This window comes from Legionella steigerwaltii (genome assembly GCF_001468065.1).
Lineage (GTDB): Bacteria > Pseudomonadota > Gammaproteobacteria > Legionellales > Legionellaceae > Legionella > Legionella steigerwaltii.
Window position 1 is genome coordinate 57,672 of record NZ_LNYZ01000007.1, and the last position, 57,671, is coordinate 115,342.

Here is a 57,671-nt window from a genome sequence, read left to right on the forward strand (position 1 = left end):
AACCCATACTGCTCCAAACCTGCCAACCATGGTTGCCAATCGAGGTAAATTTGATTCACCAATTGTAAGGCTTCGCCTTTGGCCTTGTGTTTGCTTTTCCCAGGCAAGGGACTAGCAGGAGAAATATCTTTGTCTTTAATCCGTTGTAACAAGTTAGGCTCAACCTGATCAATAACAAAAATGCTGTTTGAACCACAAAGTTGCATGACATCACCATTAAGAGGTGAATTCCAACACTGCGCGTTAACACGTTGCGATAAAATTAAATTATAAATCCAGGAGCGCGCTGCAGAACAATACATCCCTTTTAGAAATCGATCTTTAACTTTTTTGCCGCGTACAAGCATTTCTTCAGCTTTTAATAAATTCCCTGCATCACGACCAAATCGTTGTTCACCAAAATAATTGGGTACGCCTAAAATTCTAATTTGTTCAATGCGTTCTAGCAAATCATCTTTATGAGAAACCTCTCGCAAGCGGACAATAAACTGATTGCCAGTTAAAAATCCCGGCCTGAGTTTTTTATGATGGCGAGTACTTTCCAAAACGCGCCAGCCAGGTGCTGCAAGTTGCTCAACTCCAGGTATTTCCTCACCTGGAGCATGAACACTTAGCCATTGAGTTGTTAATGCTTGCCTGTCTTTCAAGCCTGCATAACCAATCATTTTTAAAGGCTTATGTAATAATTTGGATAATGACTTAACGACCTGTTCTGTTGTTAGCCCTCTTTTTTCAATTTTAAGAACTATATGTTCTCCATGACCAGTAAATGGACTGTCAAAAAACTCATTTACCTGAAAATCCTCTGGAGCACATTTGAAATAAGCAGTGGATTTAGGCAGTCCATGAGCCCGAGGCCAATCTAAAGAATACATTGAAACAACCTTTCCTAAAAAGAAACAATAACCATAACAAAAATTGCTAAAAAACTATATAAATCAAAAGATTTTAAGTGCATACTTAAACGTAACTTTGTAAAATCTAGGGCCTGTTTACAATTCGCTAGTTTGAAGCAGAATACTGCAATTATAGAGCAGCAAAACGCAGCATTTTGGCAAAGATAGTAGAATTGTGGATAAATCCTATATTAATTGTTATTAAATGGATAGATTAACAATGAATGCTACATTTCCACCAATACGTAAAGCAGTATTTCCTGTTGCCGGTTTAGGGACTCGATTTTTACCTGCAACGAAAACAGCCCCCAAAGAAATGTTAACTGTGGTTAATAAGCCCTTGATTCAATATGCAGTTGAAGAGGCTTATGCAGCTGGCATACGACAAATGATTTTTGTGACTTGTCATAACAAACGCGCTATTGAAGACCATTTTGATCTGGCCTATCAACTTGAAAATGAGCTGAGTCTTCATGATAAAAATGAACTGTTGTCTATAGTCCAATCAGTAACACCTCCTGATATGGAATGTTTTTATGTTCGCCAGGCAAAACCTCTTGGGTTAGGACATGCCGTTTTATGTACTGAAAAAATCGTTTGTAATGAGGCTTTTGCTGTAATACTTGCTGATGATTTAATGACCAGTACAACACCTGTGATTCGACAATTAACTAAAATGTATGAACAATACGGCCATAGCATTGTCGCGGTAGAAAATATCCCTCAAGAGTTAACTGAATGTTATGGTATTATTCAAGGTGCACCGTGGGATAAAAACCTTTTAAGCATCCATCATCTAGTGGAAAAACCCAAACCACATCTAGCAGCATCAAACATTGCAATTGTAGGCCGTTATGTTCTTACCCCAGGTATTTTTGAACAAATCAGAATATTACCTCAAGAGGAACATAAAGAAGTTCAATTGACTGACGCAATTAATGGTTTGGTAAAAAAAGAAACCGTTTTAGCACTACCTTATGATGGGAAACGCTACGACTGTGGGAGTGTTCTCGGTTTTCTAAAAGCGAATGTAGATTTAGGAAAAAAACACCCAACTGAGGGAGAAAAATTTTCCAAGTGGCTTTTAGCTTAGACAGGGCTGTTTACATTTCACTGGCTTGAGCTAAAATGGCCTGATTTTCGAGCACCGAAGCGCAGCATACATCCAGTATGTGAACATCGGAGCGCAGAAAATCAGGACAGTTTGACCAAGATAGTAGAAATGGGCCATTTCGCTAGCTTGAGCCAAAATGATCTGATTTTTCGAGTACCGAAGCGCAGCATACATGAAGTATGTGAACATCGGAGCGCAGAAAATCAGGACAGTTTGACCAAGATAGTAGAAATGGGCCATTTCGCTAGCTTGAGCCAAAATGATCTGATTTTTCGAGCACCGAAGCGCAGCATACATGAAGTATGTGAGCATCGGAGCGCAGAAAATCAGGACAGTTTGACCAAGATAGTAGAAATGGAAACAGCCCCTAATTTGATTGAGAAGATATATGGACCAGCTTACAAAAATGAACTCCTGGAAACAACTCGAAAAATACGCCAAAACATACACAAGTCATAACTCAGAAATAAAAGATAATTTTGTATCCAATGACAATATTACCCTGGATTACAGTGGACAACATGTTAATTCCCAGATTATGGATTCACTCCTTGAGCTTGCCAATGAATGTAATCTGCATGAACACATTAATGCAATGATTAGTGGGAAGCCTATTAACAATACAGAAAATAGGCCAGTCTTACATACAGCACTTCGTGCACCAGACAATAAGGCTATATGGGTTAATGAACATAATATTATTCCTGAGATAGCTAATGTTCGTAACACAATGAAGCTTATCTCTACAAAAATTAGAAATGGGGAATGGCTTGGTTATTCTGGTAAATCCATTACTGATATAGTTAATATAGGGATTGGGGGCTCAATGCTTGGCCCTTTCTTTTGTATTAATGCATTAAGTGATTTCGTAACAGACAAATTAGGGTTTCATTTTATCTCCGACATCGATCCTAATGCATTTTCACGTGTTACAGCAAAACTTAGCCCGGAAACCACTCTATTTATTATTTCCTCTAAATCGTTTACTACTCCAGAAACCTTATCTCATTTTCAAAAGGCTTTGTCGTGGGTGAACCAGGAGCAACATTTTAATCAGCATTTTATTGCGGTCACTGCTCAGGTTGAAAAAGCACAAGAAATGGGTTTTGAAACTATTCTTCCTATATGGGATTGGGTTGGAGGACGCTACTCTTTCTGTTCAGCGATTAATCTGATTTCCTGTATTGCCATTGGTTTTGAAAATTTTTCAGAAATCCTTACTGGAGCATACAGGATGGATATGCATTTTTGCACCGAACATTTTGCAAAAAACTTACCTGTTCTTATGGCATTATTAGGTATATGGAATATTAATTTTTTAAACATAAATAACTTGCTTGTCATGACTTATTCCCAAGACTTACAAAATTTTGTTCCTTATCTTCAACAACTTGATATGGAAAGTAATGGGAAATCAATAAACAAACAAGGTCGAAGAATAGATTATGCGACAGGTCCCATTGTCTGGGGTGGCCTGGGTAATCATGCACAACACAGCTACTATCAGCTGTTGTGTCAAGGAACTCATAAAATAGCAGCTGATTTAATTTGTCTTCGTACTTTCGAGGATGATGTAATTAATAAGATATGCCGTGCTCACAAGGAGGTTTTAACAAAAGGTGGTAATCAGAGTGAGAATCCTCACAGTTATATTGCCGGCGGGATACCTTTAAATCTTCTCTGCTTGAACGATTGCTCACCTAGAACTCTTGGCTCATTGATTTCCTTATATGAACATAAAATTTTTGTCCAAGGGGTGATTTGGAATATAAATTCGTTTGACCAACCAGGAGTCGAGAGCTCCAAAGAAATAGCTCGACAAAATAATTGGATTAGCTAATGCTCAGAAAATTCGGTTTATTATTGTTTGGCTTTATAGCTCTAAAGGCTTTTGCTAATGATTTCAATCCGAAACAACTTTTGTTGGATAAGGTCATTTGGGGTGAAACCTTTTATCGAGATGATTTTGTGAAGAACTCACTGGATCGTCTGCAATTAATCGCACCAAATGATCCTGACGTTCTCGCTGCACGAATTAGACTTGCAATACGGCAAAAAAATCTCATTTTAGCAAAAGAACTGCTTGAGGAATTAAAACAAAAGGCACCTGATTCCGATGATTACAAACAGGCTCAAATGAGTTTATTTCTTACTCAGCCTGTAGCCAAACAAAAACTGCAGCAAGCAAGGCTAATGGCGATATCCGGACATCTCGATTTGGCTAAAGCCCAATATGATGCTCTTTTTCATGGGGATTTTCCCACCCTAGAATTAAGTTCTGAATATTGGCGTTTTGTATCCTATATACCAGCACAGCATCAAAATGCATTCAACCATCTGCAATCATTGTATAATTTTTTAAATGCTCATGGAGTTTATTCTAATAATAACAATCTAGATAATTGGATTTATGGACTTAAAGAAAGACTTTCAGGATTATGGGTATCTAACGGAGATGCTGCATTTCGAACAGGTAATATGGATTTGGCTCAAAAAAGATATCAGCAAGCCCTCCTTCTAGATCAGACAAATTATTTCGCTTGGGTTGGAATAGGTGAAGTAGCATTTTTCCGCAAAAATTTTGCCGATGCTGAAAAAGCGTATAAGCAAGCTTTGCTTATTAGTCCAGGGAAGAGTAGCGCCGTTTATGGGCTTATAGGGATCTATAAACGGCAATCATTGAAGAAAGCACTGGATTACCTGAATAGTTTGCCTGAGGATCTGAAAAGTAAATTTAATGAGCCTCGACGTAGTTTGGAAAGCGCCCTGTTACAAGAGCAAGCGGAACAATTTGCAAAAAAAAGGCTATGGAGGCAAGCAATAGAGAAGTACGGCCAGGCAGAGAAAATTGACCCCAATGATGTTTGGTTAACTTATCATTTCGCATTAGCATTGAATCATGTGGGTAATTCCCAAAAAGCAAATGAACTGTTTCAGAAGTTGATCTCAAAACAAAAAAAAAATCCGACTGAAGTATATGCTTATGCTCTTTACTTATCGAGTATGGACAAATCACAACAAGCGCTGCATCAACTTCATACCATTCCACAAAAACAATGGAATGAAGGCATGCGTCAATTGGCACAACGTCTGACTACTGAATTGATTTTGCAACACGCACAACAATTGCGAAATCGTGGTGATAAACAAGCTGCAGTAGCCTATTTAATGAATCAAAAACAAACTACACCAATCAAGCTTACTTTGGCTGATTGGGCTTTTAATGACGGTGCATTTAAAACATCACTGAATTATTATCAAGATGTGAAGACCCACGAACCACTTAATGCTGATGCCAACTTAGGAGTTATAGAATCACTCATCGCCTTGGGAGACAAGAAAAAAGCGTATCAAATGCTGGAAGAACAACAAAAAATGAAATTAACCTTCAATCGTAACATGCAAAGAAGATTAGCAAATGCATGGAATGCCGTAGGTTATCCACAAAAAGCATTAAGCATTTTTAAACGCATTAAACAAGAAAACGTCAATGCTGCACCAAGTCAAGATACCGCGCTTATATTTCGTGATGCTGCTCGTTTGGAAACACAGCTTCGTATGCCTAAACTGGCGCAAGAAGATTACAAAAAAGCCATGATCGAGAGTAATATTACATCCGTTTGGCCTAACAACAACGACTATTATACCTGGTTGACCCGTAATCATATAGAAGATGATTGGCTTAAACGCAGCATTCGATCTGAAGCAGGTTTTCTTTATCAACAACAAGAAACACGTATTACGGTCGATCAAGATTACTGGCGGCTAACAGGCACTGCAGGAACTTCTGATTTACGTGCCGAAGATACAATGACACAAGCGGATTGGGGGTATGCAAACGGACGTGCATTCTTAAGAACTGATGCAGTTAGTTTAAGTGCAGGAAGTTTTTCTACAGTTAATGGAGTATATTTTAGCGACTTTGGTACCTGTAATATCAATGGCTGTACTACAGACATAACGCAACGTGCAAATGGGCTCAGTTGGGACGGAGGATGGCAAAATTCGATTTGGGGATTTGATGTTGGCCAAACACCTATAGGATTCCCAGTAAATAATTTTATTGGCGGTATCAATTACAGTGGTGATATACGACATATCGGCTGGACAATCACTGCTTCACAACGCCCCATGACTAACTCATTACTTTCTTTCGGTGGTGCAAGAGATCCAAATACAGGAATTGTATGGGGTGGCGTAGTAGCAACTGGGCTTACTTTATCGCTTAGTTATGACCGAGGCGAAGCAAATGGTTTCTGGGCTAATATCATTGGTAGTGAATTAACGGGAAAAAATGTAGAATCGAATCAGCGTATTCTCCTAATGGACGGCTATTATTACAAAATAATCAACGAGGACAATCGACGATTTATCGTTGGGCTCACCAATATGGTTTGGCACTATGATAAGAACCTATATGGATTTAATCTTGGACAAGGAGGGTATTATAGTCCGGATTTCTATTTGTCGTTCACAATTCCAATTGATTATCGCAGACGAACTGCAAACTGGTCTTATGAATTAGGTGGCACTGTAACTTGGTCGTACGCAACAACTAAAAACATCCAAGCCTATCCATTGCCGAACCTTATCCCAAATTTTGACAATTCACAAAACTCCATCCAAACCGGAGGTAATAGCACTGGCTATGGCTATTCTATACTTGCACTGGTAGAGCGTCGGCTTGGTTCACATTTTATTGTTGGAGGATTGGTCAATATTCAACAATCAACAGATTACACCCCAAGCCATGCCTCTCTTTTCCTTCGTTATTCATTTGAAGGCTGGCAAGGTGATATGGACATGCCTATCATCCCCTTGGTCCCCTATTCTAACTTCAGATGAGGTATCTTGTCTTAGTCTAAATTAATTGATAAGTCCGTATATGGAAATAAAAGATTGGAGTAATTGATACGCCAAAATCAGTGCGGAGCAATTATAGTGTCGGGCCAATGCCTGAAACCTACGCCTTCTTTTTTTTTTGAATCTATTGTAGGTTGAATTTAATTGGCAAAATAAAGAGTGCAAAATCACGGAAATCGTTATTTACCAATTGCTTCCATGTTCACAAATAAGAAATCCCTAGGGATAAGGCACCCAGTTACTGTCACCTTTTAATAAAATATAAAATTTGTCCTGATACTTCATTACAGTTACACCTTCATTAGATGCAACAGAGGGTGTCTGGGGCAAATTTTTTGTTAATGATTCTAAACTTATCTTATCTTGATTAAATATCTTTCCATCAACTAATCGATTCATTAACTCTGAAACAGCCAAATAACTGCTGGGATCATTTATTTGTTTTTGGGTAGGCGTAGCTTTCAAACCAATAAATTTAATTCCAACAGGAATATGTGTAATGCTTGGGCTAGGAATATCACGCAAACCTGGCATTTGTAATTTATCGCCAACAAGATTAGCCCCATGTTCAGGAATAAAAATCACAACTGCTTTGTGTCCTGCCTTCTCTAATGCAGTAAAAAGGTTCATTGTTTGATCTAAAAGTTTTTGTGCCCTCGGTGCATAAGGCGCAGGTGTGCTATCACCAACATAAGTATTCCCATCATGAAGAGAGATCTCATTGTAATAGGTAACATTGCTTTTTTGTTTTGACCTATCTAATTGCTTGAGCCAACGAGTCAATAATTCCCCATCATCTGATAGCAACTTTCCATCAAATGAAACAAGATCAGGAGAAATACCTGTTCTCGGCAGCATTGGCACATCATCTAAGCCACCAAAATTTTTAATCTCTTCGAGAAAATCACCAAATTTCCCCTCGTGGTCAAGCATAAACTCAGGAGAAAAACCAAGTTTAGCCAAGTTATCCAAAATATAACAATCTTGAGACACCGGTTTATAAAGATCAGCATGTGGTGTTTGACCACAACTCGCTCGCAATAAGCGGATTGCTGCAGGACCACTATATGATGCAGCTGAATTGAAATTATTAAACATAATATCAAATTTGCTCCATATAGGATGATCTCTTAGATGTGACGCATCTATATCTGCCCAAGCAAGAGAACAAATCTGAATAAACATGATATCGAAAGGCTGAGCATCTGCAGGAAGAGAACTTGGAAAAATAGTATGTAACCCTTTCTGTTGTTCATAGAATTGATTCAAATAGGTGTTAAGGTTCTCGTTAGTTGGCGGCAAATTACTGCTAAGTTCTATTCCTGGATTAGTCCCCACCTTAGTTTGTTCATTATTTGCAACAACTTTACTTTGCACAGGCAAAAGGTTAATGGCAGGGCCAGTTAGAGTAATAATGTTTAACCAAGTTAGTGCAATTACTGTAAGCGTAGTAATGCGAATCCATTGAGAAAAAAACTGATATGCTACTAATAATACAAAAGCTATCCCTATTAGTTCCCAATTAATAAATCGATTTACTAGCTCGAGGAGATAACTAGGGCTAAAAGCAAGAAGATTTGTACCTTGCCCCATAATGGTACTTAATCCAGGTAGCCAGGTATCATGATAAAACACCACAATTCCTATTGGAACAGCTAACCAGTTGCGGCAACGGTGAAGAACGATTGATGGCAAAGGGAAAAGTAAAAAAGACAAAAAAACTAGATTAATAAAAGGATGAAAATTCAAATATCCAGCCCATAAAAGTGCAAATTTCAACAAAAAATAATAATTCCATCCATTAATATCACGCCACACGACATGAACTTTTTGTTGTGTTTGTACCATTTCCCTCATTATTATTCTTTGTCCATAATAGTTAACTTACCTCCCAGCCGCCCATCAAAATCCGAGTAACACTGCAAAGAGAATCGATCTTTTTAATTTTTTAGTGTAACAGGATACATAAGATATTCAATGCAAAAAAATTATTTTTCATTAGCTCTATCCTACTCATTTCTTGACATAAACCTATGCATCTTGGTATTTTGTAGAAAATTTGAAATATAAGACAATATGTTTAAAAATAAAACCATTTCTATTATTGGGGCAGGCCATTTGGGTAGTGCTTTGGCACGAGGCCTCATTAAAAGCGGGCACCCAGCAAGTTCTATAACGTTCAGTAATCGAGATCCCAGTAAATCCGAACGATTGGTTAAAGAATTAGGTGTTCTATCAGCAAAAACTAATATTCAAGCAGCTACAAATACAGAGATCCTTATTTTTGCTGTTAAACCTCAGTTTATGGAGGATGTATGTAGGGAAATTGCTCCAACTATCCAACAAAGACAACCCATAATTATTTCTTTGGCGGGCGTAATAGACATAGCCAGCATAAAACGTTGGCTCAACAAAAAAGATCTGGGGATTGTTCGAGTAATGACAAATACCCCAATCGAATTTTGTAAAGGAACATCTGCGTTGTTTGCATGTACTTCGACGACTGCCGAACAAAAGCGATTAGTTGAAACTCTTTTTAATGAAGTCGGATATACATTTTGGGTAGAGCAAGAATCCATGATCGACTCACTAACAGCTCCTGTGGGCTGTGCACCTGCTTATGTTTTTTTATTTCTTGAGGCACTACAAAAAGCAGCAATAAGTAGAGGAATTCCTGAGGAATTTGCGGAAAAAATTGCCTTAGAATCCGTCTTGGGTGCTGCAGAATTAGCAAAACGATCAGAACGCTCTTTTGCCCAATTGCGTGCCAGCGTGACTACCCCTCATGGTGTAACTGCTCATTCTTTAGAGAAACTGTCCTTTACTGATTTTTTCGACATTTTTAAGCAAATCTATGCAGCTGCGGAAGAACGTATTGAACAACTAACGCACTCGTTAGGTAAAGGGTAGGATGTATCTGGGTTTATTGTAGCCTGGGTGGAGCGCAGCGTAACCCGGGAAAGATATGCCGCAAATCCCGACTTACGCTGCGCTCCACCCAGGCCACGGTTCTACTGATATTAATAGGATTAATACTCTTATCTAACCAAGGCTAGACATGGGCCTAACCCAAGGATTTAATTTAGCTAGCTTTGATGGTAATTTACTTATATTACGTTGTGCTTCAGCCCTACTTTCATACTCACCAACAGTCAGTACATACCAAATGCCTTTTGCATTAGTAAAATGCATTATTTTGGCATTTTGCGCGAGTAATTTATTATTCTGCTGAAAACGCTCTATATCTATTCTATTATGGCTGGCAGCAACTTGTATGGTATACAGATTAGTGTTGTTTTTTGAGCTTGGAGATTGCTCTTTTTCATTTTGTTTTGCAGTTGGAATCTCAACTAATTTTGATTCACGCGTGAGATCAGATTCAGGGCTCTCACGTTTAAACTCAGACTCGGGAATTCTAGCTTCTTGTTCTGCCAGATTTTTTATTTGCAATTTAGGAATCACCACAACCTTATCAACAATGGCTACAGTATCGCTAGGTATTTCATCATTAAAATCATCTAAATCTTGTTTTTTCGGTAAAGCTGAATAGACCAATTGTCGAGTTGAAGACTCCTGCCAAGGAGCAATTTGGCTCACCAACACTTCGGGTTGTGCTTGTTGATTCATTGCACTTGTATTTTCATTTGTCACTGTCTCTAAATGATATAATGATGAAAGATTATAGTTTTGAGCAAAGTAAAAACCAAAAAGTCCTGCAATTAAAGCGATGCTGGCTGCAATACCTGCTTTTTTTACCCATTTCAGTGGCTCTTTTTTCTTTTGCATAGCACATTTAAATACAAATGCTTCGAGATTGCTGTTAATTTTTGCGACATTCCCTTTGGTCAATTGATACAATTGCTTAAACTGCGCATCAGTTAATGGTTTGCTGATCAAATGGGCCGCCATGGCACGTTGCAAGACATATGTTCTTGTTTCGCTTTCATTCAAAGCACCCAATTCTATAGTATGTACCAAATTATCAAAAAACGAGGCGACTAAATTGTTAAGTGTTGCAACAATTGAATAATCCGATATAAGGCAAAGATGGAAGAAACTAAAATTCTCCTGATTCTTTATTGCCAACATTGCTTCTTTAATTAAAGATTCTGGTAAATGCTGCGCATCATCGATCAACAGCAACACATGTGCTTTACGCTCATTAATTTGAGCTACTAATGAACTAAGGTCTGTATTTTCATCTTGATTAAGGTGGAGTTGAGTTACAATCTCCTGAATTATGCTTTCTCTACTGCAAGGAGGTTTAACTGCTATACTCACAGATTTAATTTGTTGATCTAAATTACTTTGCAACAAAGTATTAAATGAAGTTTTACCTCCCTCTTTCTCAGATAAAACCGTAATTAGCACATTGTTAAAAAGAATCAAATGATTAATGAAGTCAATCTTAGCAAGCCAAGATCCTGGTTTAAACAATACTCTTGGTTGAATTACAGCCGTTACATCAGACTGAACCATTCCCTCTTTCATTTTTATTCTCCTCTTACAGCCTCAACAAGTGCATTATACAAACAATCCTCTGTTATTCCAGCTTCAAGATAACAATCACCGGGCTTCTTAAGTACCACAAAGCGTAAACAGTTATTTTTAATTTTTTTATCCGATTGCATCAATTCTTTGAGTTTCTTCAAATTTACAGTACTTGGAATTTTATGTGGCAAACCTGCATTATGTAGAATTTGCTCAACTTGCTCCACTAATTGCTTATCAACCAACTGCATTTTATGCGACAAAACTGTCGCACAGTATAAGCCAATTGCTACCGCTTCACCATGTAACCATTGCTGATAATGGGTATATGTTTCCAATGCATGTGCAAAAGTATGACCCAAATTCAGTAGGGCTCGTTGCCCTGCTTCCTTTTCATCGGTTTCTACAAATTGAGCTTTAATACGGCAACACTCAGCAATTAAATGAGGTAACTGAGGGCTCTTAGCAGTTAGCCCCTGCTGAAGTGTTTCATTGAGCAATTTAAAAAAATCACCGCCAGCAAGTAGAGCGTATTTGATCATTTCTGCTAAACCCGCACGAAACTCTCTTTCGGGAAGAGTGTTTAATGTAGCCAAATCAATAATTACGGCTTGAGGCTGATAAAAACTACCAATCATATTTTTACCTAAAGCATGATTAATCGCCGTTTTCCCACCAATAGAAGCATCGATCTGGGCGAGTAATGTAGTAGGAATTTGAACAAACTTTACTCCTCGCTGGTATGTTGCTGCTGCAAACCCAGTTATATCTCCAATCACTCCTCCACCTAAAGCGATTAACGTTGTGTCTCTATGGTGTTTATGCTGGATTAATGCATCATAAATGGTAAATAAACTTTCTTGATTTTTATATTGCTCTCCATCTTTTAAAATCAACACATCACACTGAGTATCCGCAAAAGCAGCCTGCACTTGTTTTAAATAATAAGGAGCTATTGTTTGGTTGGTAACAATTAGAATCTGTGAAGACGTGACAATGGTTCGCAGAAAATCAAATTTTTGCAAACCATTGCGACAAATAATAATAGGATATTGATGTTCCGTTAAAGATACATCAACTTGATCATAAACCTCAAAGTTCGCCATAAATATATTTTATTATATTATTTGCAACTGCTTTGACTGTTAATTTATCTGTTTCAAAGCTAACATCAGCTAATTCATTATAGAATGGCTCGCGTTCGTCTCTCAATAACTCCAATCTTCCTTCAAGATCATTTGTCTGTAGTAATGGACGTTTCGTATCGCGCTTAGTTCTTTCGAACTGTTGCTGTAATGAAGTTTTAAGATAAATTACTGTTCCACGCCCTGCTAATGCATTTCTGTTTTCAGGAGTAATTACGACTCCTCCACCAGTTGCCAAAACAATGTTAGTCTTTTGAGTTAGTTCTTCAATAACTTTTTGTTCGCGGCGCCTGAACCCATCTTCGCCCTCAATATCAAAAATCCAAGATATATCTGCGCCAGCACGTTCTTCAATCACTTCATCCGAATCAAAAAATTCTAACTTGAGCTCCTTTGCCAAAGCACGACCTATAGTGCTTTTACCTGCACCCATGGGTCCGATGAGAAAAATATTTCGTACTTTAACTATGCTCATTTTTTATTACATACCTCTTTAACTGAAATGTTCATTAATTAAAGATCGAGTCCGAAATAACTTCCCATTTTAGCATTAAACTAAAACATGATAAGTAGCCAAAAGTGGGGGATATTTGGGGCTCAACCCTAACTGTATTTTTCGCAGTTAGAAATTCCCGCTCATCATTCTACAACAAATGAGCATATTTTATAACTATTTACTCTTAATCATTTATATTATATCACTTCTTAACGTATTTTTTGGGAGTTAATACTTCATAAAACTAATTTCAGTGGGATAAAACGTATAATTTGGGTCTCCTCACGGATGGTACATCTCCATAATTTATCCAAAAAAATAAAGCTGGACTTAACTGCGTCAGCCTATGCTTGTTCAGGAATACCCAAAACACCGTTTTGGATACTGCGCATAAGGCGCAGTACGACGAGGTTAATAAAAATTAATTATTACCTAATTTGCTGATAAACCTTATTTTTCATCAAAACGAATCGGCTTTCTACCTTCAATTGTCGTAATTGACAATGAGTTCGTTATTATTTTGGGTGTAATAAAAATAAGTAACTCATCATTTTTAAGGGAAATTTGTGTGTTTTTAAATAAATTCCCAACTACTGGCAGCTGCCCAAAAAAAGGTACTCTAGTAATTGTCTTACTCTTGTCTTGCTGGTAAATACCTCCAAGAACTATAGTTTGTCCGTTGCTTACAAGAACATTTGTCTGAATTTCCTTGGTTAGGATCGCAGGCACACCGTTAAATAGTTGAGGTGAGGCAGTATCCTGATTAATCTTTAACTCCATAAGTATTTTATTATCAGGAGTAATTTGTGGTATGACTTTTAAACTTAATACTGCTTTTTTGAAAGCTACAGCAGTCGCACCGCTTGAAGTAGCCTCCTGATAGGGAATCTCCTGTCCTGAATCAATTACTGCAGGTTGTTGATTTGCGGTGATGAGTCTAGGGCTGGATATCAATTCAGCAAGCCCCTCACTTTCAAGAGCAGACAGCTCAAGATCAAGTAAAATATTATCGCCAAGTTGAGCCAATGCAATACCAATAGAGGCCGGGGTTGCTCCCGTCACAGGAGCAGCAACTAAATCAAGGTTTAATCTATCTGTAAAAGGTACGACGTTTGGAGGAGTAACCCCTTGCTCCATTTGGTTGGCTCCAGCCAATGTACCGCTTAAATGGGGCGGCTTGGAAACACCCCAACGTATTCCCAGGTCTTGTGCAAAATCTTTAGTGACTTCGACTATACGTGCTTCAATAAGCACTTGTTTGACAGGTACATCCAATTGTTTAATCAAATCCCTGACTTCGTCGATTTTGGTACCACTATCTTGAATCCAGATGGTATTTGTTCGTGTATCAACACTTATTTTACCTTTCTCAGATAAAAGTGAATTTTGTTTGTCTTTAATTAAAATCGCAAGATCGGTAGCTTTGGCATAATTAATCTGAATGAGTTCAGAACGTACCGGTTCAAGTTTTTGAATAAGATGTTGACTCTTAAGCTCTTCTGCCTCCATTTTATCAAAAGCAGATTTATAATCGATTAATATCACATTACCTGTCTGACGTTTCGCTAGGCCTTGCGTGGTCAAAATAATGTCCAAAGCTTGGTCCCATGGAATACTATTTAGCCTAAGAGTTATATTCCCTTGAACTTTATCGCTTACTACAATATTAATTCCTGTAAAATCAGCCAATAACTGTAAGACAGCGCGTATGCTGATATTTTGAAAATTCAAAGAAATTCTTCTTCCAGAAAAAACCTTCTTTTTCAATTTGGCCTGCTGTGCCTCTTCTGGAGTTAAAGGAAATACATCAATCATGAATTGTTTATTAATTTGATAAACGTATTGGCCAAAACTCCCTTTGTTTGACAAGATCATGTGCGCGTTTTTACCTGCTTGCTGAAAAGTAACGATTTGCACAGGACTGCGGAAATCTGAAACATCAAAACGTTTCCTTAGGTTCTGAGGAATTTTAGTATTTAAAAATTTAACTAGAATTTCTTCGCCTCGCTCTTCAACTTCTATTGGAACACTGGTACTGGAAACATTAACGATTGCCCGACCACCTTGTCGCTCAATTCCCCGAAAATCAAAATGATTAATTTCGTAACTTGTTTTGACTGATCGATGCGTGATTAAAAGTTCTTTAGGGGGTTGAAATAACTCATTACTTTTGCCATTCAAGATTAGCGTATAAACTTTTCCAGAGATTGAACCTACATAAGGTACGGGATAATTTAAATCCAATATAGCCCTAACACGTGATCCCACTGCCACAATAGTATAAGTATTAAGAGAACCTATTTTAATTTTTTTCGTTTTTTGTTCAGGAGGCAGTTGAAGAGTGGAGTCAATAAAATCAAGCACTATGCGTGCTGGCTTTTGGGTCACAAAACTTGCGGGTTGTTGCTTAAGAGGTTTCGCAAATTCGAAATCTATACGCAACTTTTCCTCTGGTAAAGGAATTACCTTTACAGATACAAGTGGATTATTTTGAGCAAAAGCCATCATGCTCATACCAATTAAAATGAAAAAAGCAGCTATTCTCCGCACTTTTGCTCCTACTTCCCAGTATATAATTCAATCGTGGTTCTGTGTTTTTCCCACTTTCCTGAGGTTTGTGTTGTTTCTATTAATTGAATTGAATCATTTTTAATCGACACAATACGGCCATAATTCTGCCCCATATAATTACCTATTCGAACGTGAGTAATATCCGAGCTAGGTAATTTAATCAATGCCCACATTTCATTTTCTTGCCTTAAAGTACCTACGAATTTTAATGCATCCAATGGGTAAGCTTCTAAAGGCTCTTTAGGCCTATTTTTATCTGGAGCGTTCACATCAACTTCCTGTTTTTTTTGCTCTGTAGGCTTAAATGGATTACGTCTGTTACCATTATCCGGAAATTTAAAAGTAGGTAAAGGTGAAAATGAAGGGATGGGCTCAATCTCTCGTGTTTTTCTCTGCTTCACTTCATAAATATATCGCCTCAAATCATCATTATCACTGGAGCAAGCAACCAGTAATAAAGACAATGAACAAATACACCCAAGATACTTGAGTATATAATCAATCCTTTGTTTTCGGCTCATCATTGTGTGCGATATCGATATATTTTAGCAGTAATGCTCATTTCCAATTCATCTTCCGAGACTACTTTATGATCCTTGGAAGACACCCCTTCAATATTAAAATCATGTAACGTTACAATACGATTCATTTCAGCTACTCGACTTATAAACATCGCCAATTGGAAATAAGTCCCTACCACTGAAATTTTTATAGGCAATTCAACATAAAAATCATGCATTACTTCTGGTTGAGGGGCAAATAACTCAAACTTTAAGCCTGATGCCACTCCTGTTTTAGAAATTTCTTCCAACAACCCAGGCATCTCATTTTTTTCAGGAAGTTGTTTAAGCATTAATACAAAACGCTCATTCATAACCTGTAGTTGTTCACGATAGGCAGGTAAATTATACAATTGCCGTTGCTTGTTTTCAAAATCTGTTTTTAACGTCTCTTCTTGGCCTTTCAATTTATTATACTGTGAAAAATTATCCTGTATGATCAACCAATATCCTAAAGCAATAATTAAAAGACTAACGCCTAAAAGAACACATATTTTGACCGCTACTGGCCATTGCCCCAAATTTTCCAGAGTTAATTCATTCAGGTTAATGCTGCTCATAGTATAATCCCAATCTGAAATTGTGGAGCAAGTACAAAAGTCAATTTAAATTCATTTTCAGTAGATTGCTGTTTCTCTTTGTCCTTATCCTTATCGTTCTCTTCTCTCTTGATTTCACCTAGGACTGGAGTATGAAGCCAATCATTATTCTCTATGTTTCTCATTAAAATAGAAACAAATGTATTTGATTCGGTATACCCTATGACGGAGATGATATCATTTTTGCCTTCGACCTGAATAAGATAAATTCCAGATGGCGTAACATTAATTAGATCATCAAATAAATGAACCATTAATGTTCGAGTGGATTGTAAATGCTGAACTACAGACATCCTGGAAATAAGCATTTCTCTAGCTTTTTCCAATTTTTTTATTTCTTGTAATTGCGCATCCATACTATTAATTTCTTTTTGAAGCATTTGATTTCGCGTAATTTGATTACTCACTAAACCCGAGGCATAAGAGTTAATTAAAAATACGATAAAGGCAGCAGCAACAACACATACAAGTAGCATGGTCGTAAACAGTTTTTTTTCCTGCTCCCGTTTTAATTCTCGCCAAGGAAGAAGGTTAATCTGAGTCATATAGCCTCACTTAATATTCCTTAATGCTAGGCCACAAGCTACCATTAGTGCTGGAGCATCATTATTTATAGAGTCCAAGTGCACCATTTTACCCGGAGTCATATACGCAAATGGGTTAGCTATTGTGGTACTCATTCCCAAGCGCTCTTGAACCAGCGAAACCAGACCAGGCAGTTTGGCTGATCCTCCAGACAGAAGAATATGATCTACCTCTCCGTCCTGACTTGTAGAATAAAAAAACTGCAAGGTACGCTTGATTTGCAACAATATATCCTCTTTAAAAGGATCTAAAACTTCTTTTTCATAATCTTCAGGTAATTCTCCGTTGTCTTTAGCAAGTGTCGCTTGTTCCAAAGTCATTTTATAATGTTCAGCGATTGACTCGATTAATTGTTTACCTCCAAATTTTTCTTCTCTGGAGTACACTAATTTCATTTCCTGTAACACAAATAAATGTGTATAACTTGCACCAATATCAATGATAGCAATTGTTTTACCTTGTCCAGCTGCAGGTAAATCTTTAGCAAGCTGTTGTGCCGCTCGTTCCACTGCATAAGATTCTACGTCAATCACCATTGCATCTAAGCCAGCTCGAGCTGCAGTCTCAACACGTTGATTCACATTTTCCGCTCGTGATGCAACAATAAGTACATCTAACATATGCGGATTTTTTTCAGAATGACCTAAAATTTCAAAATCAAGGTTGATTTCATCTATTGGATAAGGAATGTATTTATCAGCCTCAGTAACAATCAGCTCTTCCATCTCCTCATCATTTAAACCCTCATTGATTTGGATTACTTTGTTAATGATTGCAGCATCAGGAACAGCTAAAGCAGCCTGCTTACATGTTGTATGCAATCGATCAATTACTTTTTTAATACAACGGGAAACAACATCGATATCCTTAATTGTGTTTCCATCCATGGCATTCGAGGGTAATACTTCGCGGCCATAGTTTTCCACCACGAGCGCACCCTCTTGGCCTGAAATTTCCAATACTTTAACCGATGTTGATGTAATGTCTATTCCGAGAATTGAACGATGTTTGGGCTGAAACAATTTGAGCATGTCTCTTATTCCCTTGAATCTTCCATGCATTCAATAAATACTCCTCTAGTACCATTTATTGATGTTAACGTAAGCTCTTAAAAAATTACAATGTTTTCTGCTTCGTTAACCTATTTAAATGATTAGATTTTGCTATTTTCACCATTTCATCATAACAACTTGCGCTCCTCAAAAACATTTAATATAGTGAAAGACCAACTTGTAAGGGAAATTCACATTTATGCTTTAAAAGGAGATTTGCATGACTAGATTAGAAGAATTAATTTATTCACTCGCAACAGTTATCGTTCGTTATCACGACAGCCAAGACATAAAAGAAAAGCTTGTTGTTGCAGTTGAACCCTCAGTGCTCAGAAAAAAATCTCACGACCGCGCAATAGAAATAATTCAAGATACAAAAACCGATTATTTTCCATTCCTAGAAGGAAAGATCGCTGCATGCACAAAGGGTTATCATGTTCGAGAACAATACCTTTTGTTCATTTTAAATGAAATACGATTCCTAAAAGAACAGCTGGACAGAAAAACCCCATTTGAGCCCAAAGAGCTACAAACATTCCAAGAACAATTAACTCAGTTATTCATTGACTTTCGACAATTATTAAATTTAAAAAACGGCATGATGCATCCAGCTACAGAAAACAGCTCCAAAGGTAGTAAATTGAAGGAGTTATCTGGTTTACTAAATACTCGATATGTAGGTGGCAAATATTGTAATTCAGGTCAATTACTCATCGATGAAGTTCTGTTTGTACTTCATATGACTACAGAGGACTCTAATTCTGAACTCAAAGAAATTGCTGGAAATATTTGTATAGAACATCAAACCCAGCTATCGCTTCAAAGTGAAAAATTAAAAAATGAGGCTAAAGAGTCAGAATTCGAAAAGCAGAAATTGTCCCTTTTAGAAGCACAAAAATCGGAATTGGACTCTGCGCATAAATTGGAATTACTAGAAAAAGATAAAGCACATCAACTTGCTATGGATGAATTACGTAGTGACTTGGAGAGAATAAAGGAAGCTCCGAAGCCACAATTAGAATCATTAGAAAAAGATAAATCGTCACTACTTACGATTGATGAATTACAAAAAGAATTAGAAAAAACTAAAGCAGAACTGCAAAAAGCCCAAGAAGAGGTCTTATCTTTAAGAATTCGGCCCCCTTATCTTTTCCCTTACTCAGGTCTTGCCGGACTAATGCTTAACCAAAACAGAGGAACGACAGGAGCCCCTCGGTTTTTTCAACATTCACTTCAATCTTCTCAGACAACGACTACTCCTAAAGAGGAATCTTCGAAGTTCAATATAGAATAAGATATAGAGCAGATTGCTCTTTTCTTTAAGTTCATTTTTTACTGTGTTTCATTGGATTTTCTCCTAAAAATCCGATGAAGCACTAATAAATCAGCATAAATTACCCTCTTTTTTGCACAAAACTCGCAATCTTATAGAGAATCGCTGTATAATATCTGCCAAATTTTATTATTAAGAACACATGACTCTATGAAAATGGCATACTTCTGGCGTAAAGGTCTATGGGCGCTGATGAGCCTGTCTTTTATTTTAATCGTAGCGGGTAGTTTTTTATACCTCTACCTTGAAAGCCAACTACCTAACGTAGATTCGCTAAAAACAGTGCAACTGCAAGTGCCTTTACAAATTTTCAGTAAAGAGGGTTTGCTTATTCAAGAATATGGTGAAAAAAAACGAATTCCTGTCACTTATGATGAAATACCACCTATGCTGATTCATGCTTTGATTGCCACTGAAGATCAACGCTTTTTTGAACATCCTGGTGTCGATATTATGGGCCTTGGCCGTGCTGCAGTTCGCATGGTGAAAACAGGAACCAAATCCCAAGGTGGCAGTACAATTACCATGCAAGTGGCACGTAATTTTTTCTTAAGCCGCAAAAAAACCTTCTTACGCAAATTTAATGAGATTATGCTTGCCATAAAAATAGATAGAGAATTAAGTAAAGAAAAGATTCTCGAACTCTATCTTAATAGAATCTATTTAGGTAATCGTGCTTATGGGGTTGGTGCCGCAGCAATGGTATATTTTGGCAAACCCCTCAAAGAATTAAATCTGTCAGAATTAGCAATGATTGCTGGTCTACCCCAAGCCCCTTCAACACAAAACCCCATCGCAAATCCACTTGCTGCAAAAAAACGCCGCGACCACGTGTTAGAGCGCTTATTGGAGGAGCATTACATTAATGAAGAACAGTATCAAAATGCGATCAATCAACCCATCACTGCCAGGTATCATGGCACTCATATTGAAGTAAAAGCGCCTTATGTTGCTGAAATGATTCGTCAATCCTTATACGACAATTTCGGCCCGGATGCATATACTAAAGGCTACAAGGTTTACACAACGATTGACGGAAAATTACAAAATACAGCCAATGATGTAGTTGAAAAGAATTTAATAGCTTATGACCATAGACATGGCTATCGAGGACCTGTTGCCACCATTGGAGAAAATGACAGCAAATCGTTGCATTCAATTCAAAAGAATTTAGAGAAATATCCGGAACTAAATCACCTTATTCCTGCTGTTGTTACTGAAGTTCAGGAAAAAGAAGCAACAGCTACCTTACAAAGTGGTCGAACGATACTTATCCCCTGGAGTGGTATGTCTTGGGCCAGACCTGCACTTAAAAATGGTTGGGTAGGAAAATCTCCATCCAAAGCCATGCAAATTGTTGCTGTCGGAGATATTATTTATGTTCATTCAACCAAAGACCATTGGGAATTAGCACAAATTCCTGAAGCTGAGTCAGCGATGGTAGCACTTAATCCCCAAAATGGTGCAATAGAAGTTCTTGTTGGTGGATTTAATTTCCAAAAAAGCAAATTTAACCGTGCTACTCAATCAAGTAGACAACCAGGATCCAGCTTTAAACCTTTTGTCTATGCCGCTGCATTAAATAACGGTTATACTTTGGCAACATTGATTAATGATGCGCCAATTGTTGTTGATGACCCAAGCCAACCAAACCTATGGCGTCCTCATAATGTGAATCTGAAATTCAATGGGCCAACACGTTTGAAACAAGCTTTAGTACAATCTAAAAATTTGGTTTCTATACGTATTCTTGATGACATAGGCATCAATTACACCATCGATTTCCTAACTCGATTTGGCTTTAATAAGAAAACCCTTCCCAAAGGGTTATCCCTGGCTTTAGGTAGTTTGTCTGTTAGTCCTATGGATCTTACTGCTGCATATGCTATTTTCGCAAACGGTGGTTATAAAGTTGAACCTTATCTTATCGATCATATTACGGATACAGATGGTAAAATTTTGTTACAAGCCAAACCGACTATTGTTTGCAATAATTGCAAAACTAATGTGGAGCATTCAACGCTAGCACCTCGCGTCATTCCAGAAGACATTACCTTTTTAATGAATACCGCATTAAAAGATGTGATTCAGCATGGCACCGCGCGTGCGGCTCGAGTGCTCAATCGTCAAGATATAGCAGGTAAAACCGGTACAACCAATGATCAGGTAGATGCCTGGTTTGCTGGATTTAATTCCGATCTTGTTGTAACAACCTGGATTGGTTTTGATAATCCAAAATCCTTACATGAATATGCAGCAGGGCTTGCTCTGCCTTTATGGATAGACTTTATGAAAGTTGCTCTGAAAGGAAAACCTGAAAGTGAGATGAAACAGCCTGAGAATGTAGTCGCTGTTCGCATTGATCCTAATAGTGGCTTATTAGCTCGTCCCAATCAGGCAAATGGGGTGATTGAGTATTTTCGAAATAAAGAAGTTCCTGCAGAAGAAGATCCAACTCCTGTCTATAATGCGAGTAATGATCAACAACAACTTCCAACTGGCGAAGACAGTTTGTTTTAATCAATTCGTGTAGCCTGGGTGAAGCGTAGCGGAACCCAGGATTTGGGGAATTATTCACTCATTCAGCAAACCCGGGTTCCGCTACGCTTCACCCAGGCTACATTTATAGAGTAAATTGAGACAACAATAGGTCTGTTTATCGACCAGCCAATGCTATCGCTGCAGGTGTATACTCATAGCCTAAATCACGGGCAACTGCATCAAAAGTAATTTTACCTTGATGAACATTTAAGCCATTGAGTAAATGCTTATCATTTAATAATGCTAACTTCACGCCTTTGGTTACAATGCTTAACACAAAAGGTAAGGTTGCATTATTCAACGCAAAAGTTGATGTTCTTGGAACTGCACCTGGCATATTCGCAACACAATAATGAACTACGTTATCAACAACATACGTTGGTTCTTGATGTGTTGTGGGACGGCTTGTTTCAAAACATCCACCTTGGTCAATGGCTACATCCACTAATACCGAACCAGGTCGCATTGATTTAAGCATGGCACGAGTCATTAATTTTGGAGCAGCTGCACCAGGAACCAATACCGCACCAATCACCAAATCAGCACTTGCCACATATTTTTCTATAGAATCAGCTGTAGAATAGACAGTATTGAGCTTAGAACCAAATTGGAAATCTAACTCATTTAAACGTTGTAAAGAACGATCAAGCACTGTAACACGTGCTTCCATTCCCATAGCCATGCGCACTGCATTCGTACCGACTACACCGCCGCCAATAACTACTACGTTTGCCGCAGCCACTCCAGGAACACCGCCTAATAAAATACCACTACCGCCTTGAGCCATCTCCAAACAATGGGCCCCTGCCTGAATAGACATTCGTCCAGCAACTTGTGACATTGGAGCCAATAATGGCAAACCGCCTCCCTCTTCAGTTACTGTTTCATAAGCAATAGCAGTCACTCCAGACTCTTTAAGCATACGTGCCTGATGAGGATCTGGGGCTAAATGCAAATAGGTAAATAAAGTTTGGCCTTCACGAAGACGCTTACACTCGATTGGTTGCGGCTCTTTTACTTTTACTATGAGTTCCGCTCTGGAAAACACTTCATCTGCGCTATCAACAACCTCTGCTCCGGCATGCCGATAATCATCGTCAGAAATACCTATCCCCAATCCAGCGCCCTTCTCTACTATAGCGGAGCTTCCTACTCTTATAATTTCCCTGATACTAGAAGGAACAAGACCAACACGATTTTCTTGAGGTTTAATTTCTTTTGGAACACCTACTAACATACTTTCTCCCTCTAACGGTTTTTTAAATGTGCAATTAACTGTGGCACAAGTTCAAATAAATCACCAACCAAACCATAATCAGCGATTTGAAAAATAGGGGCGTCTTCATCCTTATTAATTGCTACTATAATCTTGGAATCTTTCATCCCTGCCAAATGCTGTACAGCTCCTGAGATTCCCACAGCAATATATAGCATTGGTGCAACTATCCTTCCGGTTTGCCCCACCTGATAATCATTAGGAACAAATCCGGCATCTACAGCAGCACGGGATGCTCCTACAGCAGCACCAAGTACATCGGCTAACTCTTCAATTAGCTTAAACTTTTCGGCACTTTGCAATCCTCTTCCACCTGAAACAACAATTTTAGCGCTGCCTAAATCAGGTCGTTCAGATTTACTTAATTCATGTTTCACGAATTGACTACTCTTTGCAACACATTCTTTATCGATTTGTTCGACGCAACAACTTGGTTGACTTGTAGTTATAGGATTAAAAGCGGTTGATCTAATAGTTAAAACTTTTATTGGATCAAGGACTCGCACGGTTTCTATAGCATTACCTGCGTATATCGGATGTTCAAAAGTATCTTTATCAATAATTTTGCTGACATCAGAAACTTGAGCCACGTCCAATTGTGCTGCAATACGTGGAGCAATATTTTTACCAAATGTGCTCGCTGGCACTAATATGGCTTTAAATGAATGGGCAAAAGAAAGAACTACCTCACTTACTTGCTCTGCTAAAGGATGCTCATAACAAGGTTTATCAATGCACCAAACAGCATGTGCTCCTGCAAGAGTTGCCGCTTGTTCAGCTACCGCTTTGCACTGATATCCAACAACGAGTAAGGTCGGATTATCGCCCAACTCCAATGCAGCAGCTAACGCATTACGGGTAGATGGATGTAATGTTTGATTATCATGTTCAACAAGTACTAAAGTGCTCATCTCGCCCCCTTATCAAAGCACTTTGGCTTCATGCTGTAATTTATCCAATAACTCAGTCACTGATTCAACCCTCACTCCAGCACTGCGAACCGCAGGTGCAGTGACTTTTAATACTTCAACATGTTTTTTAAGTGACAATCCCATACTATTTAATTCTAAAACATCTAAAGGTTTCTTTTTGGCTTTCATGATATTGGGAAGACTGGCATATCGTGGTTCATTCAAGCGTAGATCCGTACTCACTACAGCTGGCAAATGCACGCTTATTGTTTCTAGTCCACCGTCAATCTCACGGGTTACCTCAAGGTGATCAGCATGTGCTTCTATTTTAGAAGCATAGGTAGCCTGCGACCAATTTAACAAGGCAGCCAACATTTGTGGTGTTTGATTATTATCACCATCAATAGCTTGTTTCCCCATCAATACTAAATCTGGTTTTTCATCATCGACGATCTTTTTTAATATTTTTGCGATATTAAGGCTTTCAAATGAATCTTGGGTTTGAACCAATATCGCTCTATCTACTCCTAAGGCCAAAGCATGCCTTAAGGTTTCCTGCGAGCTATCTCCGCCAATGCTGACTGCGATCACTTCAGTAGCCCAATTTTTTTCGCGTAACCGTAACGCTTCTTCTACAGCAATTTCATCAAATGGATTCATTGCCATTTTAATATTTTGTGTTTCAACTCCTGAATGGTCCGATTTGACCCGAATTTTGACATAAGGATCGATTACACGCTTCACTGCCACGAGAATTTTCATAATTCCTCACTGGATAATCAAAACAATCGCATCTTGCCAGAGATACTGTGCCAAATTCAAGGGGGTATTTCTATTTAAGCTGAATTTGACACCTAAATTGTTGCTGGGATAACGACTAAAATTGAGCCTACCGGCGTTAAAATTTATTTCATTATAAAGGATTAACCCTTACTTAAAGTAGGCTGCATCTCAACATCATCTATTAGCAGACTAATCACATGCTCAGCTCGGTCAACCGCCAAAGCAGTCTTTCCTCCCTTAGTATAAACATTGGAGTTTTTTTTAATTATTTCTAATGCATCATGAGCTTTCGCAATTTTTTGTTCAACCAGCAAATCCTCGTCTTTATCTAACACACGCAATCTAAGTAAAAACGCATCTAGTGCACGATACTTCTCTCCTCCTGCTCTCCAATTTCTAAAAAATTGTTGCTCTAATAATCCGAGATATGATTCGATAGGTGCTGCGATCATTTTTAGTTGTGGCGTTTTAAAATTATCACTTTGATTTTGACTTGCAAGAATTAATTCGCGACACAAGTTTTCTTCTGCAGTCGCACCATCAAATTTAACTTCAGGAGAATAGCTAATTAACGGGGTTAAAAGAGTAGAACCTATCTGCAAACTCATCTCATAACACTGTCGAGATGCCCAAAAAGTCATTTCGACGAGACATACTAATAACGTTGTAGTAGCCGTAGCAGAAACCATAGTAACCTTTTGCAAAGCACCCCCAAGTTTTTGCAATTTTTTTGAATTGCTACTCTCCATATATTGTCCACTTTTTAATAAAGCAAAATACAGGGCATAAACAGTAAATAACTCTTCAGCAAAAACAAAAGTACTGAAACTGATAAAAACCATTGGCAGAAATGAAATTAAAGCACGTATCCCTTTCGGTTTTATCTTTCCTACCTCATCAAAATAGCCCCCTGATTGATCAAGCAAACCTAAAAGACTTACATAAAAATTACGCTCAGTAAATGTTCTGGAAGTATTTTTTAAGTTTTCTAACCATTTTTTAAGATCTTCGCGAGATGATATTTCATCAAATTTAATCAGTTTAAAATCCTGGGGAGATGTTAATTTTCCATGACAGAGGCCTAGTGTTTTAAAACAAGCCCCATCATTGCGGTCTTCAGATAAATTCTTTTCGAGCCATTTAACTTCTGGAACAAATTTTTCTATGAGGTCCGGATGAAAGTATAAAGATAAATTTTTATAATTTTTTCGGATTTTTACTTTTTCTGGGCCGTCTTTAAGTAACAATTTATTAATTAATTTAATAAAATCAGCATCCAGACGTAACAGAGCCTCTGTATTCAAGTCACTCTTATAACATTTATTTTCTTCATCATAACTGGCATAGATGCTAACCAGAGTTTTTAATTCAGTCTCTACAGTCATAACCTCTCCTTAGATTGGCTAAGGATCGATACTGCTAAAAACTCAGTCAACTTAGAGATTTGCGATCCCTAGTTATCGAACAGTACAATCCATTTTATTAAACCAATTCTTCCGTTTAAGATATTCAGTAAAAAAGCCAACAACCAACAGACTAATATAAAATGCGCTCATCACATCACTCAAATAATGAAAACAGAGCAAGACTCGAGTTGCGACAACGAGTAGAGCAATAACAAGTAAAACATAAAAATATCGAGAAAAAAGTACCCCAAGTCCTGAAGCCAAACTAATAACTGTTGTTGTATGTCCTGAAGGTAAAGACCAATAGTTTGCGCTTAATTTAAACCAATAAAATCCAAATTCATTACTTGAAAATAGCAAGTCTGGACGAGCACGGCTTAATGTAACTTTCAAAATAAAACAAACCAAATTAGCTAAAAACACACATCCTAACAAATACCAAGATCGCGCTTCATACACAGTATTAACTTGAATGTATCGGAAATACAAAGCCGCAATAAAAAACAAAATGATATAAGCAACCCATTTACCCAAAGCAGTCAATAGTTCCAAAAAAGGTACCTTGGTTCCAAGAGCCAACTGATAAAAATAAGTCGCTACAGGCTTGTCTACAAAATAATAGGCTAAAATAACAAAAATTGCATAAACAATAATAACCCAAGGTTTTTTCATAAAATAAAATAGCTTATCAAATTGTGTCATCAATCAAATCCTTATTTTTCACGTAAGTACCATGGAATAGTAATAACAATCGTATTGGGATCTCGCTTTAAAAACAGTAAAGTACGTAATCCTGGAGCATGGATATTGTGAAGTAAGTACTCATACCACTTAGGTTCTACCAACTCAGGTATAATAAGCGCAATAAGTCTATTTTTCTCCTCTTTTCTTACTTTACTTACAAAATTTAATAATGGTTTATAAATACGTCGATATGGTGATTTAATAATTTCCAGTTTGGGAGTTTTTTTAGCTGCATCTTTGGCTGGGATTTCAATTTTATCATGCCAAAGCTGTTGCAACCGCTCAACATCTTCATACCCTGCATCAATAAAAACTGCTGTAATATCATCCGAAAGTAACATTCCAAATTGAATTGCTTTTTCTGCAATTAAATCCAAACCATGAATTGGAATAATAACTATAGGATGTTTTAGTGAACGAAGATTTATTTTTATTGGATTTTCAATTTCCTGAGCAATTTTTTTATAGTGAAGTTTAATACGATGCATTAAATAGGCTAGCGAAGGCGCAAGAACAACAATGATCCAGGCACCTTCAATAAATTTTGTCATGATAATAATAACAAGTGCAATTGCAGTAACTACAGCGCCAAATGCATTGACGATTAATTTATATCGAAATTGCTGATTTTCCTTACGTAACCAATACTTTACCATGCCAATCTGAGAAAAAAGAAAGGCACTAAAAGCACCAACAGCAAATAATGGAATCAGATTATTTGTAATTCCTTTAAAAGCAATCAAAATTAGCGCAGAAAAAATTGCCAAAATAATAATTCCGACTGAAAAAACTAGACGTCTACCACGTTCAGCAAAGAAATAAGGTAAATAATTATCCTCAGCAAGGAAGCGACATACCCTTGGAAAAGCTGAGAAACTGGTTTGTGCCGAGTAGGCAAGAACAATAAAAATACTCGCAATCGAAATATAGTAAAAAATACCTTTCCCTGTAGCCGCTTCAACGAGTTGCGACAGTATGGTTTGATATCCTGGGCGGCTCTGATCCATAGCTATTATATGATAAGCGGGACAAAGATAACCAATGAGTATTAAAAATAGCGCAAGCGTGCCAACAATTATAGTCAACGTCCATTGTGCATTTCGTACGGTTGGCTTGCGAAACAAAGGCACCGCATTACTAACTGCTTCGACCCCTGTCATCGCGGTTAAACCATTAGCAAAAGCAGTTAACAACATCCAAAATGTCAATGTTTCAAGTGAATTCGTTTGACTTTTTGCTATGTTATGTACAGGTAGTGGATGTCCACCATTAATCCAAACCTCTCCTAATCCAATAAGCAGAGTAACTGATATGCACACTATAAAAATAATTACCGGAATTACAAGAAGTGTTCCTGTCTCACGAATTCCTCGCAAATTAATTAAGGTGAGCATAAGCAGGATCACAAGACATAATGTCAGTGTGTAGGGATGCAATGCAGGAATTGCCGACACAATCGCACCAACACCAGCTGATATACCAACTGTAACATTCAATAAATAATCCAGTATTAGAGAAATCGCTGCACCTAAACCATATTTTTTGCCCAAATTATCACTAGCAACAATGTAGGCCCCTCCTCCATTTGGATATGCGGCAGTTGTTTGCATGTAAGAAAAATACAAAGACATAAGCACAATAACGACTAATATGGATATAGTAAAAAAATGATTTAATCCGATTATTCCGGCTGGTAACAAAACAGCAAGTGCTGCTTCCGGCCCATATGCTGTTGAAGATAATGCATCTAATCCCAGTGCGGGAACTCCAGTTAATATGGATAATTCTTGTGTCTTCCTAGACCTTAACGAAAGAGGTTTTCCCAAGATTTTATCTATGATTGACATGTCCCTATAACCTCAAAATTTTTAATCTATTGTAACTATTCAATAAAACTTAATAAAGATATCTTCATCCGAGTAATTAACTCGAACTTGTTCATAAAAGTAAAACCATTGACTTGTTGACAAAAGGATCAAAAAGCACAACAATTCGACTTAAAATTTTAATTATGGAACTCTTATTATGGATATAAAAAAATTTTCTATTGGCTTAATCAAAGTGCTCGCTTTTGCTTTATTAATAATCCAGAGCGCTTTTGCCGAAGATATTAAGGTTGTTGGAACGTTAGAGCAGGCTTTAAAACAAGATGATGTAAGCTTGTCGCAAAATACCTCTGTAAAAGATGAAAAAGTCATACAATTAATGCACGTGGAATTATCAAATGAAGCAAAAAATCTTCTGATCAACCATGCTAAAGATGCTTTAGAACATAAACATCAGTTTGCCTATACCTCACCCAGCGCACCGATGCCCAATAACATTAAACTGGGTATGAATAATGTACCCGTATTGGATCAAGGAATACATGGGACCTGTACTACATTTGCAGTAACTGCCGCGCTTGATGCCACGATGATCAAAGGTGATTATATTAGTCAATTGTGTAACCTACAGCTAGGCAGTTATTTGGAAAGCTATGGTTACGGTCCAAGTGGTTGGGATGGAAGTTATGCAAATTACGTAATAGCCCAAATGGAATATTATGGAATCGTCAATAAGTTAAAGCAGTTAAAATTTGGTTGCGGAGATCTGACCCAATATCCTACTTACTCAGCACATAATCCAGAATCTTTTATGGCACCTGAAAAATTTAAATTACTCAGTGAACCTGTTTTTGGGAAGGAGGTTAACTGGTCTGATGTATACCAAAGAAATAATCCTGAGAAAAATTTAAATAGTGTAAAGCAGGCCCTGAATGCTGGCGACAGATTGGCCTTTGCTGTGCTTCTTCCCCGTACCGATTTAGGATTTGTGGGAGCAGTTGCCAAATATAAGACCTGGATATACAAAGATACATGGGTATTAACTCCAGAAATTATAGCAGGTGTTGATTCTGTAGAAGCAGCTCATGAAATGGTCATTACCGGGTATGATGATAATGCGGTTGCGGTGGATAATAATGGAGTAAAGCATACAGGGTTATTATTTTTACGTAACTCTTGGGGCACTTCTGTTGGTGATTATGGCGAATTTTATATGTCTTATGATTATTTTAAATTATTAGCTTATGATATAACCCGATTTTCGCGAGCTTCAATATAACTGGAACAAGGAAAAAATTTTTTCAAACGTAGATACTGTCAAAATGCAATCTTTCAACGAAAATTTAGGTTGCTTGTGATCGTTGTAGCCTGGGTGTAGCGCAGCGAAACCCGGGATATAGCAGCGTGAATTTTTATCCGTAACCCGGGTTACGGCTTTGCCTTCACCCAGGCTACATTTCTACGTTTCTATCTCCTTAAGTTGCAAACGATAAAAATCGACCGCATTAGTCAATAAAATTTTATTCGTTATATCAGGATCAAACGTATCCGAAATGAGAACAATATCTTCTTCTTTAAAAGGTTGTGGCGCACGTGTTGATGGAAGATCAGTACCAAACATCAACGCATTGGGATTAATAGAAACAATCGTTTTTAAAGCCTTAGCCACATCAAAATCAACTCGCCCAAATCCAGATGCTTTCACTTTGACGCCTTGTTCAACAAGCTTAAATAATTCAGAAAGCCCTTTTTTTGATAATCCTAGATGATCGATACACAAAGCAGGTAAACTGAGCAATTGATCGGCTAATTCAATAAGCTCAGAAGAGTCAACATATAATTCAACATGCCACTGTGCAATCTCATAAACTCGATGCGCCATGTCACTTAAATGTTCGATTGTTTCTGAACCACCTCTTTTTAAATTAAATCGTATTCCTCGAATCCCCTGCTGATTTAATTCAATAATTTGCTCATCACTTACTGAAGCAGGTAATTGAGTCACCCCAACAAAATTTGAACCCAAAGTGTGCAAAGCATTAACAAGATACGTTTGGTCAAATGCTTGAAAAGAGCCTGATACTACTGCCCCACCAACAATATGCAAGGGTTTTGCAATTTTAAGATAATCCATAACCGTAAACTCATTGGGTAAATAGGATTGGTTGGCAACCAAAGGAAACTGGTAATCGATAATATGTAAATGTGCATCAAATAGGTTAATCATTTATGTCCCTGTTTTTACGTAATCCTTTATTGTAGCCTGGCTGCTTGCAGCCAGGGAACTATTAAATGCATTCTAGAAAAATCCTGGTTGCAAGCACCCAAGCTACCCAAAACGGTTTACAAACATCTCTTCTTCAACAGGCACATCAATTGGCAATTGAGATTTTTCTTTTTCAGCAAAGAACCCATGTTTTTTAGTATCGGAATTCATTGAGGTCAAGCTCTCTTCTTTGATTGATTCCATCAAAGTCGGAATATCCCTATACCCACCAAGACAATATCGTTCCCATTGACCGTCCAATTCCATTTCAATAAAACAATGATCAGGATTAACATCAATAGAGACAGGCACATCAGGATACAAACGACTCATTTCCTCTTTAAAGGCAATAGCTCTTAAACGGCAACTTCCAACCCCTAAGTTCCTTGCTTCATCAAGATATTCATTGCCGTCATGAACTTTGGCGTTACGTAATTTTCCATGATCTTTACCAAATCTAAGGTATTTCATTAATAAGCGATGTATCTCTTGATGCTCAGGTTGAGCAGTTAAAGTGTTAAAAACAGGATGCGCTCTATATTGCTTGGGCATGCGTAACAATAAATTGATCTTGACTTCTTGAGGCTCTGTTGTTGGCTTAAGTAAGCGAATATAGTGCAAATGATTTTCTTTAGAGTACTTTATTTCAAAATCATCTTTTTTTAATCCTGTAATTGCAACATCCAGTAAGGTTTCACCAGGATGCACAGAAGGCATAGCCCGCCAATTTTCCGTTAGGCTTAATCTCTTTTTTCCTTTCAAGAGAACAAGATTTGATTCATCTTTTCTTCGTTCAATAAGTTCTTCGGTTAATCCCTCCGGATGAAACTCGTAGTCACTATCCACTAGATTTTCAGTGGCATTCATTCCTACTAATTGAAAATATTGGAATGGAGAAGATGGGTTTTTAGTGATGACTAAGTCAGGATAAACTTCATCACGATAATACTTAGTAGACGGAGTAAAAGTCAGTAAATCAACCGGTTTAAATATGGCTTTTCTATATCGTGATTGAGCTACAGAAGCTTTCGTATCAACACCACTTTGATATGTTTTTTGGTTCGTCCCTTTCTGGGTAATAATATGTCGTTTCAGTTGTTGTAACGCTGATTGTGCATCTTCATCATACTCAGGATTTTCTAGTTCAATTTCAATAATCGCTTGTTTGGTTTGATTTAAATGATAGTCGTCCAATTTGGGCGAAAATATTGACGCGACCTGATTCAGATGTGTTTCAAGGGTTTGATGATCATCTGCTATTTCTTGACAGACTTTATAATCAAGAAAGTGTATTTGTGTCGTATTCAATTGCTGATGCTCAGCTTGCATAAGCACTGCCGCTCGGGCTGCCGGTTTTAATTTAGACGCCAGCAAATCATCAAAATCCTCTCCATGAATCGCATTCTTTAAGGATTCTTTGTTCATTTTGACTAATTGTCCATTTTCCCAGGTATATAATGCATGGCCATTAGCAAGCAATCCACTCATATGCTTTAGCAGCTGATCACGCTTATTTGTTGGCCAACTGGAAAATGACCAATCAGAAAAAATATAAATTTGCCCTGTGGGCAATGGCTCCCGCTCTTCAACCACTTCTTCAGGCATTTCCCCTTGAAGTGTGATTGAAGGTTTACTCTTTAACTTTTCTACTGCCTCGCGGATATCCCCATCAAAAATACCCTGAGTACGCGCAAAAGCTCTCACATTGGTATAAGCAGTTGACGGAAACCATTCGCCCAAGAAACCTGTTTTTCTTTGTAATGTAGGAAGTAAGGTTGCGATAAGCTCTAAAGCAACATCAACCTGTAATTCAACGGAATAGTTTTTAAATTTGGGATTACGAAAAGGCAACAAAAGTGCTTTCAAGTTAGCTGCTTTTTCTCTATCTTTTTGATTGATCCACCATTTGGATTCAATGCGCTGAATTTCTTTATCTAACACTGCTAATAATGTGCTCATCAATTCTTTGCCTGATGAGGGTAAAATTTGTAACTTAAACGGAGGTAGCAATTGTTTTTGTACTGCAATCATCGCCTCAAAATCATCACACTGTTCCTCTGCAGTTTCTTCAGGTTGCTGTTTACTTTTTGTTGCCTCTCTAAGACCTGCCTCCAAAGTTTTTGGTAAAACATGTCTTCCTCTGTTTACAAGATCAGGATTAATCTGATTTAAAACTTGCATCACATTGTGCGAACAAAAAGTTGCATCCGAAGGAACATTGCGTTCTCTGTCCTTTTTATCCTGCTGATTTGACCATTGGAACAAAGATTTAACTACAGCCCAGAAACTGGTACGACTTTGTCCTTGCGCATGAAATTGTTCCGTTACTTTAACTTGTTGCAGATAGGCCTTTAGAAATTGTTGTCTTTGATCACTGTTGGTATGCTTAAACACTAATAAGCTCGAATTCACCACTGGAAGAATTTCTGCTTGCCCCGAAGCACGCCAGAATGTAACCAGTAACTGAATTAGTCTTATTCTATTCTCTTGAGATGCAGTAAGGAATCGCTCAATTAATTCCTCCGCCCCCTCGCTGCCAGTCACCTGAGCAGCCAATTGTTTCATCCATTCAGGCCCACCAGAAAGTGCTTCTTTTATTTGGATTAGGGTGAATTCTTTACTGCAGTAGCCTAGAAGTAGAATTGTTAATTCTTCTATATTTTTTTCTTGAAGTTTTTCAATAAATTTTTCTGTTGATACAGACAGTTGTCGTTCGTAATTATGACAAATGACGCCATATTTATTCTTCCCGGTACAAACAAAGACTGTAACTACTTCCCTATGTCCATGTTTGTTGCCAGCGGTCGTTAGAGATTGAGCGGCCTGTTTTAAACGTACCAAAGGTTTACTGCTATTTGAGACAACAAATACAATATCACCTGGCTCAATAGCGCAATCCTTCATTACTAACATGAGACCGCTCTCCCTATTTAATCACCCATGACCATGACGAGTACCGAAACCACCAGAAGATGATACTACATATGAAGAGTGGCCGTAGCCATGACCATGATGATGATCATCTTTGCAGGTTGCACTGGTTATTATTATCGATGAGAGAAGCACCGCTAAACAGTCATCATCTCCTCCTGCTTGCTCTAATCCTTTGGTAATTTCATCAATTTTACTGGGTTCGAAATCCAGTTGTTTGAGTCGAAATGCGAGATCTCCTGGTTTAGAAAAAGTAAGGACACTAACTTCAGCAGCATGCGCTCTGAGTAAGGGTAAATAAGCCTCTTTTTTGGCTTGTAACGCTGAGGAAGTAGGTGATGTGCTTTTAATCACCGTATATCTGTTTACAACTTCGTCAATATATTTAGCTGCTTCCTCATCGTCTTTAAGTTTACCTTCATTGCTTTTTTCAATTAAAAGCTCATATCGACTTTGCAAATCGAGCAATGTACCTAAGGCTTCTTTAAGCTCCGGCTCTAATTTTTTTAATGTTGCCATTACGTCTCCTAGACTAGTTTAATTTCGGACAGAATATTATCATGCACAGATCAACCAATCAACTTTCTGATTTCAATTTAATCAATAGCTTAAGGAAAACATTTAAGGTGAGGTAGAAAAATAAAATAGGCTTAAAATTAAGTATGTCTAATGAGGTGAGAACTTTGATATCCTTTGTACTTGTTATTGAAAGCCACTATTCGATAGAATCAGAATATATTTATTACAGGTCCTTTTTTAATGATAGAATTTACTTTGATCCAAAAAATCTGTATTTGGGCCATTCCCATTTTACTCGCCATCACCTTACATGAAGCTGCCCATGCGTATGTTGCCTATCGTTGTGGCGATACGACTGCAAAAATGTTTGGTCGATTAAGTTTAAATCCTCTGCGACATATCGATCCAATAGGTACTATCTTTATCCCCTTATTGATTGGTATTTTAACACAATTTAATTTTGTCATTGGCTATGCAAAGCCTGTCCCAATTAATTGGAACCAGTTTCGTCACCCTAGGCGTGACATGATCATGGTAACCCTTGCCGGTCCCGTCTCGAATATTTTGATGGCATTTTTATGGGCTGCTTGTGATAAACTCGCCCTAATTTTGAACCCAAACACCTCGATGGCAGTACTGTTTCTTTATGCTACCGCACAAGCAGGTATATTTATTAATTTGATTTTAGCTGCATTGAATATACTCCCTATTCCGCCACTCGATGGTAGTCGAGTCGTCATGAGCCTTTTACCTCCCAGACAAGCTATAGCGTATGCAAAAATAGAGCCTTACGGATTTTTTATTCTTATTCTTTTAGTATTTACTGGAGTTCTTGGCATGATATTAACCCCGCTAATCAATCTGGGGCTAATCACACTCAGTGCCATTTTTCAAATATGAATGGAAGGTAGCTTTTTTGATGTGGAGTAAGCGTTCCTATGAATATTCTTGCTGATGCCTCTCTCCCAGGGTTAGAGGAGGCTTTTCCCAAACCCTTTCACTTAACGAAATATCATCATCCTGATGAAATTAAGCAATTACTTCTTGGACAAGATATTCTCCTATGTCGCGCTGCGCTCAAAGTAAATCAATCTTTATTAAAAAATCATTCTTTGCGATATGTTGCTACAGCGAGTAGCGGTACTGACCATTTAGATCATCTTTGGCTTAATTCCCAGAACATTCAAATAATCGATGCGAAAGGTTCTAATGCACGAGCGGTTGCTGATTATGTCGTTGCATGTCTTGCTGTGCTGGAACAACAACGTCTTATACGTGGAGATATTGCCGGTATTATTGGTTTGGGAAAAGTGGGAACGCAGGTCGCTGTTCGTTTGCAAGCAGCTGGTTTTCAAATTCGTACTTATGACCCGCCCAAAGCAGTACGTGAAACTTTTCATAGTTGCAGTTTAGAAGAACTACATCAAGTTGACCTCCTATGCATCCATGCTGAATTGCATAATACTCAACCCTATCCTAGCGACAATTTAATTCATCAGAATTTTTTTAACCAGTTAAAACCAGGTTGCGTCATTATCAATCCCGCACGCGGGGGAATTGTCAATGAAGAAGAACTTCTTCATACCTCAAAACCCCTAATCTATTGTACTGATGTATACCTCAATGAACCTAACATCGACAAACGCATTATTGATAAATCCACAATATGCACCCCCCATATCGCAGGTCATAGTCTCGAAGCAAAATACGCTGCCGTCGCTATGGTCAGCGCCGCATTACATAAAATTGCAGGCTTACCTCTCCCACAATTTGCCGCACCTCAGTTGCCTGAGAGCTTGAACGTGGGACAAGATGAATTATGGTACGAATCGATATTAAACATTTATAATCCTCTTGAAGAAACAATATTCTTGAAACAGGCTTTGGATAAAAAAGCTGCTTTCCTAAATTTGCGTCAACAACATCAAATACGCCATGATTTTTCTCGATATCCTACTAGCTCAACTCTGAGCAACAACACTAAGTTATTGCTTGGAAAGTAAAAAATAAGGCAATTAATATCCTAATTATTTACTTTATGTGCACGAATAAATCTAAAACTGTCCATTGTAAATTAGGAAATCAAATGATACTCTTTTTTCGATTTTTAAAAAAACAAAGGAGTATGTGTTATGTCTTTAGGAGTAAAATTATCTACTTTTGCAGCAGCATTAGTTCTTGCTGGTTCTGCTTTTGCAATTGATGCGGGTTGCCCAGATCTGAGTGCTCTTCAAGCAGAAGGGATCTCAATGGCTGATCTCATTGGTAATGACTATTACGTCGGTTATTCAATCAGTACCTTCGGTTCTGATGCTAACTGGGGTTTTGCCATCGGACCAGTTCAAGCGGATTCAGATGAAGATGCATTAGATGCTTCAAATCAAATTTTAAATAACATGACCACTCCTGGATTTCCTTTGGAACTCGATCAAAACGTATTAGTTTGTTTGTATGATACGGGTAATCCTTATATTTATTCTATTGCTGTTAGAGATTATGCAATTAGTCCAATGAAGTTAAAACAATACTTGCAAAAAGCTCACAGGTAACAACACAAAACTATGTACTTCTCTAGGTTGAATACGCAAATTCAACCTAGATTAATTTGGAATAATTGATTTAACAAGGAGTGATAATATGTCTTTAAGAGCAACTACTTTAGCAGCTGCTTTAGTCCTTACAGGATCTGCTTTTGCAGATGAGTCAGTTTGCCCTAAACTGAATGACATTCAGTCAGTAGGAATCGAAATGGCTTCTCAGCTGGGTTATAATTATTATATTGGTTATTCGATCAATAATTACAACACCTCTTCAAGCTGGGGATTTGCTATTGGCCCCGTAGAAGCTGAGTCTGAAGAAGACACCATCGAAATAACAAATGATATTTTAGCTGACTTGACTGCCCAAGGAATTCCTGAGCATGGGAAAAACGGTGAGTTAGTTTGCTTCTACGAAACAGGTGATCCCAATCTTTTTGCAATTGCAATCAAAGATTATGTAGATCTGTCACCTATGAAGTTCAAACATTACATACACAAATAAAACACTTTGTAGCCTGGGTAAAGCGTAGCGGAACCCAGGATTTCGGAATTTCTTATCCCCGGGTTCCGCTACGCTACACCCGGGCTACACTTCATATCATTTATTGATTAATTTTTTCACTACATCCTGATCAGAAAAAGCGTGTTTTATCGTACCAATTTGTTGATAAGCCTCATGCCCTTTTCCTGCAATCAAAATGACATCATGTTCATCTGCTTCACTTAAGGCATATGCAATTGCCTCTTCACGATTAATGAGTTGAATGACATTATTGGATGGCTTTGAAATACCATGTGCTATCTCATTAACAATCTCTTGTGGATCTTCGGTACGTGGGTTATCGCTGGTAATTACAATTTGATCAGCAAGTTTACTGGCAACACTTCCCATCACTGGCCTTTTAGTTTTATCCCTATCTCCACCACAGCCAAATACTACCCACAAACGTCCCTTTTTTAGTTGATTTAAGGTAGTTAAAGCATTCTCCAACGCATCAGGAGTATGAGCGTAATCCACAAGAACATAGGGTGAATTGGCGACAATCTCCATGCGTCCTGGAGCAGCTTTTAATTGTGCCATTACTTCAATGATCTGTGCTGGTTCATAACCAGAAGCCAATAAGCTACTCAATATCGCCAGGCTATTATAAATATTAAATTGCCCTAGAGCTTTTATCCTTAATTGATGCTGTCCCCAAGGAGAGTGCACTTCAACTTCTGTACCATTGATATCCATAGACCAGTTTACAGCTTTTACATCACACTCTTGATATACCCCATAAGTTAGTTTTTTAACATGCGATTTAACCACCGCTGTCATCCTTTCTTGATACGCATCATCTTTATTAATTATTGCCCATTGCAATGACTCCCTAGCAAATAACATTGCTTTTGCCGCTGCGTAATTTTCCATACTCAAATGATAATCCAAATGATCAAGCGTAAGGTTAGTAAATATAGCCTGTTTGAATTCAACCTCATCGACCCGATGCTGTGCCAATGCATGAGAAGATACTTCCATACATACTTGTCTTATCCCTTGATTTTTGTATTGATGTAATAATTTTTGCAAACAAAGCGAATCGGGAGTTGTGTTATCTAAAAGTTGGAGTTCATTAACATTACCTTGGCCAATAGTGCCAATATATGCCGCTCCTTGCCCCAGTAAATGATGGGCCTGAGCTAATTGATAAGCAATCGTTGTTTTACCGTTAGTTCCCGTCACGCCAGTAAGCGTCAAGTAATGACCTGGATCCTCATAAAACTGTTTCGCAATCACTGCGAGTTGTGTTGCTAGTTCGGGAACAGGAACACAGGGTATTGTCTCAGGTAATATGCAGTCCTGAGGAAAATGCGAAGGATCATAAGCAACCGCAACGGCTCCCGAGGACACTGCTTTATCTATAAATAAGCGGCCATCTGCTGCAGCACCGGCGTATGCTATAAATAAATCTCCTGGCTGGATACGACGGCTGTCATTTTCTAAACCGTTAATCGTACAATCCGATTTTATGTGATGCATCCATGGTTTTAATAATTGTGAGAGTTTCATCACTAAGTTCCTAATAAGTTTTTATGTAGCCTGGGTGAAGCGAAGCGTAACCAGGGAATGCATTCATTCCGAACCCGGGTTACGCTTCGCTTCACCCAGGCTACAATTTAGCTAAATTACAAAACTTTTAAATTTATGGCTGAATTATCCTACCAACTCATCAGTAGGCACGTTAAATAATCGCAAGGCTCCCGACATCACTTTTGCAAACAATGGAGCAGCAACTGCCGCAGCGTAATAACCCTTACGAGAAGGTTCATGAATGATTACAACTACAACAAATTTTGGTTTTGAAACCGGTGCAATTCCAATAAAACTTGCAGTATATCTTCTGTCTTTGTAACCACCTTTTCCTGCAATACGTGCAGTCCCTGTTTTTCCAGCTACTCGATAACCAGGTACTCTTGCTGCTTTTCCAGTGCCATCTTTACCCAAAACAGCTTCCATCATGGAAAGAACCTGATGTGCTGTCTCGGGTTTCATTACCTGCACACCAGGAGTTGGTGGGTCATTATGCAATAAGGTTACTGGAATCAATTTTCCTTGATTTGCAAAAACCATATTGGCCTTAGCCAATTGCAAAGCCGTGACTGATAATCCATAACCAAAACTCAAAGTGGCCAATACAAAAGGATTAGCATCTTTAACATTAACTATTTCCCCTTCACTTTCTCCAGGATAAGTACTTTCAGTTCTTTGTCCAAAACCACAGCGTTGCAGCAAGCCAATTAATTGTTCTGGGGGACTTGCTAAAACCATTTTCGTAACCCCAACATTGCTCGAGTGCTGCAATATACCGGTTACATCCAGGACACCATAATTATGAATATCTCGAACAGTATGGCCGTGAACAATCATCCAACTTGGATTCGTATCAATGATTGTTGTCGGTGAAAATAGACCCGTTTCCAAAGCACTGGCGATACTAAATGTCTTAATAACAGAGCCAGGTTCAAATGTATCGGTGACCGCTCTATTCCTATAAGTATCTTTATCGTAACGTCCTCGCGAATTGGGGTTATAAGAAGGAACATTAGCCATTGCTAAAATCTCACCATTTTCTGTATCAACGACAACTACAGAACCTGATTTTGCGGCAAACTCTTCAACCGTTTTGTTTAATTCACTATAAGCTAAATATTGTAAGCGTCGATCAATGCTTAATGCCATGTCACGTCCAGGACGTGGTTGTTTGATTACACCTAACTCTTCAATAATTCTTCCTAAACGATCTTTAATTACTCTTTTCTTGCCAACAACACCTTTTAGCCAATCTTGATACGCAAGCTCTATTCCCTCCAAACCTTGATCATCCACATTTGTAAATCCAACTAACTGGGAAATACTGTCTGAATCAGGATAATAACGTTTGAATTCTTTTTGAAAATTAACACCCGGAATTTTTAATGACTTTATTTTTTTAGCTAAAGGAGGAGGTAATTGCCTTTGTAAATAGAGAAATTCTAATTCTTTATTTTCCGCGTCAACTATTTTTCTACTTAATTGTTTGGGAGTCAAACTCAGGTATTCAGCCAAAGCCATAAATTGTTCTTTATCGGGTGAAAATTCTTTAGGGTTCACCCAAACAGACTCCACAGGGGTGCTAATTGCTAATGGCGTACCATTCCTGTCCATGATCATTCCTCTATGCGCAGGAATATCTACAGCACGTAAGCTACGCGCATTACCTTGACCCTGTAGAAATTGTCGATGAAGTACCGTTAAATCAACCATACGCCAAATCAAAACAAGCAAAAGCAGAGAAAAAAAGGAAGATACGATAATAAGTCTATTTAAATGAGTTGAGTTTTTCATGGATACTTATCCATCTGTAGCCAGGGTGAGGCAAAGGTAAGCGTTCACGCCCTATTCACTGACCGGCTGTATTTGGCGAATCTTGCACGAAAAAAATACTTCGTAAACCTTACATACTGATGTATGCGTTTCCCCAGCATTATTTTCGCAACCTGCACTCAAATCCAACCGTTCCCCAAGGTTCAAGCATTCCTCCTGAACGGTTACGTTTTTTATTGCATTAGAATTCCCGAGTTAGGCTTTGCCACCACCCAGACTACGTTATTCAAACTAAACGGCAATGGTACTCGTTTAAAACAAAAACTTCTACTGCTGTGCTTGTAACCAATAAGTATTTTTAGATGTTGGTAAAATCATTTGTAATTTTTCGGTAGCCAATTCTTCAACTCGTGCCGGGGTAGCCAAGCTTGCTTGTTCGAGGAGTAACTGGCCCCATTGCAACTGCAAATAATGTGTTAGCTGTTCTTGTTGTTCCACCTTGTTTAAAGTTACTCGATATGAATTGGTACTGTATACCACAGCCAAAGCACTCACTAATACAGCAACTAATAATATAATCAGCATGTATAATGATTTTGACATATGCATATCTGCCAGTTGACCATTAAATAAAGTCCCTTGATTGATTACTCTCGCTGCAGCGTTCATGCTAATTTCTCCCCTATTCTGAGTACAGCACTTCGAGCCCTGACGTTCTCTTTTACTTCACTATCTTTTGGCATAATCGCCTTACCTATTCTTTTAAAATTTGTCGTTAATTCTTCATGACGAATGGGCACCTCCGGAGGTGGCTTAGCCCCTTGTTCTTTATCACGCATAAATTGTTTGACTATGCGATCTTCAAGAGAATGAAAACTAATCACTACCAATCTCCCTTTAGGCGCCAAAACCTTGATGCACTGCTCCAAACAGCTCTTTAAATCATTTAACTCTTGATTGATATGAATTCGTATCGCCTGGAACACTCGCGTTGCAGGATGCTTGTGCTTTTCCCATTTTGGATTTGCTTCCTTTACAATTTCCGCCAGTTGCAAGGTTGTAGTAATGGGAGCAACGGTTCGAGCAGCAACAATTGCTTTTGCAATACGACCTGCAAAACGCTCTTCTCCGTACAACCTGAAAACAGAAGCCATTTCTTCTGCTTCTGCCTCATTAACAAATCGAGCAGCACTCATGGGTTGAGATAAATCCATACGCATATCTAATGGGCCTTGCTGCATAAAACTAAACCCTCTTTCAGGATTATCCAGCTGCGGCGAAGACACACCTAAGTCCAACAAAATGCCATCTACTTTCCCCAACACACCTGCTTCAGTAGCAAATTCCTGAATTCGAGCAAACGACCCTTGAAATATATGGAACCGTTTGTCTTGGCTGAAATGTTCTGTGGCATACACAATTGCATCTAAATCTTTATCTATGGCATATAAACGACCTTGATCATTTAGGTGACTTAGAATTTCTCTGCTATGACCACCTCGACCGAACGTACCATCAAAATAAGTCCCACCACTTTTAATGGCCAAACCGTCTATAGATTCATGAAGTAATACTGATTGATGCATTGCCATTTTTGTTTCCATTACAAAGAAAACGTTTTCATTTCATCAGGTAACCCACTAGTTCCGGAGCTTTCCTCAGCCAACCATTGCTCACGTCGGGTTTCCCAAAGATCCTTATCCCATACTTCAAATTTATTTCCTTGGCCTATCATCACTACATCTTTTTCCAACTGTGCATAATTTCTTAAAACTGTAGGTAACAACACCCGTCCATTCGCATCGAGCTCGACATCAGTCGCATGACCAATCAATAAACGCTGAATTCTTCGTGCCGCTGCATTAAAACTGGGTAATTTTTGCAAATTATCTTCAATTATTTGCCATTGGGCCGCTGTGTAGAGCAACAAACATGTTTCCTCGGTATCAATTGTCACTACCAAAGGCGTTTTTTCTTCAGCACCCAGCGCGGAACGATAACGCGTCGGGATAGCTAAGCGCCCTTTAGTATCAATGGTGATTGCATTTATTCCACGAAACATGGCTTTCTTTTATGTGGAAGTTTTTTTCTCCCACAATTCTCCACTTTTTTATTATTTTACCCCACTTTTATACACTATAGAAACACATTTCTCCATGCGTCAAGATAAAAACCCACTTTTTAATTAATTTATTTAGTGTTTAGGGAATAAATGATTAAAAACAGCTCTTTATATAAAAATTATGATCATTTTTAGATGGAAGTGACACTATTCGTGAGAAAAACATGGGGATTAGTACAGTAAAAATTAGACTAAAAATTTTGGCCTTCGCTGAGCTACAGATACCTCCCTTACTTCCAGGTATCTGTAGTGCGGATAATATAAGATATATTGAGATACTTTGTATTGCTCAAGATTAACTTTAAATTAACCCCTATGCCCGAGAAGGTCAGTTTCTATACCGGGAAAAGCGCTCAATACTTAGAAACGTCGATAAGAAAAGCTTACTGATTGCTATAAGTAGTTAAAATCAATTATTCATCAAAGCGGCCAATCTTATTCCTTGCAAAACCAAATCAGGAACTAGATGATCATACAATGCTTGTTTTTCAAATAGGGAAGCAAAACCTCCCGTTGCTAATACTAGAGTCTTCTCTGTCCCAAAGGCCTCCTGCTGCAGACGTTGAATCAATTCGCGGCACGCACCAATAGCGCCATAAAAAACTCCCGACTGAATACTTTCTATCGTTGAGCGTCCAACTGCATTTTCAATTTTTATTATTTCTACAGCAGGTAATTTCGCTGTATTTTTTGATAAAGCATCTACTGAGAGTCTAACTCCTGGCAAAATAGCTCCCCCCACATATGCTTTCTGAGCACTAATAACACAAAAAGTAGTCGCAGTACCAAAATCAATCACAATCACATTTTGATTTGGGTAGCTATGAGTGGCTGCAATCGCATTTGCAATCCTGTCAGCACCGACTTCTATGGGGTTACGATATTTAATATTCAGCCCCGTTTTAACGCCTGCTTGCAACAAGAACGGTTCTAAAGAAAAATATTTAACACATGCGGCACGTAGTGAATAGTCAACTTGAGGAACTACGGAGCAGATGCCAATTTGTTTAATTGCTTCCGGAGAGCAATTATTTTCTCGCAAAACACTTTTTAAAAAGATCCCTAATTCATCCGATGTAGTTACTTTGGACGTATGGCGAAAACGAAGCTTTATCTCTTCTCCATCAAAGACGCCACCGTAGATATGAGAATTTCCAACATCAATGCAAAGAATCATAACGTGTATCCACTTTTAAAAGCACGATAGTAAATTGCGATTCTCGTATTAGCAAGGTGTTATATGAAAAAAGCCCTGCATAAGCAGGGCAGTAGTGGAGATTACCATGTTTATTCATGTAAACTTAACATCAGAAATAAGACGCTTCTGATATCAAATTGATTAGTACGGTTTAACAATCACTGTAGTACCAATATCTGCAAAATCTTCATTTAACCATTTTGCTGCACTGGGTAAAACCCGGATACAACCATGGCTTGCATTGTAATTTGGTACTTCATATGCCGCATGGATGGAATAACCTCCATGGAAATGCATGCAGTACGGCATTCTTGCTCCACCATGTGTTTCTAATGGATAAATACTGGAGGTACAATCTTCTCCTTTTTTGGAGTAAATGCTAAATGTTCCGGTAACCGTACGACATGGTTTACCTGCGTCCTCGCAGAAATCTTTACCCCCAGAGGCACTACCTGTGTTGACCCTATTACCATCTCTATCGTATGCCGCCCATGCAGTTGCTTTGGGATCAAATACAATTACTTTTTTCCCAGTTGCAGCTCTCTTCTTGGGAAAGTAATTTGATCCTTTATGATCAGACGCCATGCTCATTGTATAATGTGTGTACCCCGCATCATCAACTATAGGGACTGATCTATCCATGGAAGCACAGGATGTAGCTAAAGCACATACTGGAACTAACACTAGATATTTTTTCACTTTATTTCTCCCTCTTTTTTTCTTATTTATCGGGAGATTTAAAAATAGGTTTAGGGTTTTTTATAAATTTTTTTTACACTGTGGTTTTTTTATGAACTCAAAGGTTATTTAATGATTACTTTTTTGGATGTTTTGGGAGCATATATAGAATAGCGCGCATTAACTGTTTATCGGTACATTCGAAGCATCCACCCCTTGGTGGCATTGCGTTTAAACCCTCATCAGTATGTTCAAAAAGCACTTTCATTCCTTGTTTTAAACGCCCCTTCCAATCCGCTTCATCCCCAACTCTTGGTGCACCTAAGGAAATTAATGGCTTACTTGCATGGCAATTCACACAAAAATGATTATAAATTTGTTCCCCTTCATTTTTGGTGCCACTAATAGATTTCAAAAATTCTTGAGGACGATGAGTTTCTGCATAAACCGGTGATTGGAAAATCAATACAACCATTGCATAAATACCAAAACGAATCATCATGTAATACTCCTGAAAATTGGCATAATATTTGCTAATTACAACAAGTTACTCAAAGAGGGATTATTTGTGAAAAAGTGCATACTAAGTGTTTTACTATTTTTTGCAAGCGCTGTATCGCATTCTGATGCAATACAGTCGCATGAGATACTGACAAATAAAATAGAACAACATATACGAGGTGAGCTTTCTTCATATAAAGAGGGGAAAATTCAGGTAATCGCAGATAAAATTGATTCCCGATTAAACCTCAAGGCATGTGCTGAAGATAAATTGGTTGTTTTTAATCCTTACCAGTCTCCAATATTAAACGCGAGTACTATGGGCATTAAATGTCAGGAAAATGACAATCACTGGTCCTTATATGTCCCTGTTAAAATAACCGTATTAAAAACAATATACGTAGCAAAACGTGCTCTTCTCAAAGGATCCCGGCTTACCCAGGATGATATCTACCAAACAGAAATGGATGTACAAAAATTAAATTCTGGATATTTTACTGAAAAAGATCTATTAATAGGGCAAATTTGCAAAAAAAATATTCCACCAAATAGCCCGCTTAATCCACATAATATTGAAGCAGCGAAATTAATAAATAAAGGAGAACGCGTTTCCATTGTTCTCAATGATAACAATTTAACTGTAAGTATGGAGGGGGTTGCTATGGAAGAAGGCTCCTTGGGTGAAACCATTAAAGTACGCAACTTATCTTCCAAAAAAATTATTGAAGCTCAGGTTAGTGCTGCAAAGAAAGTAAATGTTATTATTTAATTAATATTAATTAAGGTAACTCACGTCATCCTGAGTCAGCTGGGATGGCAGGTGGATCTGTAATCGTCAGGATACAGAAAATCAGGCCAAGTTGGCCAAGTTAGTAGAAATGAAAACAGCTGCAAATTAAAAATTTACTAAAGATTTTTAAAAAAGAGCCGATACATATAGAAGTCGAACGTTATTGAGGATAAATTATGTTTAATCAAATCAGTGATGCAGTTCCTGTAAAAACTATAGATACGGACAATCGTTTAAAAACGAGACATCAAGACAAAATCAAAAGTTTAATCGAGGACCCATCATCACTTGTCAGCATAAGTGATACCTCCAAACAATTAGAAGCAATAAAAAACTCCCTTAAAGAAGTTTCTGAAGTCAATGAGGCTCGTGTTTTATATTTCAAATCTGAAATTGCACTTGGAAACTATCAAATTGATAGTGACAAAATTGCCATGAAAATGTTAAATGTAGAACCTGCATAATTTCTAAGGGCAATTATATGGAGAATAAGATAAGCATTTTGCGTAACCATTTGGAACAGGAAATTAACTGGATAGAGTCACTTAATTCCTTGTTGGCTGAAGAAAAGGAAATATTATCATCTCGTCAATTTAATAAGCTTGAAGAGTTCGCAAATAAAAAACAGGAATTATCGGATAAACTGGAAGAAAGCGCCAGACAGCGCATGCAACTTATTAATCATAATAATCCCAATGAAACCATAAGTCTTGCTTTATCAGAATTTCTTAAAGACTGTAGTATTGATGAAGCGACTCTAATTAATCAATTAAATACAAAACTTGCTGAAACTTTAGCTCGTTGCCGTGAGTTAAACGCAGTTAATGGACAAATAATTGCCAATAATCTTTACATCCGTCAAGAAATTGTCAATACTCTGTCAGGAAATAAAACCGATGCAATCAGTGTTTATACTTCCAACGGAAATATACAATCATCTCAAGAAAATACACATCATCAAGAAGCCTAGAAATAGAGAAGATCTACACTCTGAGTGAAATAAAAAGCTTATTTTATATTAAAGGTTTCCCTTCTCCCCCAAGGGGAGAAGGTGACATATTCTTTTGATTTAATTTAACGCAATTAAATAAAAATATGTATAATAGTTAAAATTTTTTAATTTTTATGCTGTATGAAATTCTTTTCAAAAAAATATGACCGAACCGTTGTTGTTGAATTTTACTCTGATAAAACACGAAAGGATGATGCCATTAAGGAAAATGCTAAGAACTTGTTATCAATCCATTTTAAAGAAGAAAATCGATTAATTTACTCCTCTCGTCTTGAAAGTTATCCTGATCTCAGTCAATTAACTTCGCAATCCCGCCTCTATTTGGTTGGCCACGGCGAGAAAAAGAAACAAAAATTTTCCAGTTGTGACGTTGATATGCTCGTAGAGCGCCTAGTCGATGATTGTTCATTGAAAGCTGCTAAACGAATTACTCTCATCGCATGCCATTTGGGAGAAATGAAAGAATTTATTGCGGATCTACAACTCAAACTGGCTGAAGAAGGTGTCTATACTGAAGTAGCCGCTTATAAATCTTATTTAGTTGTCGATCATTTGGGACATCGCTGGGTTGATTTAGGCGAAGAAAATGGACTTGTTGAGGCAGGAAAACAAAAAATTGTTATGGGTTGGCACCAAGGACCTGAGGGTACCTTTCCCCAACAAGTTGTTTTAGTTGATACGAATGAAATTAATCCTTATTACGAAGATGCTCTGGATGCAGGGGATGACAAGGATGAAAGTGCCTTTTTTGAAACAGCCTATGATTCACAATCTAATCAAGAAGTAATTTTTACTCCAGAATCACTCCCATTTCCAATCGGAAGTGAACATAGCTACTCAAATACCAAACTAAAAATGTTCAGTAGCAGCATGGATTCTGAAACTCAAGACGGTGACAACGCCTCATATCAAAAGCGTTCTTATACACCTAACTTTGAATAATTCATACAGGATAGAGTCGGATTCGTAGCCTGGGTGAAGGCAAAGCCGTAACCCGGGTTTGAGGGCATACACCCCGGGTTACGGCTTTGCCTTCACCCAGGCTACAACTAAAAACAGAAGAGTATGCATTATAGATGTTATTGCATGCGCAGCGCGCCATCCAAACGGATTACTTCCCCATTTATCATCCCGTTTTCAATAATATGGGCAACTAATGAAGCAAACTCATCGGGTCTTCCAAAACGCTTGGGGAAAGTCATGGTCGTCACTAAATTATCTTGGACTGCTTGAGGCATATTCAGTAACATTGGAGTGGCAATTAATCCAGGTGCAATTGTATTTACACGAATAGCAAACTGAGCGAACTCACGTGCTGCAGGAAGAGTCATAGCAACTACCCCCCCTTTAGACGCACTATATGCTGCTTGCCCAATTTGTCCTTCAAATGCAGCGATTGAGGCAGTATTTATAATAACGCCCCGCTCTTGTGAATGACTTTCCATCTCTAAGCGGGTCATCGCATGGGCTGCAACTCGCATGACATTGAACGTACCAATAAGATTTATATCAATAACTTGTTTAAAGGCAGCCAAGGGCATAGCGCCCTCTTTTCCAACAATACGCTTTGCAGGAGCAATTCCAGCACAATTAATACAAACTCTTGGGGTTCCCAATTGTTCTATAGTTTGCTGCATCGCTTTTTCTACCGATTCATCACTAGTTACATCACAATTGATAAATAAATCGGCTTCATTTTGATTGTCGTCCTGTTTATCCCATGCTACAACTCGCATTCCGCGCTTCTGTAAGTATTGAACACATGCTTTTCCCATCCCTGAAGCACCGCCGGTAATTAATGCAATTTGATTCGTAAAATTCACTATACTCTCCATGATTGTAGCCTGGGTGCAGCGCAGCGAAACCCGGGTTTAACTGAACTTAAAAATTTCCCGGGTTCCGCTGCGCTGCACCCAGGCTACAGCTTGAGTCAAAATGCCCTGATTATCGAGTACCGAAGCGCAGCATACACGCAGTATGTGCGCATCGGAACGCAGAAAATCAGGCCAGTTTGGCCAAGATAGTAGAAATTGAAACAGACCCTAAAAAAACTCCTTGCTTAATTGTTTGAATTCAGGAGTTCCTGCCTTTCTTAACCATTCAAAAAATACCATTTCAGAGGTAATTAAATGAACCCCTTCTTGTTTCATTCGCTTCAGTCCGTATTTCATATTTTGTTCACCACGGCAGCTTACAGCATCAGCAACAACAAAAACATCAAATCCTGCTTTCCTCATTTCTAATGCAGTTTGTAAAACACAAACATGTGTCTCAATGCCAATAAGGATTAATTGTTTTTTGTGTAACTGCTTGAGTCGTTCAATATATTTTTGTTCACCCATGCAGGAAAAATATACTTTATCAACACACTCTTGCTGATCAAAATACTCTTGAAACTGTTTTAATGTTGAACCAAGACCTTGCGGATATTGCTCGCTCACCAGGATTGGGACGTTCATGCGTTTGGCCAATTTTAAAAGCCATTCACATCGCTCGATAAATACTTCACTATTTAATACAGCCGGTGTTAATTTTTCTTGTACATCAACCAATAATAAGAGTGAGTCCTCTTTATTAAGTAACATCCTTATTCTCCTTAGCAGATAATTGTGCGACTTGGAATTTAACTGCTTATAATTTGGAGCCTGGGTGACGTTAAAACTACAACCCAGGCTGTAGCGGATTAGTAGAGAAAATTTTCAGTAGCCCCTAAAGACCAGCTATATCGATTGTTCTCATTTTTACATCCATTTGTTTGTTACCACGCTGGATGGAAACAGTTACTTGTTCCCCTACTTTTATTTCAGTAAGCATATTATACAAAACATCATAGTTAGGAACTGCATGACCATTAAGCGCTACAATAATATCACCTAATGTGATACGTCCCCAAGCATCTTTGTGAGTAGCTCGCAAATGAGCTTTATGAGCCGGTGTATTAGGGAGAATATCGGCGATTAATATTCCTTTACGTATACCTAATTGGCGAGCAATCTTAGGTTGAACACTTTGAATGCCTATACCAGACAGTACAACCCGGCCATTTTTAATAATTTGTGTCACTACTCGATCAATATCATCAGCAGGAACAGCAAAACCAATCCCCGCAGACGAGCCTGAATGGGAAAAAATCATGGAATTCATACCAATTAATTGTCCAGCACTATTCAATAAAGGACCGCCTGAATTACCTGGATTAATTGGTGTATCTGTTTGGATCATATTGTGAATTGAAACCCCACCAATTCCTGGAACTTTTCTACCCAAAGCAGAAATAACACCTTTAGATAAACTATGATCAAGACCAAAAGGATTACCAATCGCAATCGCTTTTTGTCCAACCATGAGGTCATTAAGATGTACTACTTCAAATGGCTTAAACCCTTTTAGTAAAGCTAAAGCTTGTGGTGATTCGATTTTTAATACAGCGATGTCTTTACGAGGCTCTGCACCTACTACCTTAGCAGGTACAGTCAATTTGCCCAACGAAATAGCCAGCTTATCAGCTCCTTTGATGACGTGATAATTGGTAACAATATACCCACTATTATTCCAGACAATCCCAGATCCCGCTCCATCGGGTACTTGCATCGTACGTGCAGCAGCTCTATTTCTAACTGTTGCTAACCTATGAACATAAACTACCTTAGGTGATGCCTCGTGAAAAACTTTCACTGTATTTTGTTCATCAGGAAGAAGAGAATTTATATTAGCGCCATGTCCTGGAAAAGCCAGAATAGAACATAGCATAAAAGTACTAAACCATAAAAAACGATGTCTTGCCATTCAATAGATCTCCACCAATTAGCTCAAAACCTTGCATTCCCCCAAATGCAAGTGAATTGTAATATATATTGACAAAGATGTCACTAAATGACTCAGAAGAATAATTTTCAAGCAAATGTCAGTGAATTTGCTTTTGCCTGCTCTTTTTCTTCTTCCTCACTCTGAACTGAGTCCTGGGCTTTATCTTGGTGGGCTTTATCCTGCTTCCCTTGTTTATCCTCTTTATGTTCTACATTTTCTTGTTTCTCAGGTACTGGATCATTGATTTCGTGTTGTGTTTTATCTACCTCTGCACGTGTAATATGCTCGACACGTGTTTGAACTAGCGAAATCCCAGGTGTTACTGATACCCCAAAATATTGCATCAAAAATTGTATTGGTATCATAAACATGTCTTTAAAAGTCATCGTTGATGCCTCCATGCTTTTTACCGCTACAATTTCAGTATCATCAATATGACGGAGATATACTTTTTCTAGAAGGGCAGAATGCTGTTTGTAGACACTATCCAAACTAGCATTTCGTGCCTTTTCCTGATTCAGAAGAAGTCTTTGAAAATCAGTATGCGCATCCCAAAGAGATGCCCTTCTTTCTTGTAATTGCTTGAGTTCGTTATCATATAGTGCAATTTTTTGATCAATTACTTCTCTTAATTGATCACAATCGGCTTTACGGTCAACTGAAACTTTTCCACTGACGATTGAACCAGATTCTTTAACAATATCCTTCGCATAACGTTCAATCAACTCTGTTTTTTTGGCTAAAATCTTTTCGATTTCTGTATCGATGTACCTAATCGCATCTTTATTTGCCCCCAGAACTTGATAATGAGAATCAAAGCGCTTCTCATTTTGCATTTGTGCACGTATTTGCTCCAGCTCCTTGACTTCGTGAGACAATGCTCTAGTTTGTGCATCATCATTTAATTGTTTGTCTCGACTTAACAGGATTTGTCTGATAAATGCAGCCAAAACCACAACAGTTCCCAATGCTGCTGCACAGATAAGCGCTATACTGACTGGCTCCATAGTCAACTCCTTGAATTAAGACAAATGAATCAATTGAGTATGTATTTCAATAGCAAAAAACTGATTAAAATCTTGAAAAGAATCGATTGATGGCCATTGTTCAGGCTGACTCGACATCCGACTCATAGCCCCTGCAAAGATTGAGAAATAATTTTCTTTGATATAAGGTTTAATCTCGGTCAAATTAGAAAAATTCTTAACCAGAGCAGTAGCATTTTCTTCTAAATGAGATAATTCTACTTTTTCAATAACGTCCACCAAATCATCCTGCCCCTCTAAGCTTTCCTTGATCCAATTAAGTAAAGGCTGACGAGGTTTAATGAGCAATAATTGATGGCTTGCTTCTATTGAAGGCTCCATTAATAGAATATGATCGTGTAATTCAAATTTAAAACAACAAAGAAAATCAAGGAAATTGGTTTCTATTGCACTACGCGCTTTGTCTCCCAACCATCGACTAATTTCATGACGAAACATTCGTGAAAAATACTTTTCAATTTCATCTAGAGTTGCATCATCTGAATTTTGTTTTTGCACGACATAGGCAGTGTTATCAATTTGTAATAACCTCAGATCCGGTAATTTGGTCTCAGGCAATTGTGAGGTAAGAAATGATAAAAAAACAGCCGTAGGTTTTAATACTACTATTTCGTGTTGGCTATGGTGCATATCTCTCTCCTTGATTTACCTAAATCCCTCACCAACAGATTTACTGCGTTCACTTATAATGCTTCCGGCTTGCAAGCTTTTTAAGACTTTTACTTTAGTTTTTTTTCTGAAAAAATCTTAAAAAAACTCCCATCGTCAATGCATTAAGTGCATTCGCGACAATCTTTAGCAAAATGATTCAGCTTGATTTTACTCATCCTGAGTACAACAGGCCCCTATTTAAAACGATAGACTATATATCGTCACTTCGCGAATCGATTTTAATTTTTTCTTAACAATTGACCTAGACCATTACTTTTTTTACAGTACGCCAACAATAATGCATCAAAGAATTACGGCGTGGATAAACAAAATTTATACAAGCAATTTAGTCAACCATTACTCGAGTGGTTTGTCCTTCATGGACGTCACAATCTGCCATGGCAATTAGTTCGCACATCGTACAGAGTCTGGATCTCTGAAATTATGCTTCAGCAAACTCAGGTACAAACGGTTATTCCTTATTTTGAGCGTTTTATGCAACGATTTCCAAACCTTAGTGATTTGGCTCGAGCAGATGAAGATGAAGTACTTTCTTTATGGTCAGGGCTTGGTTATTACAGCCGCGCCAGAAATCTTCATCAAACAGCAAAAATAGTGATGCAACATCATGGCGGTGTTTTACCTGCTGACTATCAATTATTAAAAGAATTACCTGGGATTGGCCTATCTACTGCAGCGGCAATCGTATCACAAGCCTTCGATCAGCCTGTCGCAATTCTTGATGGTAATGTAAAACGCGTTTTAACTCGTTTTTTCGGGATCAAAGGATATCCGGAACAGGCTCAAGTAAAAAAAACACTGTGGGAATTAGCTAACTCATGCATGCCAAAGGAAAACTGTGCCGATTACACCCAAGCAATCATGGATTTAGGGGCAACGTGTTGTACCTCTAAAAATCCCAATTGCGTTAATTGTCCTGTGCAGAATAGTTGCTTGGCGTTCAAACGGCAAGAACAACACCTATATCCCACGAAAAAAATAAAAAAGCCCATACCAATTGAATTCCAACAATTTCTGGTTTTATACAATGCACAAGGCCACATCTACTTGGAAAAAAGACCCCCTACAGGGTTATGGGGGGGATTATGGTGTTTACCCACTTTGGATGAGGGTGATTGCCCTCTTGATTTTATTCGCCTGAACTACGATTTATCTGGCGAAACACCACAACAACTACTTACTTTTAAACATCGCTTTAGTCATTTTCATTTGGAAATCAATGCCCTCAGCATAAAAACCAAAACACTAGGTAATAAATTAGCTGAAAAACAGGGGCAATGGTTTGCAAAAGAACAAATAAACTCCTTAGGATTAGCACAACCAACCACCAAAATATTGTCTTCCCATTACAACATGTTTATTTAGAACTCATAAGAGATATAATGAGGGCACAAGTCTGTACTTGTTGAAAAACCTATATAATTATGTCTTGTAGTTTTGTAGCCTGGGTGCAGCGCAGCGTAACCCGGGATTCTGGACACGAATAAACGTCTCAATCCGCGGTTACGCTGCGCTGCACCCAGGCTACAAATAGCCGAACACTTTAACTCAATGAGCCCCCACTGGCCAATATTCGAACTGCTTCTTTTGCATCAGGTTGCCCTAGATTTGCTGCAGCATTAATCCAAAACCAAGCTTTCTTTCGGTCTTCGACTACTCCTTTGCCATAATAATACATATAACCCACAGCATATTGGGCATCAGGTTGGCCTTTTTGAGCAATTGGCTTTAAGCGAATAAAAGCCTTGCGGTAATCTTCGAGCCTGAAACTATCAATTCCCTCACGCAAACTCATTGCACGAGGAGTAGCGCAAGCAGTCAGAATAGAAATAAAAATTACAACGATTAATAAATTAAATAAGCGTCTCATAAAATTTTTATTCCCCTTTCAAAGGCTTAGCCACTGGTTCAAAGATTAATTCATTTTTAGGTAAACTTAAACTCTCTAATGTACCATTGCGTTCAACCAAAATCCCTGAGGCCATAATGCGCTTGATCACAGCACCACCGGGGACAGTATCACCTAATTTATAAGTTTTTTCCTCACCGGTAGCAGAACGAATGATTACTTGAGAATTATTTAGATTATGAGTAAATAAAATCCCTACTAAAGTGACATTCAACATGGATTTTTTAATACTGGATAAATTATTTGAAACATACACACCAAATAAAGAAGAATGTAAAATAGCATCGAAGGAATTCTTTTGGGGTATTAACGGCATTTCTTTTGTGGTCTCAGGTGCTGCTTGTATCTTTATGGGAGAAAATATCAAAGAAGCATATTCGGTAATAATCAATATGGAAAAAAGCGAAATAAAAGCAATAATAATCCATTGTGCGTATTTTGCTGAAAATAAAGCATGAAGATCAAATTTCATTATCAAAACGCCCCTGAAGTATCAACTTACCCGTATGGGCACTTCGCCGCACCCTGGCTACAACCTGCAAAGTAGAACTTGCCTATACATAGAACCCCCACTAGAATATCCTACATAAACCACTCTGAAAAGATCACTCTCCCATAAATATACAGCCCTTAAGGATAGTCCCATGAAGAAGAATCACTTTGAAACCCGAGCCATTCATGCAGGCCAAAAACCATGCCCAAGTACTGGCGCGGTCATGACACCTATTTATGCAACATCAACCTACAAACAAATTGCTCCAGGTGAACATCTGGGCTACGAATACTCACGCACACACAATCCTACTCGAGACGCTTATGAAGGGTGTATTGCCAGCTTGGAGTCGGGCCAACGTGGTTTTGCATTTGCATCTGGAATGGCTGCAATTAACACAATTGTTGATTTATTAGACGCAGGAGACCATGTTGTCGCCATGGATGATCTTTATGGAGGCACATTTCGTTTATTTGACAAAGTTAAAACCCGCACGTCTGGGTTATCCTTTTCCTTTGTAGATATGTCTAATACCCACAATATAGAAGCCGCAATTACTCCCAAAACGCGCATGCTGTGGGTAGAAACACCTTCAAATCCCATGTTAAAACTAGCCAATTTACGTGAAATAGCTGAGATTGCTAAACGGCATAATCTCATAGCAGTTGCAGACAACACTTTTGCAACGCCTTGGATACAACGCCCTATCGAGCTTGGATTTGACATAGTACTACACTCTGCAACTAAATATCTCAATGGTCATTCAGATGTAGTCAGTGGCGTTGCAGTAGTTGGGGATAATCCTAATCTAGCCGACAAAATTGCTTTTCTGCAAAACTCTTGTGGTGGTGTTGCAGGTCCTTTTGACAGTTTTCTGGTTTTAAGAAGCTTGAAAACCCTATCGTTGCGAATGGAACGACATTGCGAGAATGCGAACCATCTGGCAAATTGGCTGAGTAGTCAATCTAAAGTAAAAAAAGTAATCTATCCTGGTCTTGCAAGCCATCCTCAGCATGATTTGGCTAAAGAGCAAATGCATGGTTTTGGCGGTATGATTTCCATGGTCATTGATGGTGGCATTGATGCAGCCAAACGTTTTCTTGCTCGCTGTGAATTATTTACCTTGGCTGAAAGTTTAGGTGGTGTGGAAAGCTTAATTGAACATCCGGCAATTATGACCCACGCTTCTATACCCCCAGAAAAACGTAAAGCGCTAGGAATAGAAGATGGATTTATTCGACTCTCTGTAGGCATAGAGCATGTAGAAGATTTACAAGCTGATTTGCAATATGCACTTGCATATTAAGCTTCGACACAATTGTGTAGCCTGGGTGCAGCGCAGCGGAACCCGGGTTTAACTGATTTACAAACTCCCCGGGTTCCGCTGCGCTGCACCCAGGCTACAAAATGATACGGGAAAAATAGATGCAAACTTTACAACCTATAATTGAACAAGCTTTTGAACAACGCCAAACGCTATCCATTGATACAGCTTCTTCTGAGCTCATCACCGCAGTGAATGAGGTACTTTCTTGTCTCGATAGTGGACAATACCGTGTCGCAGAAAAAATAAATGAACAATGGGTAGTACATCAATGGATAAAAAAAGCAGTACTTTTATCCTTTAGACTTTATCCCAATCAAGTCATTGATTCAGGTTTTTGTCAGTTTTATGACAAGGTCCCCCTCAAATACAATAACTATACTGAAGAACAATTTAAACAAACTGGGGTAAGAGTAGTACCACATGCCATGGTCCGCAAAGGAGCATACATTGCAAAAAACTGCGTTTTAATGCCATCTTATGTTAATGTGGGCGCATATATTGATGAAGGAGTTATGGTTGATACTTGGGCAACAGTAGGTTCCTGTGCGCAAATTGGAAAAAACGTTCATCTTTCAGGTGGAGTAGGTATAGGTGGGGTTCTAGAGCCATTGCAAGCTAACCCTACAATAATCGAAGACAATTGCTTTATTGGTGCTCGTTCAGAAGTAGTTGAAGGAGTGATTGTTGAACGAAATTCAGTCTTATCCATGGGAGTGTATTTAGGGCAAAGCACCAAAATATATAACCGTCTGACTGGAGAAATTACTTACGGTCGTATTCCCGCTGGTTCTGTAGTAGTCGCAGGAAGTTTACCCAGTGAA

General features: G+C 38.2%; 52 protein-coding genes (2 of these 52 cut by a window edge). 18 read left to right on the plus strand and 34 right to left on the minus strand.

The window, feature by feature from the left end:
- Nucleotides 1-875, minus strand: partial view of a tRNA pseudouridine(13) synthase TruD gene (gene truD / locus Lstg_RS04945; protein ID WP_058476555.1) — the 5' portion only. 148 nt of this gene lie to the left of the window's left edge; 875 of the gene's 1,023 nt are visible here — the first part of the coding sequence; the start codon lies at nt 873-875; its stop codon lies off the left edge, out of view.
- 241 nt (nt 876-1,116) lie between these two features.
- Between truD and galU the strand changes: the two genes are divergently transcribed.
- The 3 genes from galU (at nt 1,117) to bcsC (ending at nt 6,855) form a co-directional block, all read left to right on the plus strand.
- A complete protein-coding gene (galU, locus tag Lstg_RS04950; protein WP_058476556.1) occupies nt 1,117-1,989 on the plus strand; it encodes a UTP--glucose-1-phosphate uridylyltransferase GalU in 873 nt (290 codons plus the stop codon).
- Between the two features lie 409 nt (nt 1,990-2,398).
- Complete coding sequence (gene pgi, locus Lstg_RS04955; RefSeq protein ID WP_058476557.1) at nt 2,399-3,850, plus strand: glucose-6-phosphate isomerase; 1,452 nt, start codon at nt 2,399-2,401, stop codon at nt 3,848-3,850.
- Nucleotides 3,850-6,855 (plus strand): cellulose synthase complex outer membrane protein BcsC, encoded by a 3,006-nt coding sequence (gene bcsC / locus Lstg_RS04960; RefSeq protein ID WP_058476558.1) that lies wholly within the window; start codon nt 3,850-3,852, stop codon nt 6,853-6,855. Before pgi ends, bcsC begins: the two co-directional genes overlap by 1 nt.
- 237 nt (nt 6,856-7,092) lie before the next feature.
- On the opposite strand, the gene bcsG is transcribed toward bcsC, so the two are convergent.
- Complete coding sequence (gene bcsG, locus Lstg_RS04965) at nt 7,093-8,721, minus strand: cellulose biosynthesis protein BcsG (RefSeq protein ID WP_238585375.1); 1,629 nt, start codon at nt 8,719-8,721, stop codon at nt 7,093-7,095.
- Nucleotides 8,722-8,949: 228 nt separating this feature from the next.
- On the opposite strand from bcsG, the gene proC reads away from it, so the two are divergent.
- Nucleotides 8,950-9,783 carry a pyrroline-5-carboxylate reductase gene (proC, locus tag Lstg_RS04970; protein ID WP_058476560.1) on the plus strand — a complete coding sequence of 278 codons (834 nt, stop codon included), beginning with the start codon at nt 8,950-8,952 and terminating at the stop codon, nt 9,781-9,783.
- A gap of 132 nt (nt 9,784-9,915) precedes the next feature.
- Here proC and Lstg_RS04975 read toward each other — a convergent pair whose 3' ends face one another.
- The 8 genes from Lstg_RS04975 to Lstg_RS05010 form a co-directional block, all read right to left on the minus strand.
- Nucleotides 9,916-11,364 (minus strand): SPOR domain-containing protein, encoded by a 1,449-nt coding sequence (locus Lstg_RS04975; RefSeq protein ID WP_058476561.1) that lies wholly within the window; start codon nt 11,362-11,364, stop codon nt 9,916-9,918.
- A gap of 2 nt (nt 11,365-11,366) precedes the next feature.
- Nucleotides 11,367-12,470, minus strand: a complete 1,104-nt coding sequence (gene aroB, locus Lstg_RS04980) for a 3-dehydroquinate synthase (protein ID WP_058476562.1) — start codon at nt 12,468-12,470, stop codon at nt 11,367-11,369.
- Complete coding sequence (aroK, locus tag Lstg_RS04985) at nt 12,457-12,984, minus strand: shikimate kinase AroK (protein ID WP_058476563.1); 528 nt, start codon at nt 12,982-12,984, stop codon at nt 12,457-12,459. Before aroK ends, aroB begins: the two co-directional genes overlap by 14 nt.
- Nucleotides 12,985-13,455: 471 nt before the next feature.
- Nucleotides 13,456-15,555 (minus strand): type IV pilus secretin PilQ, encoded by a 2,100-nt coding sequence (locus tag Lstg_RS04990; protein WP_058476564.1) that lies wholly within the window; start codon nt 15,553-15,555, stop codon nt 13,456-13,458.
- 8 nt (nt 15,556-15,563) lie between these two features.
- A complete protein-coding gene (locus Lstg_RS04995; RefSeq protein ID WP_058476565.1) occupies nt 15,564-16,100 on the minus strand; it encodes a pilus assembly protein PilP in 537 nt (178 codons plus the stop codon).
- Entirely contained in the window at nt 16,097-16,696 is a 600-nt protein-coding gene (locus Lstg_RS05000) for a type IV pilus inner membrane component PilO (protein WP_058476566.1), read from the minus strand. Before Lstg_RS05000 ends, Lstg_RS04995 begins: the two co-directional genes overlap by 4 nt.
- On the minus strand, nt 16,693-17,280 hold the full coding sequence (locus Lstg_RS05005) for a PilN domain-containing protein (RefSeq protein ID WP_058476567.1): 588 nt from the start codon (nt 17,278-17,280) through the stop codon (nt 16,693-16,695). Before Lstg_RS05005 ends, Lstg_RS05000 begins: the two co-directional genes overlap by 4 nt.
- 6 nt (nt 17,281-17,286) lie before the next feature.
- Complete coding sequence (locus tag Lstg_RS05010) at nt 17,287-18,351, minus strand: pilus assembly protein PilM (RefSeq protein WP_058476568.1); 1,065 nt, start codon at nt 18,349-18,351, stop codon at nt 17,287-17,289.
- Nucleotides 18,352-18,592: 241 nt separating this feature from the next.
- Between Lstg_RS05010 and Lstg_RS05015 the strand changes: the two genes are divergently transcribed.
- A complete protein-coding gene (locus Lstg_RS05015; protein ID WP_058476569.1) occupies nt 18,593-19,666 on the plus strand; it encodes a hypothetical protein in 1,074 nt (357 codons plus the stop codon).
- A 189-nt stretch (nt 19,667-19,855) separates the two neighbouring features.
- Nucleotides 19,856-22,225 (plus strand): penicillin-binding protein 1A, encoded by a 2,370-nt coding sequence (locus tag Lstg_RS05020; RefSeq protein ID WP_058476570.1) that lies wholly within the window; start codon nt 19,856-19,858, stop codon nt 22,223-22,225.
- Nucleotides 22,226-22,361: 136 nt separating this feature from the next.
- Here the strand turns inward: Lstg_RS05020 and ald are convergent, their stop codons facing one another.
- The 6 genes from ald to Lstg_RS05050 form a co-directional block, all read right to left on the minus strand.
- Nucleotides 22,362-23,483 (minus strand): alanine dehydrogenase, encoded by a 1,122-nt coding sequence (gene ald / locus Lstg_RS05025; RefSeq protein WP_058476571.1) that lies wholly within the window; start codon nt 23,481-23,483, stop codon nt 22,362-22,364.
- An 11-nt stretch (nt 23,484-23,494) separates the two neighbouring features.
- A complete protein-coding gene (locus tag Lstg_RS05030; RefSeq protein WP_058476572.1) occupies nt 23,495-24,433 on the minus strand; it encodes an electron transfer flavoprotein subunit alpha/FixB family protein in 939 nt (312 codons plus the stop codon).
- A gap of 12 nt (nt 24,434-24,445) precedes the next feature.
- On the minus strand, nt 24,446-25,195 hold the full coding sequence (locus tag Lstg_RS05035; protein ID WP_058476573.1) for an electron transfer flavoprotein subunit beta/FixA family protein: 750 nt from the start codon (nt 25,193-25,195) through the stop codon (nt 24,446-24,448).
- Between the two features lie 161 nt (nt 25,196-25,356).
- Nucleotides 25,357-26,601, minus strand: a complete 1,245-nt coding sequence (locus Lstg_RS05040; RefSeq protein WP_058476574.1) for a hypothetical protein — start codon at nt 26,599-26,601, stop codon at nt 25,357-25,359.
- Between the two features lie 72 nt (nt 26,602-26,673).
- Nucleotides 26,674-27,324 carry a phosphatase PAP2 family protein gene (locus tag Lstg_RS05045; protein ID WP_058476575.1) on the minus strand — a complete coding sequence of 217 codons (651 nt, stop codon included), beginning with the start codon at nt 27,322-27,324 and terminating at the stop codon, nt 26,674-26,676.
- A gap of 11 nt (nt 27,325-27,335) precedes the next feature.
- On the minus strand, nt 27,336-29,213 hold the full coding sequence (locus tag Lstg_RS05050; protein WP_058476576.1) for an APC family permease: 1,878 nt from the start codon (nt 29,211-29,213) through the stop codon (nt 27,336-27,338).
- A gap of 178 nt (nt 29,214-29,391) precedes the next feature.
- Between Lstg_RS05050 and Lstg_RS05055 the strand changes: the two genes are divergently transcribed.
- The gene (locus Lstg_RS05055; protein ID WP_058476577.1) at nt 29,392-30,471 is read left to right on the plus strand and encodes a C1 family peptidase; all 1,080 of its coding nucleotides are present in this window, start codon (nt 29,392-29,394) and stop codon (nt 30,469-30,471) included.
- Between the two features lie 180 nt (nt 30,472-30,651).
- Here Lstg_RS05055 and Lstg_RS05060 read toward each other — a convergent pair whose 3' ends face one another.
- The 3 genes from Lstg_RS05060 to Lstg_RS05070 form a co-directional block, all read right to left on the minus strand.
- Nucleotides 30,652-31,419, minus strand: a complete 768-nt coding sequence (locus Lstg_RS05060) for an amidohydrolase family protein (RefSeq protein ID WP_058476578.1) — start codon at nt 31,417-31,419, stop codon at nt 30,652-30,654.
- 102 nt (nt 31,420-31,521) lie between these two features.
- Nucleotides 31,522-34,371 (minus strand): hypothetical protein, encoded by a 2,850-nt coding sequence (locus tag Lstg_RS05065; RefSeq protein WP_058476579.1) that lies wholly within the window; start codon nt 34,369-34,371, stop codon nt 31,522-31,524.
- A gap of 21 nt (nt 34,372-34,392) precedes the next feature.
- On the minus strand, nt 34,393-34,908 hold the full coding sequence (locus tag Lstg_RS05070) for a hypothetical protein (protein ID WP_065235603.1): 516 nt from the start codon (nt 34,906-34,908) through the stop codon (nt 34,393-34,395).
- A 240-nt stretch (nt 34,909-35,148) separates the two neighbouring features.
- Here Lstg_RS05070 and Lstg_RS05075 point away from each other — a divergent pair, with 240 nt between their 5' ends.
- From Lstg_RS05075 to Lstg_RS05090, 4 genes are all read left to right on the plus strand, one after another.
- A complete protein-coding gene (locus Lstg_RS05075) occupies nt 35,149-35,808 on the plus strand; it encodes a site-2 protease family protein (protein ID WP_058476580.1) in 660 nt (219 codons plus the stop codon).
- 38 nt (nt 35,809-35,846) lie between these two features.
- Nucleotides 35,847-36,911 (plus strand): 4-phosphoerythronate dehydrogenase, encoded by a 1,065-nt coding sequence (locus tag Lstg_RS05080; protein ID WP_058476581.1) that lies wholly within the window; start codon nt 35,847-35,849, stop codon nt 36,909-36,911.
- 129 nt (nt 36,912-37,040) lie between these two features.
- Entirely contained in the window at nt 37,041-37,457 is a 417-nt protein-coding gene (locus tag Lstg_RS05085) for a DUF4949 domain-containing protein (protein WP_058476582.1), read from the plus strand.
- Nucleotides 37,458-37,545: 88 nt separating this feature from the next.
- Nucleotides 37,546-37,950, plus strand: coding sequence for a DUF4949 domain-containing protein (locus tag Lstg_RS05090; RefSeq protein WP_058476583.1), 405 nt, complete (start codon nt 37,546-37,548; stop codon nt 37,948-37,950).
- Between the two features lie 96 nt (nt 37,951-38,046).
- Here Lstg_RS05090 and Lstg_RS05095 read toward each other — a convergent pair whose 3' ends face one another.
- From Lstg_RS05095 to Lstg_RS05130, 8 genes are all read right to left on the minus strand, one after another.
- Nucleotides 38,047-39,501, minus strand: a complete 1,455-nt coding sequence (locus Lstg_RS05095; RefSeq protein ID WP_058476584.1) for a UDP-N-acetylmuramoyl-L-alanyl-D-glutamate--2,6-diaminopimelate ligase — start codon at nt 39,499-39,501, stop codon at nt 38,047-38,049.
- A gap of 144 nt (nt 39,502-39,645) precedes the next feature.
- Nucleotides 39,646-41,316: a peptidoglycan D,D-transpeptidase FtsI family protein gene (locus Lstg_RS05100; RefSeq protein WP_058476585.1), complete on the minus strand. Its 1,671-nt coding sequence runs from the start codon at nt 41,314-41,316 to the stop codon at nt 39,646-39,648.
- Nucleotides 41,317-41,622: 306 nt separating this feature from the next.
- Nucleotides 41,623-41,964 (minus strand): cell division protein FtsL, encoded by a 342-nt coding sequence (gene ftsL, locus Lstg_RS05105; RefSeq protein ID WP_058476586.1) that lies wholly within the window; start codon nt 41,962-41,964, stop codon nt 41,623-41,625.
- The gene (gene rsmH, locus Lstg_RS05110; RefSeq protein WP_058476632.1) at nt 41,961-42,887 is read right to left on the minus strand and encodes a 16S rRNA (cytosine(1402)-N(4))-methyltransferase RsmH; all 927 of its coding nucleotides are present in this window, start codon (nt 42,885-42,887) and stop codon (nt 41,961-41,963) included. Before rsmH ends, ftsL begins: the two co-directional genes overlap by 4 nt.
- 11 nt (nt 42,888-42,898) lie before the next feature.
- Nucleotides 42,899-43,357, minus strand: a complete 459-nt coding sequence (gene mraZ, locus Lstg_RS05115; RefSeq protein ID WP_058476587.1) for a division/cell wall cluster transcriptional repressor MraZ — start codon at nt 43,355-43,357, stop codon at nt 42,899-42,901.
- Nucleotides 43,358-43,826: 469 nt separating this feature from the next.
- Nucleotides 43,827-44,594: a type III pantothenate kinase gene (locus Lstg_RS05120; protein ID WP_058476588.1), complete on the minus strand. Its 768-nt coding sequence runs from the start codon at nt 44,592-44,594 to the stop codon at nt 43,827-43,829.
- A gap of 162 nt (nt 44,595-44,756) precedes the next feature.
- Nucleotides 44,757-45,314, minus strand: a complete 558-nt coding sequence (locus Lstg_RS05125; RefSeq protein WP_058476589.1) for a L,D-transpeptidase — start codon at nt 45,312-45,314, stop codon at nt 44,757-44,759.
- 115 nt (nt 45,315-45,429) lie between these two features.
- A complete protein-coding gene (locus tag Lstg_RS05130) occupies nt 45,430-45,795 on the minus strand; it encodes a c-type cytochrome (protein ID WP_058476590.1) in 366 nt (121 codons plus the stop codon).
- Nucleotides 45,796-45,861: 66 nt separating this feature from the next.
- Between Lstg_RS05130 and flgA the strand changes: the two genes are divergently transcribed.
- The 4 genes from flgA to Lstg_RS05150 all read left to right on the plus strand — a co-directional run bounded on the left by flgA (nt 45,862) and on the right by Lstg_RS05150 (nt 48,538).
- Nucleotides 45,862-46,563, plus strand: coding sequence for a flagellar basal body P-ring formation chaperone FlgA (flgA, locus tag Lstg_RS05135; RefSeq protein WP_058476591.1), 702 nt, complete (start codon nt 45,862-45,864; stop codon nt 46,561-46,563).
- A gap of 197 nt (nt 46,564-46,760) precedes the next feature.
- Nucleotides 46,761-47,048, plus strand: a complete 288-nt coding sequence (gene flgM / locus Lstg_RS05140) for a flagellar biosynthesis anti-sigma factor FlgM (protein WP_058476592.1) — start codon at nt 46,761-46,763, stop codon at nt 47,046-47,048.
- A gap of 17 nt (nt 47,049-47,065) precedes the next feature.
- Nucleotides 47,066-47,554 (plus strand): flagella synthesis protein FlgN, encoded by a 489-nt coding sequence (locus Lstg_RS05145; RefSeq protein ID WP_058476593.1) that lies wholly within the window; start codon nt 47,066-47,068, stop codon nt 47,552-47,554.
- A 162-nt stretch (nt 47,555-47,716) separates the two neighbouring features.
- Nucleotides 47,717-48,538: a C80 family cysteine peptidase gene (locus tag Lstg_RS05150; protein ID WP_058476594.1), complete on the plus strand. Its 822-nt coding sequence runs from the start codon at nt 47,717-47,719 to the stop codon at nt 48,536-48,538.
- Between the two features lie 137 nt (nt 48,539-48,675).
- Here Lstg_RS05150 and Lstg_RS05155 read toward each other — a convergent pair whose 3' ends face one another.
- The 5 genes from Lstg_RS05155 to Lstg_RS05175 form a co-directional block, all read right to left on the minus strand.
- Nucleotides 48,676-49,419 carry an SDR family NAD(P)-dependent oxidoreductase gene (locus tag Lstg_RS05155; RefSeq protein WP_058476595.1) on the minus strand — a complete coding sequence of 248 codons (744 nt, stop codon included), beginning with the start codon at nt 49,417-49,419 and terminating at the stop codon, nt 48,676-48,678.
- Between the two features lie 219 nt (nt 49,420-49,638).
- Nucleotides 49,639-50,181: a hydrolase gene (locus Lstg_RS05160; protein ID WP_058476596.1), complete on the minus strand. Its 543-nt coding sequence runs from the start codon at nt 50,179-50,181 to the stop codon at nt 49,639-49,641.
- Between the two features lie 124 nt (nt 50,182-50,305).
- A complete protein-coding gene (locus Lstg_RS05165) occupies nt 50,306-51,382 on the minus strand; it encodes a S1C family serine protease (RefSeq protein WP_058476597.1) in 1,077 nt (358 codons plus the stop codon).
- Between the two features lie 107 nt (nt 51,383-51,489).
- Complete coding sequence (locus tag Lstg_RS05170; RefSeq protein ID WP_058476598.1) at nt 51,490-52,410, minus strand: hypothetical protein; 921 nt, start codon at nt 52,408-52,410, stop codon at nt 51,490-51,492.
- Nucleotides 52,411-52,425: 15 nt separating this feature from the next.
- Nucleotides 52,426-53,079, minus strand: coding sequence for a hypothetical protein (locus Lstg_RS05175; RefSeq protein WP_058476599.1), 654 nt, complete (start codon nt 53,077-53,079; stop codon nt 52,426-52,428).
- Between the two features lie 339 nt (nt 53,080-53,418).
- Here Lstg_RS05175 and mutY point away from each other — a divergent pair, with 339 nt between their 5' ends.
- Complete coding sequence (gene mutY, locus Lstg_RS05180; RefSeq protein WP_058476600.1) at nt 53,419-54,486, plus strand: A/G-specific adenine glycosylase; 1,068 nt, start codon at nt 53,419-53,421, stop codon at nt 54,484-54,486.
- 178 nt (nt 54,487-54,664) lie between these two features.
- Here mutY and Lstg_RS05185 read toward each other — a convergent pair whose 3' ends face one another.
- On the minus strand, nt 54,665-54,991 hold the full coding sequence (locus tag Lstg_RS05185) for a tetratricopeptide repeat protein (RefSeq protein ID WP_058476601.1): 327 nt from the start codon (nt 54,989-54,991) through the stop codon (nt 54,665-54,667).
- 7 nt (nt 54,992-54,998) lie between these two features.
- The gene (locus Lstg_RS05190) at nt 54,999-55,502 is read right to left on the minus strand and encodes a type II secretion system protein N (protein ID WP_058476602.1); all 504 of its coding nucleotides are present in this window, start codon (nt 55,500-55,502) and stop codon (nt 54,999-55,001) included.
- Between the two features lie 172 nt (nt 55,503-55,674).
- Here Lstg_RS05190 and Lstg_RS05195 point away from each other — a divergent pair, with 172 nt between their 5' ends.
- A complete protein-coding gene (locus tag Lstg_RS05195; protein ID WP_058476603.1) occupies nt 55,675-56,829 on the plus strand; it encodes a trans-sulfuration enzyme family protein in 1,155 nt (384 codons plus the stop codon).
- A 119-nt stretch (nt 56,830-56,948) separates the two neighbouring features.
- Nucleotides 56,949-57,671, plus strand: the 5' portion of a protein-coding gene (dapD, locus tag Lstg_RS05200; protein WP_058476604.1) for a 2,3,4,5-tetrahydropyridine-2,6-dicarboxylate N-succinyltransferase. It continues 99 nt past the right edge of the window; the window shows 723 of its 822 coding nt (coding positions 1-723); it begins with the start codon at nt 56,949-56,951; the stop codon falls past the right edge of the window.

What these genes read in the sequence shown, in the direction of transcription:
- Lstg_RS05170 (WP_058476598.1), bottom strand. Translation starts at nt 52,410, where the DNA reads ATGGAGCCAGTCAGTATAGCGCTTATCTGTGCAGCAGCATTGGGAACT.
- Lstg_RS05100 (WP_058476585.1), bottom strand. Translation starts at nt 41,316, where the DNA reads ATGAAAAACTCAACTCATTTAAATAGACTTATTATCGTATCTTCCTTT.
- Lstg_RS05000 (WP_058476566.1), bottom strand. Translation starts at nt 16,696, where the DNA reads ATGAGCAGCATTAACCTGAATGAATTAACTCTGGAAAATTTGGGGCAA.
- Lstg_RS05035 (WP_058476573.1), bottom strand. Translation starts at nt 25,195, where the DNA reads ATGAAAATTCTCGTGGCAGTGAAGCGTGTAATCGATCCTTATGTCAAA.
- Lstg_RS05150 (WP_058476594.1), top strand. Translation starts at nt 47,717, where the DNA reads ATGAAATTCTTTTCAAAAAAATATGACCGAACCGTTGTTGTTGAATTT.
- mraZ (WP_058476587.1), bottom strand. Translation starts at nt 43,357, where the DNA reads ATGTTTCGTGGAATAAATGCAATCACCATTGATACTAAAGGGCGCTTA.
- Lstg_RS05070 (WP_065235603.1), bottom strand. Translation starts at nt 34,908, where the DNA reads ATGGCAACATTAAAAAAATTAGAGCCGGAGCTTAAAGAAGCCTTAGGT.
- Lstg_RS04995 (WP_058476565.1), bottom strand. Translation starts at nt 16,100, where the DNA reads ATGATGAGCCGAAAACAAAGGATTGATTATATACTCAAGTATCTTGGG.
- Lstg_RS05050 (WP_058476576.1), bottom strand. Translation starts at nt 29,213, where the DNA reads ATGTCAATCATAGATAAAATCTTGGGAAAACCTCTTTCGTTAAGGTCT.
- Lstg_RS05145 (WP_058476593.1), top strand. Translation starts at nt 47,066, where the DNA reads ATGGAGAATAAGATAAGCATTTTGCGTAACCATTTGGAACAGGAAATT.
- aroB (WP_058476562.1), bottom strand. Translation starts at nt 12,470, where the DNA reads ATGGCGAACTTTGAGGTTTATGATCAAGTTGATGTATCTTTAACGGAA.
- ald (WP_058476571.1), bottom strand. Translation starts at nt 23,483, where the DNA reads ATGTTAGTAGGTGTTCCAAAAGAAATTAAACCTCAAGAAAATCGTGTT.
- bcsG (WP_238585375.1), bottom strand. Translation starts at nt 8,721, where the DNA reads ATGGTACAAACACAACAAAAAGTTCATGTCGTGTGGCGTGATATTAAT.
- Lstg_RS05085 (WP_058476582.1), top strand. Translation starts at nt 37,041, where the DNA reads ATGTCTTTAGGAGTAAAATTATCTACTTTTGCAGCAGCATTAGTTCTT.
- Lstg_RS05160 (WP_058476596.1), bottom strand. Translation starts at nt 50,181, where the DNA reads ATGTTACTTAATAAAGAGGACTCACTCTTATTATTGGTTGATGTACAA.
- flgM (WP_058476592.1), top strand. Translation starts at nt 46,761, where the DNA reads ATGTTTAATCAAATCAGTGATGCAGTTCCTGTAAAAACTATAGATACG.
- Lstg_RS05165 (WP_058476597.1), bottom strand. Translation starts at nt 51,382, where the DNA reads ATGGCAAGACATCGTTTTTTATGGTTTAGTACTTTTATGCTATGTTCT.
- Lstg_RS05175 (WP_058476599.1), bottom strand. Translation starts at nt 53,079, where the DNA reads ATGCACCATAGCCAACACGAAATAGTAGTATTAAAACCTACGGCTGTT.
- pgi (WP_058476557.1), top strand. Translation starts at nt 2,399, where the DNA reads ATGGACCAGCTTACAAAAATGAACTCCTGGAAACAACTCGAAAAATAC.
- Lstg_RS05060 (WP_058476578.1), bottom strand. Translation starts at nt 31,419, where the DNA reads ATGATTAACCTATTTGATGCACATTTACATATTATCGATTACCAGTTT.
- Lstg_RS05190 (WP_058476602.1), bottom strand. Translation starts at nt 55,502, where the DNA reads ATGAAATTTGATCTTCATGCTTTATTTTCAGCAAAATACGCACAATGG.
- Lstg_RS05080 (WP_058476581.1), top strand. Translation starts at nt 35,847, where the DNA reads ATGAATATTCTTGCTGATGCCTCTCTCCCAGGGTTAGAGGAGGCTTTT.
- rsmH (WP_058476632.1), bottom strand. Translation starts at nt 42,887, where the DNA reads ATGGCAATGCATCAATCAGTATTACTTCATGAATCTATAGACGGTTTG.
- Lstg_RS05095 (WP_058476584.1), bottom strand. Translation starts at nt 39,501, where the DNA reads ATGAAACTCTCACAATTATTAAAACCATGGATGCATCACATAAAATCG.
- Lstg_RS04975 (WP_058476561.1), bottom strand. Translation starts at nt 11,364, where the DNA reads ATGAAAGAGGGAATGGTTCAGTCTGATGTAACGGCTGTAATTCAACCA.
- Lstg_RS05030 (WP_058476572.1), bottom strand. Translation starts at nt 24,433, where the DNA reads ATGAGCACTTTAGTACTTGTTGAACATGATAATCAAACATTACATCCA.
- Lstg_RS05055 (WP_058476577.1), top strand. Translation starts at nt 29,392, where the DNA reads ATGGATATAAAAAAATTTTCTATTGGCTTAATCAAAGTGCTCGCTTTT.
- Lstg_RS05020 (WP_058476570.1), top strand. Translation starts at nt 19,856, where the DNA reads ATGAAAATGGCATACTTCTGGCGTAAAGGTCTATGGGCGCTGATGAGC.
- Lstg_RS05010 (WP_058476568.1), bottom strand. Translation starts at nt 18,351, where the DNA reads ATGCTCAAATTGTTTCAGCCCAAACATCGTTCAATTCTCGGAATAGAC.
- galU (WP_058476556.1), top strand. Translation starts at nt 1,117, where the DNA reads ATGAATGCTACATTTCCACCAATACGTAAAGCAGTATTTCCTGTTGCC.
- Lstg_RS05130 (WP_058476590.1), bottom strand. Translation starts at nt 45,795, where the DNA reads ATGATGATTCGTTTTGGTATTTATGCAATGGTTGTATTGATTTTCCAA.
- bcsC (WP_058476558.1), top strand. Translation starts at nt 3,850, where the DNA reads ATGCTCAGAAAATTCGGTTTATTATTGTTTGGCTTTATAGCTCTAAAG.
- Lstg_RS05005 (WP_058476567.1), bottom strand. Translation starts at nt 17,280, where the DNA reads ATGACTCAGATTAACCTTCTTCCTTGGCGAGAATTAAAACGGGAGCAG.
- aroK (WP_058476563.1), bottom strand. Translation starts at nt 12,984, where the DNA reads ATGAGCATAGTTAAAGTACGAAATATTTTTCTCATCGGACCCATGGGT.
- Lstg_RS05040 (WP_058476574.1), bottom strand. Translation starts at nt 26,601, where the DNA reads ATGACTGTAGAGACTGAATTAAAAACTCTGGTTAGCATCTATGCCAGT.
- proC (WP_058476560.1), top strand. Translation starts at nt 8,950, where the DNA reads ATGTTTAAAAATAAAACCATTTCTATTATTGGGGCAGGCCATTTGGGT.
- Lstg_RS05195 (WP_058476603.1), top strand. Translation starts at nt 55,675, where the DNA reads ATGAAGAAGAATCACTTTGAAACCCGAGCCATTCATGCAGGCCAAAAA.
- Lstg_RS05120 (WP_058476588.1), bottom strand. Translation starts at nt 44,594, where the DNA reads ATGATTCTTTGCATTGATGTTGGAAATTCTCATATCTACGGTGGCGTC.
- Lstg_RS05065 (WP_058476579.1), bottom strand. Translation starts at nt 34,371, where the DNA reads ATGTTAGTAATGAAGGATTGCGCTATTGAGCCAGGTGATATTGTATTT.
- Lstg_RS05185 (WP_058476601.1), bottom strand. Translation starts at nt 54,991, where the DNA reads ATGAGACGCTTATTTAATTTATTAATCGTTGTAATTTTTATTTCTATT.
- Lstg_RS05045 (WP_058476575.1), bottom strand. Translation starts at nt 27,324, where the DNA reads ATGACACAATTTGATAAGCTATTTTATTTTATGAAAAAACCTTGGGTT.
- Lstg_RS05015 (WP_058476569.1), top strand. Translation starts at nt 18,593, where the DNA reads ATGACTAGATTAGAAGAATTAATTTATTCACTCGCAACAGTTATCGTT.
- ftsL (WP_058476586.1), bottom strand. Translation starts at nt 41,964, where the DNA reads ATGAACGCTGCAGCGAGAGTAATCAATCAAGGGACTTTATTTAATGGT.
- Lstg_RS05075 (WP_058476580.1), top strand. Translation starts at nt 35,149, where the DNA reads ATGATAGAATTTACTTTGATCCAAAAAATCTGTATTTGGGCCATTCCC.
- Lstg_RS05090 (WP_058476583.1), top strand. Translation starts at nt 37,546, where the DNA reads ATGTCTTTAAGAGCAACTACTTTAGCAGCTGCTTTAGTCCTTACAGGA.